A 55,981-nucleotide genomic window follows, 5' to 3' on the forward strand; every position below is an offset into this window, starting at 1 on the left:
GTCGGCTTCGGCTTGCGCACGTTCGTCAGCCTTTTGTTGCAGGCCTTCAAGCTGGCTCGGGGTCAGCAGTTGCAGGCGTACCAGCATGTTCTGCACCAGGTCGCGGCGCATTTCCTTGCGGGTCTGGTTGGCTTCCTGGTCGGAACCGGTGATGTTGTTGCCGTCATGCACGTAGATCTTGCGCACTTCGAGCTTGTCGTTGAGCAGGTTGGTGTCGTTGTGACCTTCGATGCTGTAGCTCAGCACGGTGGTCAGTTCGTACTCGGCCGAGCGCCCGGAACCGGCGTAGGTTGCCGCACGCTGGGACTCTTGTTCGTTGGTCAGCACCAGCTTGTAAGGCGCGCCGGCGTGGACATTGACGCCGTTGCTTTGCAATGCCTGGCGCAACTGCAGCACGGTATCGCCGTAGGCGTTACGCGCGCTCAGGTCCAGTTCCTTGATCGCCAGTTCCGTGTTGCCGGTACCGCGCAGCTGGAAACCGCAGGCGCTGAGCATAACGGCCAGGCCCATTACCAGCAGATTGCGTTTGATCATGTTGTAGCTCCCTTGTGGGCCGATTCTGTGCGCCGGCCCGCGCTGTGGCGGGCCGGCTTTTCCTGTCAGTTGGCGACGATGTTGACCAGCTTGCCCGGTACCACGATGACCTTGCGGATGCTCAGGCCTTCGGTGAAGCGCAGCACGTTCTCGTTGCTGCGCGCGGCGGCTTCGACTTCTTCACGGCTGGCGGCGGCCGGCATTTCGATCTGGCCACGCAGCTTGCCGTTGACCTGGATGACCAGGACGATGCTGTCCTGGACCAGGGCGCTCTCGTCCAGTACCGGCCAGGCCGCATCGATCACTGCATCCTGGTGTCCCAGGCGCTGCCACAGCTCGTGGCTGATGTGCGGGGTGATCGGTGCCAGCAGCAAGGTTACAGCTTCCAGGCCTTCCTGCAGCAGGGCGCGGTCCTGTTCGCTGGCTTGCGGGGCTTTCTCCAGTACGTTCATCACGGTCATCACCTGGGCGATGGCGGTGTTGAACTTGTGATGCTGGCCGACATCGGTGCTGGCTTGCTTGATGGCTGCGTGGATGGCGCGGCGGATCACTTTTTGCCCGTCATCGAGGCTGGCGACATCTAGCTTGCCCGGCAGGCCCTGGGCCACGTGGGCCTGGGCCAGGCGCCAGACGCGGCGCAGGAATCGGTTGGCACCTTCGACACCGGAGTCGGACCATTCCAGGCTCATGTCCGGCGGCGAGGCGAACATCATGAACAGGCGGCAGGTGTCGGCGCCGTAGGCTTCGATCATCGCCTGCGGGTCAACGCCGTTGTTCTTGGACTTGGACATCTTCTCGGTGCCGCCGATCTCGACCGGCAGGCCGTCGGTTTTCAGCGTGGCGCCGATGATCTTGGCCTTGGCGTCGCGCTCGATCTCGACGTCGGCCGGGTTGAACCAGTCCTTGCCGCCGTTGCTGGCAACGCGGTAGTAGGTTTCGGCAACGACCATGCCCTGGGTCAGCAGGTTCTTGAACGGCTCGTTGGAGGTGACCAGGCCTTCGTCGCGCATCAGCTTGTGGAAGAAGCGCGCGTACAGCAGGTGCAGGATCGCGTGTTCGATACCGCCGATGTACTGGTCGACCGGCAGCCAGTGGTTGGCCGCTTTCGGGTCGACCATGCCGCCTTCGTAGTTCGGCGAGGCGTAGCGGGCGAAGTACCACGACGACTCGACGAAGGTGTCCATGGTGTCGGTTTCACGCTTGGCCGCGGTGCCGCATTTCGGGCAGCTGCACTCGTAGAACTCGGGCATGCGCGCCAGCGGCGAGCCGGCGCCATCGGGCACGACGTTTTCTGGCAGGATGACCGGCAGTTGCTCTTCCGGTACCGGCACATCGCCACAGGACGGGCAGTGGATAATCGGGATCGGGCAGCCCCAGTAGCGCTGGCGGCTGATGCCCCAGTCGCGCAGGCGGAACTGGGTGCGGGATTTGCCCAGCTCTTTCTTGATCAGCGCCACTTCGATGGCGTCGAACGCGCCGGCGAAGTCCAGGCCGTCGAATTCGCCGGAATTGATCAGCTGGCCGTGCTCGCCATAGGCGGCCAGCCACTCGTTGCCGACTTCATCGCCGGCACTGGTGCGCACCACGGCCTTCACTGGCAGGTTGTACTTGTGGGCGAACTCGAAATCGCGCTCGTCGTGTGCCGGTACCGCCATTACTGCGCCATCGCCGTAGTGCATCAGCACGTAGTTGGCGACCCACACCGGCAACTTCTCGCCGGTCAGCGGGTGCTCGACGAACAGCGAGGTGGCCAGGCCCTTTTTCTCCTGGGTGGCGATGTCGGCTTCAGCGACGCTGCCGCTCTTGCATTCATCGATGAAGGCTTGCAGCTCGGGGTTGCCCTGGGCGGCCTGGGTGGCCAGCGGGTGCTCGGCGGCAACGGCCACGTAGGTGGCGCCCATCAGGGTGTCCGGACGGGTGGTGAAGACTTTCAGCACCCCGGCGTGGCCGATGCTGGCCTGGTCGTAGGGGAACTGCACTTCCATGCCGCGGGACTTGCCGATCCAGTTGCGCTGCATGGTCTTGACCTGCTCAGGCCAGCCCGGCAGCTCGTCGAGGCTTTCCAGCAGCTCGTCGGCGTAGTCGGTGATCTTGAAGTAGTACATCGGGATTTCGCGCTTCTCGATCAGCGCGCCCGAACGCCAGCCGCGACCGTCGATGACCTGCTCGTTGGCGAGCACGGTCTGGTCGGCCGGGTCCCAGTTCACGGTACCGTTCTTGCGGTAGATCACGCCTTTTTCGAACAGGCGGGTGAACAGCCACTGTTCCCAGCGGTAGTAGTCCGGCTTGCAGGTGGTGACTTCACGCGACCAGTCGAATGCCAGGCCCAGGCTCTTGAGCTGCGTCTTCATGTAGTCGATGTTTTCGTAGGTCCACTTGGCCGGGGCGACGTTGTTCTTCATCGCGGCGTTTTCCGCCGGCATGCCGAAGGCGTCCCAGCCCATTGGCTGCAGGACGTTCTTGCCGAGCATGCGCTGGTAACGGGCGATCACGTCACCGATGGTGTAGTTGCGCACGTGGCCCATATGTAGCTTGCCGCTTGGGTACGGGAACATCGATAGGCAGTAGTACGTGTCCTTGCCTGGCTGTTCACTGACTTCAAAAGACTTTCGCTCATCCCAGTAAGACTGGGCGGCGGCTTCGATTTCGCGGGGCTGATAGAGTTCGTGCATGGCTACTTTGCGCTGAGAAATGGGAGACCTTATCCAGGCAGCGATCAAACCGCTGCATCGGCAATCCGGTGTCAAGTATGGTGAACGCCCTAGCATACATGACCCCTGTCCACCGAGGGAAACCCTGATTGCACCGCCTTTGGCGCGGCGGGCCGTTGGTCGCGGCGTCCGGCTGCTTTTGCGAGTAACGCTAAGCTCATGTGTGGGGGGAGATATATTTATCTTCAATGAGGTGAACGGATGGGAGAGTCGCAGCAACAAGTAACCAAACCGGAGCTTTACGAACGGCTGATCGATCGTCTGGGCCTGGCCCTCGAGGTCGCCAGAACCTCCGTTCGATTACGCGATGAAGTGCCTGCTGAATTGGAGTTGCGTGGTTTGAGCCGCGCTGAATTCGAAGTGATCAAGGCCTATCTGGAATCCCTTCCGGAGGGCGGGCATGGACGCGTCGGCGCATTGCCACACGTGGAGACGCCACCTGCGGCCAGAGTTGTCTGGCTCAAGGACAAGCGCTCCGCTACCACAGCGAAGTCCAGGACGCTGCATTTCAAGTAGCTGTTCGGGTTTTTCCGGCGCAAGGCGGAGTGCGCCACTGCAGCAAAAACTTCCCGGAGCGGCACCTGACTATTGTTGCCAGGTGCCGTTCCTCTTAGGCTGCGCACCTCCAAGGAGGTGTCCTGTGCCCATTCGCTATCTCATCAAACAAATGATCATGCCGCCCGGCATCCTGTTTCTTTTGCTGATTGCTGCCTGGTGGCTACGCAATTCCTGGCCGCGGCTGTCGACCCTGTGCTTTGTCCTGGGCCTGGGCGGCTTGTGGCTGATGAGCCTGCCGATCGTGGTGGAGCAGGCTGCCCGGCAACTGGAAAGCGAACCGGCACTGGCCAGCAGTCAGTGGGCAGGGCTTGCGCAGCAGGCCGATGCCATCGTCATCCTCGGCGCCGGGCGCGAGCGCGGCGACCCTGCCTGGGACTCGCAGGACCAGCCCACGGGCGTGGCCATGGAGCGCATGCGTTACGCCGCGCAGCTGGCCAAGACCTCGGGGTTGCCAGTATTGACCAGCGGCGGATTGCATTACGGTACGCCGCCCAGCGAAGCGCAGCTGATGGCCGATTCCTTGCAGCGAGACCTCGGGGTCAGCGTGCGCTGGAAGGAAGAGCGCAGCCGTACCACCTGGGAAAACGCGCAGATGAGTGCCGAGTTGTTGCAGCCTCTGGGGATCAAGCGCGTCGTGGTGGTGACCCAGGCCTGGCACATGCAGCGTTCACGCTGGAGCTTCGAGCAGGTGGGGTTTGTCGTGGTGCCGGCACCGGTGGGCTTTCTGGGTCGTGACCATGCCCGGCCCTTCGGTGGCTGGCTGCCGGAAGGCAAGTCGTTGTGGCAGAGCGGCCAACTGCTCAATGAGGCAGTCGGCCTGCTCGGCTACAAGCTGTTCTACTAGACGGTCTTGGCGATCCGGCTGGCCAGCAGGGCCCAGCCCAGCAGCAGCGCGCAGAGAATCACCAATGGCCAGGAGCGCCACTGCAGGTACGGGGTGAGTTGCTGCATCGGCACCACTTCGCCATAGAGGATGCCACGCTCGAACTGCGGGATCTGTGCGGTGATGCGCCCGAACGGGTCGATCAGGCCGGTGACACCGTTGTTGGTGGCGCGGATCATCCAGCGGCCGGCTTCCAGGGCACGCATCTGCGCCATCTGCAGATGCTGCAGGGGGCCGATCGAGGTGCCGAACCAGGTGTCGTTGCTGATGGTCAGGAGGATATCGCTGCGGGCCGCCAGGCTTGCGGCAAACTCCGGATAAACCACTTCGTAGCAAATGTACGGCGCGATTTGATAGCCCTTGGCCTGCAACAGTGGCTGATCGGCCGGGCCACGGGCGAAGTCCGACATTGGCAGGTCAAAGAAGGCGATCAGGCCACGGAGCATGTCCTGCAGCGGCACGTACTCGCCAAATGGCACCAGTTTTTGCTTGAGGTAGGTGCCATCGCCTTCGCCGGTGACAGTGATGCCGTTGTAATAGCGGCGTTGCTCGTGCACCACTTCACGTACCGGAACCCCGGTGATCAAGGCGGTATTACGCTCGGCGGCGAAGTTGCCCATCATGTCCAGGTAGCCCTGGGCCTGGTCCTTGAGGATCGGCACCGCGGTTTCCGGCCACACCAGCAGGTCGACCGGCTTGGAGCTGAAGCTCATGTCGCGGTACAGGGCCAGTTGAGCATTGACGTGTTCGGGGTTCCACTTCATTTCCTGCTCGACGTTGCCTTGCAGCGCAGCAACGGTCAGCGGCTTGCCCGCCGGGCTGGTCCAGGCGTGGTTTTTCAGCGCCAGGCCGATGGCCCAGGGGGCCAGCAGCAAGACCACGGCCACTGCCAGAAACGACGTGCGCGCGCGCAGGCGTGGCAGGTTGCACAGCAGCGCCGCGCACAGCGCCAGGCAGAACGAGATCAGCCACATGCCGCCCAGCGGCGCCAGGCCCGACAGCGGGCCGTCGAGCTGGCTGTAACCGGAGTACAGCCAGGGGAAACCGGTAAGGAACCAGCCGCGGAACGCCTCCTGGCCGACCCATAAGGCGGCGAAGCACAGAGCATCGGCCAACGGCGCCTCGTTGCGCCGTAGCCAGCGCGCCCAGAGCCAGGCGGGCAGGGCGAAGAACCAGGCAATGGCGGCAAAGAACGCCAGCAACAGCCCGGTGGCCAGCAGCGGCGTGGCGCCGCCGTAGGTATTGATGCTGACGTAGATCCAGCTGGTGCCGGCGGCGTACAGGCCAAAGCCGAAGCACCAGCCGCGGCCCAGGGCCTGGCGCGGGCTGAGCTCGCGCAGGCCGAGGTAGAACAGGCCGGCCGCAAGCAAGGCCAGCGGCCAGATGTCGAACGGCGCCAGGGCCAGGGTGGTGATTGCACCGGCCGCCACGGCCAGCAGGTTACCGGGCCAGCCGGGGCGGGTGATCCAGCGCATGGTTGTCCTTAACGGGTGATAGGGGTCAGACGCAGCAGGTGAATCCGGCGGCTGTCAGCGTTGAGAATACGGAAACGGTACGGGCCGATCTCGGTGGTCTCGTTACGCTTGGGCAGGTGGCCGAAGGCGCTCATTACCAGGCCGCCGACGGTGTCGAACTCGTCGTCGGAGAACTGGCTGTCGAAGAACTCGTTGAAGTTCTCGATCGGCGTCAGCGCCTTGATCAGGAAGTCGCCGCTGGGCAGTGGCTTGATGTAGCTGTCTTCCTCGACGTCATGCTCGTCTTCGATGTCGCCGACGATTTGCTCGAGGACGTCTTCGATGGTCACCAGGCCCGCCACGCCGCCGTACTCGTCGATGACGATGGCCATGTGGTTGTGGTTGGCGCGAAACTCGCGCAGCAGCACGTTCAGGCGCTTGGACTCGGGCACGAAGGTGGCCGGGCGCAGCAGGTCCTTGATGTTGAAGCTGTCGCCGTTCTCCTTGAGGATCAACGGCAGCAGGTCTTTGGCCAGCAGCACGCCGAGCACGTCATCGTGGCTTTCGCCGACCACCGGGTAGCGCGAGTGGGCGGCGTCGATCACCGCCGGCAGGAACTCACGCGGCGACTGGGTCGCCTTGATGCTCATCATCTGCGAGCGCGGCACCATGATGTCGCGCACCTGCAGGTCGGCGACCTGGATGGCGCCCTCGACAATGGTCAGCGCCTCGCTGTCGAGCAACTTGTTCTGATGGGCTTCGCGCAGCAGCTCAAGCAGCTCCTGACGGTTTTTCGGCTCGTGGGCAAAAGCCTGGGTCAGTTTGCCCAGCCAGGACTTTTGCCCGTTGCTCGATCGATCTTCGCTCATGGCGGTTACTCGTGATCCTTTGCAGATATCAGTGTTGAATTGTCGTCGTGTTCGTCGTCGGCGTACGGGTCCGGATGACCCAGTTCAGCAAGCAACGTTCGTTCCAGTGCTTCCATTTCCTCGGCCTCATCGTCGTCGATGTGGTCGTAGCCCAGCAGGTGCAGGCAACCGTGGATGACCAGGTGCGCCCAGTGGGCCTCGAGCGCCTTGCCCTGTTCGACAGCCTCGCGTTCGACCACGGCGATGCAGATCACCAGGTCGCCGAGCAGCGGAATGTCGAGCAGTTCATCAGGCACGTCGGCCGGGAACGACAGCACGTTGGTGGCGTAGTCTTTGTGCCGCCAGGTGTGATTCAGTTCGCGGCCTTCGGCTTCATCGACCAGACGGATGGTCATTTCCGAGTCGGCCGTGCGCTGGCGCAGGGCCAGCTCGCACCATTGGCGAAATTGCTCTTCGGTCGGGTGGTTCGCATCGCTTGCCAGCTGCAGATCGAGCTCAAGCATCGCGGTGTTTGCCTTCGGTCGGGTTCTGCTGCTGGCTGTCGAAGCGCTCGTAGGCCTCGACAATGCGCTGCACCAACGGGTGGCGGACCACGTCCTTGGGCTGGAAGTGCGTAAAGCTGATGCCCGGCACTCCCTTGAGCACCTCGATGACATGGGCCAGGCCCGACTTGGTGCCACGCGGCAGGTCGACCTGGGTGATGTCACCGGTGATCACCGCGGTGGAACCGAAACCAATGCGGGTGAGGAACATCTTCATCTGCTCGACCGTGGTGTTCTGGCTTTCGTCGAGGATGATGAAGCTGTTGTTCAGGGTGCGCCCGCGCATGTAGGCCAGCGGTGCGATCTCGATCACCTGGCGTTCGATCAGCTTGGCCACGTGTTCAAAGCCGAGCATCTCGTACAGCGCGTCATACAGCGGGCGCAGGTACGGGTCGATCTTCTGTGCCAGGTCGCCGGGCAGGAAGCCGAGTTTTTCACCCGCTTCGACCGCCGGACGCACCAGCAGGATGCGTCGCACCTGTTCACGCTCCAGGGCATCAACCGCGCAGGCCACGGCCAGGTAGGTCTTGCCGGTACCGGCCGGGCCGATGCCGAAGTTGATGTCGTTGCCGAGGATTTCCTTCACGTAGCGCTGCTGGTTCAGCCCGCGCGGACGAATCATGCCCTTGCGCGTGCGCAAGGAAACACTGACTTCGTTGACGGCCGGGTTCTCCAGCTCTTCGACGGCCGATTCCTGCAGGTACAGGTGGACCATTTCCGGCGACAGCTCGGTGGCCTTGGCCTCGCGATAGAGGCGGCGCAGCAGTTGCTCGGCAGAGGAGGTGTGCTTGGGTTCGCCGATCAGTTCGAACTGATTGCCGCGGTTGCGGATTTCGACGGCCAGGCGCTGTTCGATCAGGCGCAAATGCTCGTCGAACTGCCCGCACAGGTTGGCGAAGCGATGGGCCTCGAAAGGCTCGAGGATGAAACGATGTGGTTCGATAGGTGCGTTCAAGGTCGTTTTTCAGCCGCCCAACGGCAAAGGATATGGTCTCAAGGATAACCCTAGCCGCTGCAGGGCGAAAGCGCTGAAACGATCAAGGGTCGCCGGGCCTGTAACCAGGCCCGGCAGGACAGCTCAGTGGGCCAGCGAGCCGAACAGCGAGTGCGGGCGCGCGTCGTCGATATGGATGTCGACGAACTGGCCGATCAGCTTGGGATTGTCGCAGCGAAAGTTGACGATACGATTATTCTCGGTACGCCCCTGCAACTGGCCAGGATCGCGGCGCGAGTAGTCGGTGACCAGAATGCGCTGGACCGTACCGACCATTTGTCGGCTGATCTCGAAGCCCTGGGTGTCGAGGCGGTGCTGCAGGGCCTTGAGGCGCTCTTTTTTCAGTTCTTCCGGGGTTTCGTCCGGCAAGTCCGAGGCCGGGGTGCCCGGGCGCTGGCTGTAGACGAACGAGTAGGAAAAATCGAAACCGACGTCGGCCACCAGCTTCATGGTCTGCTCGAAGTCTTTCTCGGTTTCGCCGGGGAAGCCGACGATGAAGTCCGAGCTGATGCAGATGCCCGGTACCGCCGCCTTGAGCTTGCGCAGCTTGGACTTGTATTCGAGGACAGTGTGGTTGCGCTTCATCGCCGCCAGCACCCGGTCGGAGCCCGATTGCACCGGCAGGTGCAGGTGCTTGACCAGCTCCGGCACCTCGGCGTGGGCCTGGATCAGGCTGTCGGAAAACTCCAGCGGGTGCGAGGTGGTGTAGCGGATGCGCTCGATGCCATCGACGGCGGCGACCACGCGGATCAGCTCGGCAAGGTCGGCCAGGCGGCCGTCGTGGGTCTGGCCGCGGTAGCCGTTGACGTTCTGCCCCAGCAGGGTGACTTCACGCACGCCGTTCTCGGCCAGGTGGATGACCTCGGCCAGCACGTCGTCGAACGGCCGGCTGACTTCCTCGCCGCGGGTGTAGGGCACCACGCAGAAGGTGCAGTACTTGCTGCAGCCTTCCATTACCGAGACATAGGCGGTGGGGCCGTCGATGCGTGGCTCGGGCAGGTGGTCGAATTTTTCGATCTCCGGGAACGACACATCGACCTGCGGCAGGCGCGTGGTGCGTGCGGCGTCGATCATCTCCGGCAGGCGGTGCAGGGTCTGCGGGCCGAAGACCACGTCGACATAGGGCGCGCGCTTGCGGATCGACTCGCCTTCCTGGCTGGCCACGCAGCCGCCGACGGCGATGACCATGTCCGGTTTGAGGTCCTTGAGTTCACGCCAGCGGCCCAGCTGGGAGTACACCCGGTCCTGGGCACGCTCGCGGATCGAGCAGGTGTTGAGCAGGATGACGTCGGCGTCTTCGGCGCGGGCCGTGACTTCAAGGGCTTGATGTTCACCCAGCAGATCGACCATGCGCGAGCTGTCGTACTCGTTCATCTGGCAACCGTGGGTTTCGATGTAAAGCTTCTTGGCCATGGGAGATCATCTGGTAATTCGAAGAACCGCACATTATAAGGGCCCGGCGCCGTGGATCCTAGCGTTGTCGGCCCGGTGCCTATGTTATAGTTTGCGACTTCTTTACCACCCTTGATTGTCCCCGCCCAAAATGACCAAACGCGAAGCTCCGATCTACAAAGTGATCTTTCTCAACCAGGGCCAGGTGTACGAGATGTACGCCAAACAGATCTACCAAAGCGATCTGTGGGGCTTCCTTGAGGTCGAGGAGTTTGTCTTTGGCGAGCGCACCCAGGTGGTGGTCGACCCGAGCGAAGAAAAGCTCAAGGCCCAGTTCGAAGGCGTGGTGCGCAGCTTTGTGCCGATGCATTCGATCGTGCGTATCGACGAGGTGGAGCGTCTGGGCACGCCGAAGATCAGCGAAGCACGCGGTACTGGCAATGTAATGCCATTCCCGATGCCAATGCCGGAAAAGTAAGCGGGGATCAGGGCAGCGGCGAGAAGGGCGTGCGGCCTTCGGCGGTCTGCAGCTCCAGCAGGTACTTGCGGAAAATCTGCCCCAGCACCTGGGTGGCGACTTCCAGTTCATCGCGGGGCATCTTCGCAGACACCTCGTCGGCCATGTCCAGGGCATCTTCGGCGCCGTTGACCGCCGCCATCTTCAGCACGATGTAGGCCTGCACATTGTTGGCCGCCACACCTTCACCCTTGTAGAACATGCTGCCCAGGCGGTATTGCGCCTCGGCGTGGCCTTGCAGCGAGGCTTGCTCGAAGTAGCTCAGGGCCTGGTTGAGGTCGCGCGGGGTGTTGGTGCCCTCGTAGTAGAACTCACCCAACTCGTACTGGGCCTGGGCATCCCCGGACTTTGCCGCGTCCTGGCAGGCGGCGAGGGCTTGCGGCAGGTCTTCGGGCTGGGAATCGAGGGTGCAGCGGCCCGTTGCCGGAATCAGCAACGAGTTACCGCCTGCCGTGGCCAGCAGGGGCTGAAGAAGCAACAGGCAGCCCAGGGCGAGGGCGCGGCCGGTGCGGTTCATGGGGATCGACATACCTCTGCAAAGCTGCGGCCAAAGTGTCTGGTGGCACATTATGGGATAAGCAGCGCCTACCTTACAAAGTCTTTACTCGATTTTCTGCTTTGCAAGGCCCCATCGCGGGGCAATCGTGCGCCTGCAGGCGCACGATTGCCCCGCGATGGTCCACTGAATTACAGCTTGGCAAACGCCTTCTCAGCCGCATCCAGGGTGATCTGCAGCTCGGTGTCACCGTGGGCGATCGAGGTAAAGCCGGCTTCGAAGGCGCTTGGCGCCAGGTACACGCCACCTTCGAGCATCAGGTGGAAGAAGCGCTTGAAGCGCTCGGCATCGCTGGCCATGACGTCATCGAAAGTAACGATATCGTCGGCGCCACTGAAGTACAGGCCGAACATGCCACCGGCCTGGGTGGTGACGAACGGGATGCCAGCAGCATCGGCGCGCTGTTGCAGGCCATCGAGCAGGCGGCTGGTGAAGGCGCTCAGCTCGTCATGAAAGCCCGGGCGGCTGATCAGCTTGAGGGTGGTCAGGCCGGCGGCCATGGCCAGCGGGTTGCCCGACAGGGTGCCGGCCTGGTAGACCGGGCCCAGCGGCGCGATCTGTTCCATGATCTTGCGCTTGCCGCCGAAGCAACCGACCGGCATGCCGCCGCCGACGATCTTGCCGAAGGTCGACAGGTCCGGAGTAACACCATAGTGCGCCTGGGCGCCACCCAGGGCGACGCGAAAGCCGGTCATCACTTCGTCGAAAATCAACACCACGCCATGCTTGTCACACAGCGTACGCAGGCCTTCGAGGAAGCCCGGCGCCGGTGGCACGCAGTTCATGTTGCCGGCTACCGGCTCGACGATGATGCAGGCGACCTCCTGGCCGACTTCGGCGAGCATCTTCTCGACCGCGTCGATGTCGTTGAACGGCAGGGTCAGGGTGTGTTTGGCGAAGGCTGCCGGCACGCCGGCCGAGCTTGGCACGCCCTGGGTCAATAGGCCGGAACCAGCTTTGACCAGCAGGCTGTCGGAGTGGCCGTGGTAGCAGCCTTCGAACTTGATGATGCTGTCGCGGCCGGTGTAGCCACGGGCCAGACGGATGGCGCTCATGGTCGCCTCGGTGCCGGAGCTGACCATGCGGACCATTTCCATCGAGGGCACGATCGAGCAGACCAGGTCAGCCATTTCGGTTTCCATGGCGGTTGGCGCGCCATAGGACAAACCGTGTTCCAGCTGCTTGCGCACCGAGTCGAGCACGTCCGGGTGGCTGTGGCCAAGGATCATCGGGCCCCAGGAACCAACGTAGTCGACGTAGCGTTTGTCATCTTCATCGGTGACATAGGCGCCAGCGGCATGCTTGAAGAACAGTGGCGTGCCGCCAACGCTCTTGAACGCCCGCACCGGCGAGTTGACGCCACCGGGGATGTGTTTCTGGGCGTTGGCAAACAGGGTTTCGGAACGAGACATGATGGGCTCTCTCAATCAGGCAGAAGCGAACAGGGCGTTGAAGGCGCGTGCACGGCGGGTGACTTCCTGCGTGCTGTCGGCGCCGAACAGGCCATGAATCACCGCCAGCAGGTCGGCGCCGTGGGCGACCAGCGGGGCGGCGTTGTCGAGGGTGATGCCGCCGATCACGCAGATCGGCAGCTTGATGCGGGTGCGCGCTTGTTCCAGCAAGGCGATGTCGGCGGCGGGCACGCCCGGCTTGGTCACCGAGTTGAAGAAGCGGCCAAAGGCGACGTAGCTGGCGCCTTCGCGGGCGGCCTGTTCGGCCAGCTCAAGCTGGGCATGGCAGGTCGAGCCGATGATCGCTTCGCGGCCGAGCAGGGTGCGCGCTGGCGTCAGCGGGCCATCGGTCTGGCCCAGGTGCACACCGACACCCAGGCGCGCGGCCAGCTCGGCATCGTCGTTGATGATCAGTTGGGTCTTGTAGCGTGCGCAAAGCTCGGCAAGGGCTTCGGCTTCGCGCAGCCGACGGGAATCGTCCTGGCTTTTGTCACGGTACTGCAGCAAGGTCACGCCGCCTTCAAGCGCCGCTTCGACATAGGGCAGGAACTTGCCGGCCAGCAACTGGCTGTCAGTGATGGCATACAGGCCGCGTAACTTCATGGTGTAGACCTCAAGCGAAGATCAGGAACAGAAATCCAGGGGCAGGCGGCGCGGCACGTACTGGCCTTTGCCCAGTTGCTCGGCGTCGCGCAGGGTCCGCCAGGTGTAGTCCAGGGCCGAACGCACCGCGCTTTGCAGTTGCTCGCCAAGGGCCAGGCGGCCGGCCAGGGCGCTGGCCAGGGTGCAGCCGGAACCGTGGTAGCTGCCGGGCAGGCGCTGGCAGGTCCAGGTATGACGCTGGCCGTCGCGGCTGTACAGGCGGTTGTGGATTTCGTGTTCGTCACCGTGACCGCCGGTGATCAGCAGGTGTCTGACAAACGGCAGGAGTTTTTCGGCGCATTCATCGGCGCTGCCGTCGGGCAGCTCGGCCAGGATGCGCGCTTCGGGAAGGTTGGGGGTAGCAATGGTTGCCAGCGGCAGCAGGCGTTCGCGCATGGCGTAGCCGACTTCATCCTTGCCCAGGCGTCCACCGCCGCCAGCGCGCAGGACCGGGTCGCAGACCAGCGGCAGGTGCGGGTGGGCACTGAGCAGTTCGACCACGGTATCGACCATTTCGGTCGAGCCGAGCATGCCCAGCTTGACCGCCGCTACGGTCGAATCGGCCAGCACGGCATTGGCCTGGGCCAGTACCCACTCGCGGTCGAGGACGCGGAAGTCAGTGACATTGACGGTATCCTGAACGGTCAGGGCGGTCACGGCCGGAGCGGCATGACAGCCTTGCGCAATCAGGGCTTCGATATCTGCCTGCAAGCCGGCACCGCCACTGGGGTCGTGGCCGGAGAGACAGAGGACAACGGGGCGGGAGCTGTAGGTATTCATGGTGCGCGAGCTTATCACCAAACGCTTTTGCTGGGTCCGCCCCGGCGCCGGGGATTTTTCAACGGGCGTTTGAACTGTACTTGTGAAATCGCTGAAAGTGGCGTTCTAGAGCCTTCTGCGTAAAGTTTTCAGTGGCATCTGGCAGGCTCGGAAAGCTATGCTAGAGTGCTCGAATAAACCGATAACGGTTACTGCCGGATTGCATCGCCTCAAACGGACAGGAGGCTACGCGACGCGACCGGGACAGGCCATGCTGGGGCTGTATGCGCTATTTGCTGATTGTTGTGCTGGGCTGGTTGCCGTTACTGGCCCCGGCGGTCGATTTCGACGACTCCACCCGCAGCTTGCCGCTGGGGCAAGTGATGCAAGTGTTCGAAGACCGCGATGGCAATGCCAGCATTGCGCAGGTCAGTGCGCCCTCGTTCGCCGAGCATTTTCGCCCGCACCGGGCCGAGGTCCTCAACGCCGGTTACTCCACCTCGGTGTTCTGGCTGAAAGTCCAGCTGCGCTACACCGCCTTGCCCTCGGCTGCGCCCCGCGCCTGGTTGCTGGAACTGGCCTACCCGCCGCTCGATCACCTGGAACTCTACCTGGCCGACGCCAGCGGCACCTTCCACCTGGCCCAGCGCACCGGCGACGCCTTGCCCTATGCCAGCCGGCAGATCAAACAGAACAACTACCTGTTCGAATTACCGTTCACCCCCGGCCAGACCACCACCGCTTATTTGCGCCTGCACAGCGAAGGTTCGGTGCAAGCGCCGCTGACCCTGTGGTCGGCCCAGGCCTACCTCGAAGCACAGCCCACCCGCTTGTACGTGTTGGGCCTGATCTACGGCGTATTGCTGGGGATGCTGGTGTACAACCTGTTCATCTACCTGAGCGTACGCGACACCAGTTACCTGTATTACATCCTCTACATCGCCTCGTTCGGCCTGTACCAGGTGTCGGTCAACGGCGCTGGCGTGGCGTATTTCTGGCCGGACAGTCCCTGGTGGGCGAACGCCGCCACGCCGATGTTCATCGGCGCGGCAGGTTTGTTCGGTTGCCAGTTTGCCCGCAGTTTCCTGCAATTGAGCAATCACAGCCGTGTCTTCGATGCAGTGCTCAAGGTGCTGATGGGCTGCGGCGCGCTGGTCATGCTGTTGTCGCTGACCAGCAGCTACGGTGTTGCCCTGCGCCTGGCCACCGCCTTGGCCCTGCTGTTTACTGTGTGCATTTTCGCCGCCGGGATTTTCGCCTGGCGCCGCGGTTTGCGCGTGGCCCGCTACTTCATCATCGCCTGGTCGGCATTCTTGCTCGGCGGCCTGGTCAACACCCTGATGGTGCTGGGTTACCTGCCGAACGTGTTCCTGACCATGTATGCCAGCCAGATCGGTTCGGCGCTGGAGGTCGGCCTGTTGTCCCTGGCGCTGGCCGACCGCATCAACAGCATGCGCGACGAGCAGGCCCGCACCCTGCGCGAAACTGGCCGCACCCTTGAACAGCTCAACATCGAGCTGGCCAACAGCAACCGCCTCAAGGATCAGTTCCTGGCCACTGTCACCCATGAGTTGCGCACGCCGATGAACGGTGTGATCGGTTCGCTGGAACTGATGCAGACCATACCGCTGGACGGCGAGCTGGCCCAGTATCAGCACACCGCAAGCTCTGCGGCCCAGGACATGATGGGCATGGTCGACGACATCCTCATCCTCACCGAGCTGCAGGCCGGCCGCCTCAGCGCGCAAAATGCACCGTTCAGCCTGCGCTCGCTGCTGCAGGAAGTGCGTGCCGAATACGCCGCGCCGGCCATGGCCAAGGGCTTGTACCTGAGCCTGGATATCCCGGCGGAGCTGCCTGACGTACTGATCGGCGATCGACACAAGCTGGCCATGTGCCTGGGTTACCTGATGGACAACGGCATCAAATTCACCCACCAGGGTGGAGTCATGTTGCAGGCCCGCGGCACACGGCTGGGGCCGGACCTGTTGGGCCTGAGCATCAGTGTCAGCGACAGCGGCATCGGTTTTGACTGCCTGGACGAAGCCACGCTGTACCAGCGCTTCTTCCAGGTCGACGGTTCGATGACCCGTGAATACGGCGGCTTGGGCATTGGCCTGGCGATTTGCCGGCAGCTGGTCGAGTTGATCGGTGCACGCCTGCAGCACGAATCCAACCCGGGCCTGGGCAGCCGTTTCGAGCTGAACCTGAGCGTGCCCTTGAGCCCGCCCCAGGCGCAGTTGGGCATGCCTCGGCCAGGGTTAAACCACGGCTAGTTAGGCGTTTTTGTCACTTTGACAGGGGGGCAGGGCGTGATTCACTGAAAATTCAGTCACGCCAGGATCCAGGAGGCCCCTCGATGAACCTGCACCAGTACGCTGAAACCCATGAGGTCACCAACCAGCCACCGTCCCTGGACGGGGCCAACCTGTACCGCATCGACCTGCCACTGCAGGAATGGTCGCGGCGCTACGGGGCGGGTTGGGCGCAGGAGCGCATCGACGCGTACGGTGCCCTGGCCGGCGGGCCGCTGATGGCCGCAGGCTTTCTGGCCAACCAGAACAAGCCGCAGTTCAGCAGCCATGACCGCTATGGCCATCGCATCGACCTGGTGGAGTTCCATCCGGCCTATCATGAACTGATGCGCACGGCCATCGAGCATGGCCTGCCGTCCTTGCCCTGGACCGACCCGCGTGAAGGCGCGCATGTCGCCCGCGCCTCGATGACCTACCTGCACAGCCAGGCCGAAGCCGGTAGTGGTTGCCCGCTGACCATGACCTTTGCCGCGGTGCCGGCGCTCAAGCTGCAGCCGGAGCTGGCCGAGTACTGGCTGCCGAAAGTGCTGGCCACCGAGTACGACCCGCGCAACCTCGGCGATCGCCACAAGGCCGGCGTGACCCTGGGCATGGCCATGACCGAGAAGCAGGGCGGCACCGATGTGCGTGCCAACACCACCCGCGCCTATCCGGTGGGAGCACCCGGCCCGGGCCAGGCCTATGAGCTGGTCGGGCATAAATGGTTCTGTTCGGCGCCGATGTGTGATGCCTTCCTGGCCCTGGCGCAGACTGACAAGGGCTTGAGCTGCTTCCTGCTGCCGCGCCACCGCCCGGATGACAGCCGCAACCAGTTCTATATCCAGCGCCTGAAGAACAAGCTCGGCAACTGCTCCAACGCCTCCAGCGAGGTCGAGTTCCGTGGTGCCCTGGCCTGGATGATCGGCGAAGAAGGCCGCGGCGTGCCGACCATCATCGAGATGGTGGCCATGACCCGCTTCGACTGCATGGTCGGCTCCAGCGCCCTGATGCGTCAGGCCCTGACCCAGGCTGCCCATCATTGCGCCCATCGCCAGGTCGGCGGGCGCTTGCTGGCCGAGCAGCCATTGATGCAGAACGTGTTGGCCGATCTGGCCCTGGAAAGCGAAGCGGCGCTGGCCCTGAGCCTGCGCATGGGCCGTGCCCTCGACCAGCCGGATGATCCGCACCAGGCGCGTTTTGCCCGCTTGATTACCGCCGTGGGCAAGTACTGGATCTGCAAGCGTGCGCCGGCAATGATCAACGAAGCGGCCGAATGCATGGGCGGCGCCGGTTATGTCGAAGACAGCATCCTGCCGCGGCTGTACCGCGAAGCGCCGGTCAACTCGACCTGGGAAGGTTCGGGCAATGTCCAGTGTCTGGACGTGTTGCGGGCACTGTCCAAGGAGCCAGGTGTGCTCGACACGTTGTTCGCCGAGCTCGGTGATGGCCACGGCGACCCGCGCCTGGCCGCACATATCGGTAACCTCAAGGCGGCCTTTGCCGACACCGCGGACATCCAGTACCGCGCCCGCCAGCTCACCGAAGACATCGCCGTCGGCCTGCAGGCCAAGCTGCTGCTCGAAGCCGGTAACGCCGCGGTCAGCGATGCCTTTATTGCCAGCCGCCTGGGCGGCAATGGCCGGGTGTATGGCGTACTGCCCCGTGGTGTCGACGTCGCCGCGCTGGTGCAACGCTCGACCCCGAACTGGCCGCTCTAACGTGCGTGCCTTTGCCGCCGGATATAGGCAAGATGGGCGTATGCATGTCAGACAGGAAGTACATTGTGAGCCGTACTGATGAAGCCTTCGTTGTCGTAGCAACCGCCGAGCAGGCCGTCGATCGCCTCGCCGCCCTGCACGAACAAGCCACCGCGGCCCTGAGCCAGGCGCTCAAGCGCTACCTCAAGGACCGTACCGAGCCGGATGCCGAGGAGCGCGCACTGTTCCGCTACCCCGAGCTGCGCCTGACCTACCAGTACCATGGCGAAGTGCCGGCGATCACCCGCGCCTATGCCAAGGTCCAGTTGCCGGGCACCTACAGCGTGACCGTGACCCAGCCGGCGGCGTTCCGGGCTTACCTGCTGGAGCAATTGAAGCCGCTGATGCGCGACTTCACCGTCACGGTTGAAGTGGGCGTCAGCCAGCAGAACATTCCTTACCCCTATGTGGTCGAGCAGGGCGATGAGCTGGCCGGTACGGGCATTACGGCTGCGGCGCTGGCGCGGGTGTTCCCCAGCACCGATCTTTCTGCCGCCACCGACGGCATCGCTGACGGCCTGTACGACTGGGCCAACGTCGACCCGTTGCCGCTGGCGCTGTTCGACGCCGCGCGGGTGGATTTTTCCCTGCGCCGCCTGGTGCATTACACCGGCAGCGACTGGCGCCATGTGCAGCCGTGGATCCTGCTGACCAACTACCACCGCTATGTCGACCAGTTCATCAGCCACGGCCTTGAGCGGTTGCGTGACGACCCGCGTTTCGTACGCATGGTCCTGCCCGGCAACGTGATCATCGAAAAGGCCATGGACAACGGTGAAGCCCAGGCCCTGGTTGCCGGAGTGGTGTGGCACCGCTACCAGATGCCGGCCTACCACCTGATCGCCGCTGATGGCGACGGCATCACCCTGGTCAACATCGGCGTCGGCCCGTCCAACGCCAAGAACATCACCGACCACCTGGCGGTACTGCGCCCGCATTGCTGGCTGATGATCGGCCACTGTGGCGGCCTGCGCCAATCGCAGACCATCGGCGACTACGTGCTGGCCCACGCCTACATGCGCCGCGACGGGATTCTCGACCGGGTAGTACCGCCGAACATTCCGATTCCGGCCCTGGCCGAAGTGCAACTGGCCCTGCAGGAAGCGGCGGCGCAGGTGACCGGCGAGCGTGGCGACGAGCTGAAAAAGCGCCTGCGCACCGGCACCGTGCTGACCTACGACGACCGTAACTGGGAGTTGCGCTGGGCGCAGGAACGGCCGTTGATCAACCTGTCGCGGGCGGTGGCGGTGGACATGGAAAGCGGCACCATCGCCGCCCAGGGCTATCGTCTGCGGGTACCGTACGGCACTTTGCTGTGCGTTTCCGACAAGCCGCTGCACAGCGAGATCAAACTGCCGGGGGCTGCCAACGCCTTCTACAACCGGGCGGTCAGCCAGCACTTGAAGATCGGCATCGCTGCCCTCGACCTGCTGCGTACCGAGCTCAACTCGCTGCACTCGCGTAAACTGCGCAGTTTTGACGAGCCGCCGTTCCGCTGAGGCCCCATGTCGTTACCCCCACGCTCCAAGCCGCGGCGCCCCGCGGCCAAACCCGCCGGCCCGCGTCGCCACGCCAAGGCGCCGCCGGCCGAGCCGCGGTTGATCCTGTTCAACAAGCCCTTTGACGTGCTGACCCAGTTCAGCGACGGCGAAGGGCGCGCGACCCTCAAGGACTTCATCGCCATCCCCGGCATCTACCCGGCTGGGCGCCTGGACCGTGACAGCGAGGGCCTGCTGCTGTTGACCAACGACGGCCAGTTGCAGGCGCGGATCGCCGACCCCAGGCACAAGCTGGCGAAAACCTATTGGGTACAGGTAGAAGGGGAGCCGAGCGAGGAGCAACTGCAGCGTTTGCGCGATGGCGTCGAGCTCAACGACGGCCCGACCTTGCCGGCCCAGGCCCGTCAGCTCGACGAGCCCGAACTGTGGCCACGCAACCCGCCGGTACGCTTTCGCAAAAGCGTACCGACAAGCTGGCTGGAGCTGGTCATCAAGGAAGGGCGCAACCGTCAGGTGCGGCGCATGACCGCTGCCGTCGGCTTGCCGACCCTGCGCCTGGTGCGCGTGCGGATCGGCGACTGGAGCCTGGATGGCCTCGATCAGGGCCAGTGGCGGGAAGTCCCGGCCAGGCTTTAGACGCCTTCGATGAAGCCGATCACCACGCTTTTGATGATGAAGGCGAGGATGCCCAGGCCCAGCACGAAAAACAGGATGAAGGTGCCGAACTTGCCGGCCTTGGATTTTTTCGCCAGGTCCCAGACGATAAAACCCATGAAACCAATCAGGATGGTGACCAGGATGGTCATCATCCATTCTTCGAACAACGCAGGATCCATCGATACTCTCCGGCAGGTTGAGGCGCGCGATTATACGCCGCCGTTGCCAGCCTGACTAACGCAGGTGCGTGAGCGGCAGTTCGGTGCTGGCCAGTACCTGGTTGAGAACAAAGCTGGAGCGCACGCTGGTCACGCCTTCGATACGGGTCAGGTGGCCGAGCAGCAACTGCTGGTAATGGTCCATGTCGGGCACCACGACTTTCAGTTGGTAGTCGGCATCCATTCCGGTCACCAGGCTGCATTCGAGCACCTGCGGCAGGCTGCGGATCGCCGCCTCGAAGGTCTCGAAACGCTCGGGAGTGTGCCGGTCCATGCCGATCAGCACATAGGCGGTCAGGCTCAGGCCGAGCTTCTTGCGGTCGAGCAGGGCGACCTGGCGGGCAATATAACCGTCGTCTTCCAGTTGCTTGACCCGACGCGAGCAGGGCGAAGGTGACAGGCCGATGCGTTCGGCCAGTTCCTGGTTGGAGATACGCGCGTCGCGCTGCAATTCGGCAAGAATGCTCAGGTCATAACGGTCGAGCTTGCTCATGGGATTGGCCTTTTCTGTTTCGATTGCGTCGAATTATCAATCTGTAGGCAAAAATTGCGCAAGTGATATTTAAATGAGCAATCTTCGCAATCCTCTGCCGCTGCCATCGCCGTATTCTTATCACCAGAATCACTGCCCGGACATCAGTCCAGTGCGGCGGGCCGAATCAGGCCAGCTGCGGCCAGCAACCCCACCAGGTTGTGCTCGGCCCCCGGGCTACACACTGTCCACAAGACGGCGTGAGGTGAGCCGGTGTCACAAGCGCCGAGCACGGACAAAATTCTCAAAGGGAGACCCCAGGGTCTCCCTTTTTTATTACTCAAATTTCATCTGGCGGCCGATAACCCCTGGCAGACGGCCTGATAGAGTAATCACAGGCCCCTTGTTATCGGTCCGAGAGGAAAGTATGAAGTCGCGTGTCTGGGGTATGGCGGGTGTGGGTGTGCTGTGCATGAGTGTCAATCTGCCGCTGCTGGCTGAGGGGCAGGGAGCTTCACCCCTGCAGTCGCGGCCCGATGAAGTGCGCCAGACCCAGGAGCCACGCACCGGCTATTACCAGGATATCCCGCGGCGCAACGACAACCGCTATTACCACGCCGGTGGCGGCGGGCATGGGAATGGCCACGGCAATGGCTGGGGGCCGGGGCCGCAATACCGCCCGGGGCAAACCATCGAACACTTCCCCGAGCAGTACTGGAAGGTGCCCTATCGCGGGCATGACTACTTCTATTCCGGCGGTTACTGGTATCGCCCGCAAGGCCCGCGTTATGTGGTGGTGACTCCGCCCTATGGCGTGCGGGTCAACTACCTGCCCGACTATGCCCAGCAAGTGTGGATAGGCAGTGCGCTGTTCTTTCTGGCGGCAGGGACGTATTACCAGTACCTGGAAGACAGCCGCGAGTACGTGGTGGTCAACCCGCCGGCGGCCAGTACGCCGGCCCGAAGCGGCCCAGGTTATGACGTGATTGCTTATCCCGCGCAGGGCCAGAGCCCGCAGCAGCTTGATCGCGACCGCTACGAATGCCATCGCTGGGCGGTGCAGCAGACCGGTTTTGACCCGGCTGCGGCCAGCTACGCGCCGTCGGCGCAGGTGGCCGATAACTATCGGCGGGCGCAGAGTGCTTGTTTGAGCGGGCGGGGGTATAGCGTCAACTGAACCGGGGGCTGCTGCGCTGCCCCTCGCTGGCAAAGAGCAGCCTTGCCAACTGCCTCACATCACCGGATCAGCATGCACCAGCACTTCAGCCTTGGGGTACTTGCTGTTGATCGCCGCCGCTGCCTGGTCACACAAGGCATGGGCCTGGGTCAGCGGCAGGTCCCCGGGCAACTCCAGGTGCAATTGCACGAACCAGTGGCTACCCGACACCCGCGTACGCAAGTCGTGGGCGCCGCGCACCCCCGGCACACTGCAGGCCAGCGCGAGCATCTGTTCGCTGATGTCGCCCGGCAGCTCCTGGTCCATCAGGATCGAGCTGCTCTCGCGGGCAATCTGGAGGGCGCTCCAGAGGATGTACAGGGCAATGCCCAGACCGAAGATTGCATCCAGCTGTGGCCAGCCAAAGCGCGCCAGCACCAGGGCAACGAGGATGCTGCCGTTGAGCAGCAGGTCGGAGCGATAGTGCAGTGAATCGGCGCGCACCGCTGTCGAGCCGGTGATGCGGATCACCTTGCCCTGCAGCATCAGCAAGGCAATGGTCAGCACCAGCGACAATAGCATCACCGCAATGCCGATGCCGGTGTCACCCAGAGGCTGCGGATTCTGCAGCCGCTCAACCGCCTGCACGCCGATCAGCACCGCGCTGACGCCGATGAACAGCGCCTGGGCCATGCCGGCCATGGCCTCGGCCTTGCCGTGGCCGTAACGGTGGTCGTCATCGGCCGGGCGCAGGGCGTAGTGCACCGCCAGCAGGTTGAGGAACGAGGCGACGCCATCGAGCGCCGAGTCGGTCAACCCGGCCAGCAGGCTGACCGAACCGCTGAGCCACCAGGCCAGCGCCTTGGTCAGGATCAGGATACTGGCCACCGCCAGCGATGCGCGGGTGGCCAGGCGCAGCAGGCGTTGGTGTTCAGCCGAGGGAGTCATGCCTAAAGTGGCTTCCTGTCAGAGATCAAGCAGCGGGCTTGAGGCCGTACATGGCCAGTTGCTCGACACTGCCCTTGTGCTGGATCAGGCGCGGGTCGTTGAGCGGCAGGCGCTGGCCCAGTTCGCTTTCGAGAATAGCCTGCAGCTTGCTGTTGTCGACCTTGCCGTCGGTGCTGATGGCCTGGTTGAGTTTTTCAGGCGCGACCTGGGCGGTGGTGCCGCCGGGCAGGTAGATGGCGCCGGTGGCGAAGTCGATGCCGAAAGCGATCAGGCCCGGGATCACATAGAAAAGAATGCCGATGGCGTCGAGGGCAGCGACCACCGGGTCGATCTTGCCTTCGATCTGGCCGCGCCGGTCAGGGAAGAACAGGGTGCCGCAGGCGGTCAGTTGGCTGAGCAGGGTGGCGATCACGACGCCGCCAATGACACGGGAGGGAATACGCATGGAAGTCTCCGGAATGAAGGCGACAAAGATACAGGCAAAGAGCCTGTATCTACAGCTAAGACCATGATAAGGCAGGCTCGGTTCGCCGTTATACTCGGCGGATTGTTTGAGGGCCACCATGAAATCATTACCGATCGATGCCGTACTGCCAGCCTTGCGCGCCGCCTTGAGCCAGCGCCACGAAGCGGTGCTCGAAGCGCCCCCTGGCGCCGGCAAGACCACCCGCGTACCGCTGGCGCTGCTCGATGAGCCGTGGCTGGCCGGGCAGCGCATCCTCATGCTCGAACCTCGGCGCCTGGCGGCGCGGGCGGCGGCCGAACGGCTGGCCAGCGAGCTGGGTGAGCAGGTCGGGCAAACGGTTGGTTACCGCATCCGCCTGGACAGCAAGGTCGGGCCGAACACGCGCATCGAGGTGGTCACCGAAGGGATTCTCACCCGCCGCCTGCAGGCCGATCCGGCGCTGGACGGAGTGGGCCTGCTGATCTTCGACGAATTCCACGAGCGCAGCCTCGATGCTGACCTGGCCCTGGCCCTGAGCCTCAATGGTCGCGAATTGTTGCGTGACGACCCGCCGCTGAAAATCCTGCTGATGTCGGCGACCCTTGAGGGCGAGCGCCTGTCGAGCCTGCTCGACGATGCTCCGGTGGTCAGCAGCGAAGGGCGCATGTACCCGGTGGATATTCGCTGGAGCCGGCCGTTCCAGGCAGGCGAGTTCATCGAGCCGCGGGTGGTCGATACGGTGCTGCAGGCCATCAGCGACGAGTCGGGCAGCGTGCTGGTGTTCCTGCCGGGGCAGGCGGAGATTCGCCGCGTGCATCAGTCACTGCAGGAGGTCCTGGGCGAGCGCCGCGATATCCTCCTGTGCCCGCTGCATGGCGAGCTCGATCTCAATGCCCAGCGCGCCGCCATCGACACCCCAGCCGCCGGCCTGCGCAAGGTGGTGCTGGCGACCAACATCGCCGAGACCAGCCTGACTATCGACGGTGTGCGCGTGGTGGTCGATGCGGGCCTGGCGCGGGTGCCGCGCTTTGATCCTGGCAGCGGCATGACCCGCCTGGACACCCAGCGCATCTCCCGCGCCAGCGCCACCCAGCGTGCTGGCCGCGCTGGGCGCCTGGAGCCCGGCGTGTGTTATCGCTTGTGGTCCGAAGCCCAGCACGAGCAACTGGCGGCCTATGGCGCGGCCGAAATTCTCCAGGCTGACCTGGCTGGATTGGCCCTGCAACTGTCGCGCTGGGGCGTTACCCCCGAACAACTGCGCTGGCTCGATCAGCCACCTGCGGCCGCCTATGGCCAGGCGCTGGAGCTGTTGCAGCGCCTGGGCGCATTCAAGGCCGACAGCCCGGACAGCCTCAGCGCCCACGGCCAGGCCATGGCCGAACTGCCGGCGCATCCGCGCATCGCCCACCTGCTGTTGCGCGGCCAGGACCTGGGCCTGACCGACATGGCCTGCGATGTCGCCGCATTGCTCGGTGAACGCGACATTCTGCGCGGCGGCGGTGCCGACCTGCACAGTCGCCTGGCCCTGCTCAGCGGTGAAACCCGCGCGGCCAAAGGCGCGCAGGGCGGTGTGCAGCGCGCCCGGCAACTGGCCCGCCAGTACCGCGGTTACCTGCGCGGCAAAGCCACTGCAGCCGTCGCCGACCCCGAGCATTCGCGCTGGCTCGGCGCCCTGCTGGCACTGGCTTATCCCGACCGCGTTGCGCAGCAGCGGCGTGCCGGCGGTGCGGAATATCGCCTGGCCAACGGTCGCGCTGCGTTGTTTGGCGAAGCCGATGCCTTGATGAAACATTCGTGGCTGGTGATCGCCGATCTGGGCAGCCGTCAGGGCCAGCGCGAGGAGCGCATTTACCTGGCCGCCGATTTCGACCCGGCGCTGTTCGACGGGGTGCTGGCCGAACAGGTGCGCAGCCTGGATATCCTTGACTGGGACGAACGCGAGAACGTTTTGCGTGCCGAGCGTCAGCGCAAGGTCGGTGAGCTGGTGCTCAGCCGCGAGCCTTTGACCGGCCTGGATGAAGACGCCCGCGCCAAGGCACTGCTGGAACTGGTGCGGCGCAAGGGTCTGGAGTTGCTGTCGTGGACGCCCGAGCTGCGCCAGTGGCAGGCGCGGGTGGCGCTGTTGCGCCAGCTCGACCTGGCAAGCCGTGGTGAAAGCGAGTGGCCGGACCTGGGTGATGCCGCGCTGCTGGCGAACCTGTCCGAGTGGTTGCAACCCTACCTGGGCAAGGTCACCCGCCTGAGCCATTTTGCCCAGCTCGACCTCGCGTCGATCTTGCGCAACCTGCTGCCCTGGCCGCTACCCCAGCGCCTGGATGAGCAGGCGCCGGTGCACCTGAGTGTGCCCTCGGGTTCGAACATTCGCCTGGACTACAGCGAAACCCCGCCGATTCTCGCTGTGCGTCTGCAGGAACTGTTCGGCCTGGCCGAAACTCCGCGCATCGCCCAGGGCCGTCAGCAAGTCCTGCTGCATTTGCTGTCGCCCGCGCGCAGGCCGGTACAGGTGACCCAGGATCTGGCCAACTTCTGGCGCAGTACCTATGCCGAAGTGAAGAAAGACCTCAAAGGGCGCTACCCCAAGCACTATTGGCCGGATGACCCGTTGGTGGCCGAAGCCACGGCTCGGGCCAAGCCGCGCAAGTAGTCACGGCTGCGCAGGCAACAGCAGGCGCGCCGTCACTGGCAGGTGATCGGAAATCTCCAGGGTGTCCTGCTGAATCACCCGAGCCCCCAGACGCTGCAGTTTCGGGCTGTGGAACAGGTAGTCGAGGGTGCGGTCCGGGCCTTGCAGGTTGCGGTCGTTGGGGTAGTGGGTCAGCCAGGCCGCGCGGTCGGCGCCGCTGGCTTCGGCGTTGCTGGGGATCATCGGGTATTTGTCCCAGAGCAGATGCAGGTCGCTGTCGGCACCGTACTGGCCGCGCAGTGCGGCCGGCAGGCGGCGGTACTGGCCGAGCGGCAGCAGGTTGAAGTCGCCGCCGATCAACCACGGCGTGCCTTGGCTTTCCAGCTTGTCGAGCAGGCGCGTCACCTGTTGCACCTGCTGGCGCTGGATATCGCTGCCGGCTTCGAAGGTCGCCAGGTGGGTGTTGAGCACCGCCAGCTGGCCGCCATCGCGCAGCGGCAGGTAGCTGGCAACAATCGCCTGCTGCGGTTGCAGCAAGCGCTGCCAGGCATTGCTGGCGTCGACCGGCAATTGCAGGCGCTCGGCCTGCTTGATCGGGTAGCGGCTCAGGGTCGCCAGGCTGCGGCCGACACTGCCGAAGATGTGCCAGTCGGGGACGAAATCGGCTTTCCAGTCGTAGGCCTGCACCGCGCAGGGGTAAATATCCACCAGCCGTTCGCGCAGCAGTGCCAGTTGGTCTTGGTAGCCGCTGGCCTTGGCGTTGTTGTCCAGTTCCTGGAGCAGGACGATGTCCGGCTGCTCAGCGCGGATTACCCGCGCCACTTCATCAAGGTTGAAGGCGAGGTCTTCAGGGGTAGGGCGGGTGTCGTCGCCGCGGCCCTGGTCGTACCAGAATACGTAGCGCTTGCCGGCCAGGTACTGCACGTTCCAGGTCATCACCTTGAGCACCTGGCCGGGTACCAGCGCCGCCGTGCTGGCCCGGCAACTGACCGCCAGGCTCTCGCGCGGTTCAGGTTGCCAGCTCAGCTGGCTGGCCAGCAGCCACAGCAGGGCGATCACAACAAGCAGGGTCAGCAGGGCGTTGCGCAGTAGTCGGGTCATCGGCTAACCAGTCAGGACAGCGGTGGCTCTGTCGCCGGTTCGCTGACCAGCATGTACAGGCGGAACATCACTACGGTGCTGAACAGCTGCAAAAAGCCGTTGCCGCTATCCAGGGCCAGTTGCGCCAGCGGCGACGGCTCGGGCACCAGCATCATGCTCAGGCCGTCGATCAGCCACAGCACTGCCATTACGCCGAGGACGCAACTGAAGATGCGCCAGAAGTTGCCGGTGGTCATCTGGAAACTGGTACGCATGGCTTCGATCGGTGGCTGGCCGCGCAATACCAGGGCGTATTCGGCAAACACCAGGTGGATCATCACCCAGATGCCGGGAATGATGAACAGCGCGGCGCCGGCCATGATCAGCAACGAGCTGAGCATCACCATCAGCGCAAACGACGGCCACAGGCGCAAGGCCATGGCCAGCAGGTTGCGCTTGAGCGGGGCGTAGCCGTTGCTGCGGCTGTCGAGGTAGAGGATCAGCGCGGCGCTGTACAGCGGGTAGAACAGCAGGCTGACCAGCATGCCGTAGCCTGGCGAGGCGTCCTTGCCCAGTTGCTGGTACAGCAACTGGGCGCACAGGGCTTCGAGCACCACCAGCGGCAGGCACAACTGGGCAATGCTCAGCAGGTGACGGCGGAAGAAATACAGGGAGTCGCGCAGAACACTAAGCGGATTCATCGGTCGATATCGCATTGAATAAAAGCAGGGCGTCACTTTAGCCCAGGCGCTGGCCAACCTGAAGAAAGTTTAATCCCGGCTTGTGTTGAATCTGGCGCCTCGGCACCCCATTTTACCGGTACCCGTTTTTCCGCTTTTGCAGTGAGGTTGCCCATGAACAGTGAAGAACAAACCCTGATCGACGGCCTGTTCGGTCGGCTCAAGCAGGCCGAAGATCCGGCCGTGCCGCGTGATGCCCAGGCCCAGGCGCGCATTGGCGAGCACCTGCAGCAGCAACCGGCGGCGCCTTACTACATGGCCCAGGCGATCCTGGTGCAGGAAGCGGCGCTCAAGCGCCTGGATGAACAGAACAAGCAACTGCAGGCCGAGCTCAAACAGGCCAAGGCCCAGGTGGCCGCTACCGCGCCGAGCAGCAGTGGCGGCTTCTTGTCGAGCATCTTCGGCAGCGGCACCCGCGACCCGCAGCCGGTGCAAAACCAGCCGGCGGCCAGCGCTCCTGCCAGTGGTGGCGGCTGGCGCGAACCTTCGCGCCCCTCGTTCAACCCGCCGGCCCAGCAGCAGGGCTTCAACGCAGCTCCCGCCCAGGCCCCGGCCCGCGGCGGTGCCAGCAGCTTCCTTGGTGGCGCGCTGCAAACTGCTGCAGGCGTGGCCGGCGGGGTGATGCTGGCCCAGGGCATCAGCAGCCTGTTCAACCATCACTCGCAACCTGAAGAGGTGGTCGAAGTGATCAAGGAAGAACCAGCACCCGCCAGCGATAGCGGCGGCTGGGGCAGCAACGACGAGCAGCGCCTGACCGCTGACAACGGCGGCTATGGCAACGACCAGGGCGGCTTCATCGACACCGACTACGGCAGCGATGATGGCGGCTTCTTCGGCGGCGACGACGACAGCTTCGTCTGACCGCGCTTACCCGCATGGCCCACGGGCTGGCATACTGGGCGCCGAAACGGCCCCGATGTGCGGCGGCCGGCAACAGCGCCGTGGCGCCATGAGGAAAAGCGGTGAAGAAGATCGCGGTATTCGCCGATGTGCAAAACCTCTACTACACCGTGCGCCAGGCCTACGGTTGCCACTTCAACTACGCGGCGCTGTGGGCCGATATCAGCCAGCACGGGCAGATCGTCGAGGCGGTGGCCTACGCCATCGACCGCGGCGACAGCAAGCAGCAGCAGTTTCAACAGATCCTGCGCAACCTCGGTTTCACGGTCAAACTCAAACCCTACATCCAGCGCAGCGACGGCTCGGCCAAGGGCGACTGGGACGTGGGCATCACCCTCGATGTGATCGATGCCGCCGCGCGGGTCGATGAGGTGGTGCTGGCCTCCGGCGACGGCGATTTCGACCTGCTGCTGGAACGGGTCATCAGCCGTCACGGCATTCAGGCCGTTGCCTATGGCGTGCCGGGGCTGACCGCCAACTCACTGATTCGCGCTGCTAGCCGATATGTGCCCATCGAGGGCAGCCTGCTGCTCAAGCATTAAGATTTTTGAGGTTGTCGTTTTGGAACGTATCGCTGTCATCGACTTTGAAACCACTGGCATTTCACCCGGCGCCGGTTGCCGCGCCACCGAAGTGGCGGTGGTCATGCTGGAACACGGGCGCATCGTCGAGCGCTACCAAAGCCTGATGAATGCCGGGGTACCGGTACCGGCGTTTGTCGCCGGCCTGACCGGTATCACCACCGCCATGCTGCGCAGCGCGCCGCCAATTGCCCGGGTGATGAACGAAGTAGCCGAGTTCGTTGGCGATACGCCGATGCTCGCCCACAACGCCTCGTTCGACCAGAAGTTCTGGGACTACGAGCTGGCGCAGATCGGCCGTAGCCGTAGTCAGCGTTTCGCCTGCTCGATGTTGCTGGCGCGGCGCCTGATGCCCTCGGCGCCAAACCACAAACTAGGCACCCTGACCCGCTGGGCCGGCCTGCCTGACACCGGCACCGCGCACCGGGCCATGGCCGATGCCGAAATGGCCGCCAACCTCGCCCAGCACCTGGCCGGACAATTGCGCCAGCAGGGCGTCAACGGCGTTTCCCACCAATTGTTCTGCAGCCTGCAGAAAGTCCCCGCGGCGAAGATCGGCGAAGCGCTGAAAACCTATCGCTAGGCCTTCTTGCCGTTGTGTTCCAGGTGGCCCAGCGGCAAGCGCCGTTCCACGGCGCTGGAGAGAATGATCGAGGTCTTGCTGAAGCCGAACCGGGCGACCCGGTTGATCAGCTCTTCGAGTTCCGGCATCGAACCCACTGCCGCCTGCATGATCACGCAGGGGTCGCCGGTCACCCGGTGGCACTCGGTCAGTTGCGGAATCTGCGTGAGTTCTTCGTAGGTTTGCTGGTTGCCATGGCTGGCCAGGCGCAGTTCGATCACGCACTGGATCGGCAGGCCGATCTTCTCCAGGTCGACCTTGGCCTGGTAGCCGGTAATCACCCCGCTGGCCTCAAGCTTGGCCACCCGTTCGGCCACCGCCGGAGCGGAGAGATTGACCTTGCGCGCGAGCTCGGCGAAGGAGGCGCGGCCGTTGTCCAGCAGGGCGCTGAGGAGCATGCGATCGTATTTGTCCATGGGTTTCCAGGGGCGGGTTGTTGATTCCAAGGCGCAAGGCCAAAAGATCCGTTGTTTCAAAAGTGTACGGTTCGTTTAAACAGGTTTTGTAACTTATGTTTACTGCGCTGCCTTTCTAAACTAACTGCCCGACACCCATAATTCGAGCCCCCCATGCCTGCCTCCCGTCGCTTCCCGTTAGTCTTGATCGGCGCCTTTCTCGCCTTGTACCTGGTCTGGGGCTCGACCTACCTGGTGATTCGCATCGGCGTCGAATCCTGGCCGCCGTTACTGATGGCCGGGGTGCGTTTCGTCATTGCCGGCTCCTTGCTCTACGGCTTTTTGCGCTGGCGCGGCGTGCCGGCGCCGACCTGGCCGCAATGGCGGGCGGCGGGCGTCATCGGTGTATTGCTGCTCAGTTGCGGTAACGGCGGCGTGACTCTGGCCGAGCACGCGGGCGTGGCCTCGGGCGTTGCGGCGCTGGCGGTGGCCACGGTGCCGCTGTTCACCTTGATGTTCGGCCTGCTCTGGGGCCATCGCAATACCCGTCTGGAATGGGCCGGGATTGTCCTCGGCCTGGTCGGCATCGGTTTGCTCAACCTGGGCTCCAACCTGCAGGCTAGCCCGGTCGGCGCCGCGTTGATCCTGTTTGCCGCCGCCTCCTGGGCCTTCGGTTCGGTGTGGAGCAAAAGTCTGCCGCTGCCCGCCGGGCCGATGGCCAGCGCCGCAGAAATGCTTGTCGGTGGCGTGGTCTTGCTGCTCGGCAGCGCCCTGAGTGGCGAACGCATGACCCAGATGCCTACCGCCGCTGGCTGGGGGGCGCTGGCCTATCTGGTGTTCTTCGGTTCGATCCTGGCCTTCAGCGCCTACATGTACCTGCTCAAGCATGTGCGCCCGGCCGCGGCCACCAGTTATGCCTACGTCAACCCGGCGGTGGCGGTGTTGCTGGGGATTGTTTTTGCCGGCGAGCAAATTGGTTTCGAGGAATGCGTGGCAATGGCGGTTATCATTGGCGCCGTTGTGCTGATCGGTGTGCCGCAGTGGCGCCGGCCGGCAGTGGAAAAAGCCAAAACTGTTGGCGAAGTGGAAGGTGAACTGTGTAAATGAAAGGACGTTTTGCCAGGAAGGCAGTGAAGATTTTTGCTTGTGTGGCCTTGCTCGTAATGGGCGTGGTGATGCTGTACGACGGTAAGCAGACCTTCATGACCCTGTATTTCCAGGAACCCATCTCTCTGGAAAACAGTTTCGAAATCGAGGCCGCCTATTTGCAGGCCGTGCGCCAAGCCATGGCCCCCTGGCCGATCCCGGCGGGCAAGCTGGAACTGCGCCTTGAGCCCGGCAACCGGCAGGCGTTGCAGGTGCGTTTTGCCAAGGATGCCCTGGACGCCGGGCAGCGTCAGCAACTGCGGGCGCTGTTCGAGTCATTCGAGCCTGCGCGGGAAGAGGTTCGGCCTACAGGCCGGCTGCTGGTCGACATGCGCCAGGCGCGCAAGGTGGGCCTGGGTGTTTACGACTTCGGCCCAGCGTCCGATGACGTCGTCGCACTCGGCGAGATGTCGTTGCCGCTGCACTTCAGCTTTCCTTCGCAAATCGATGTGCAGCTACGGCGCAATGATCAGGCGACTGCGCAAAAGCCGCAGGCCGATATGATCTGCGAGGCCAGCGCCAGGCTACATGGCGCCTTGCCCTTCGAGGTCACTGACTTCAATGTCAGTGGCGCCGATCTGCGCGGCGAGATGAAACTGCGCATGCCTAGCGGTGCAGAACTGCGGGCGCCGGCGCAGTTGTCGTTCGATGAGCAGCGATTGCTCGAGCGCCTGGAAATGGGCGATATGCGGGTGCGCATCCAGCGCCCGGAGACTACCGACCGACTGGTGTTCGAGTTCGGTAAGATTGGCACCGTCAGGGCCCAGCCTTACCTGTTTTTCATCCGTAGCGATCCCGAAGCATTCGCGGCATGTCGTGCGATTGCCTACCAGAGCGGCAGGCCGTTTTCGTTCTACCTGGGTGAAGGGCTCGATCGCCTGCTCAAGGTGCGCTTTGCACCGCAAGGCTGATAGCGATGGCGGCACGCGCCGGGCCTGAACAAGGTAAACTGCCGCCATTGCTGAATTCCCCTGACGGTATTGCCATGACTTTCGCCAAACTCGGCCTGATCGAACCCTTGCTGCGCGCGCTCGAGCGCCTGGACTACAACACCCCGACGCCGGTCCAGGCCCAGGCCATTCCTGCCGTACTGGCCGGCCGCGACCTGATGGCCGCCGCCCAGACCGGCACCGGCAAGACCGCAGGTTTTGCCTTGCCGCTGCTGCAACGCCTGACCCTGGAAGGGGCCAAGGTCGCCAGCAACTCGGTGCGCGCCCTGGTGCTGGTGCCGACCCGTGAACTGGCCGAACAGGTTCACGCCAACATTCGTGAGTACGCCGAGCACCTGCCGCTGAGCACCTATGCGGTGTACGGCGGGGTCAGCATCAACCCGCAGATGATGAAGCTGCGCAAGGGCATCGACCTGCTGGTGGCCACCCCGGGGCGGTTGCTCGACCTGTTCCGCCAGAACGCAGTCAAGTTCAATCAGCTGCAGGCGTTGGTGCTCGATGAAGCCGACCGCATGCTCGACCTGGGTTTTGCCGAAGAGTTGCGCGCGGTGTACGCCGCCTTGCCGGCACGCCGGCAAACCCTGCTGTTCTCGGCGACCTTTTCCGACGAGATCCGCCAACTGGCCGCGCAGACCCTCAATGACCCGCTGAGCATCGAAGTCAGCCCGCGCAATGTCACCGCCAGTACGGTCAAACAGTGGATCGTGCCGGTGGACAAGAAGCGCAAGCCGGAGCTGTTCAGCCACCTGATGCGCAAGCAGCGCTGGAAGCAGGTGCTGGTGTTCGCCAAGACCCGCAATGGCGTTGACCAGTTGGTCGAGCGCCTGCGTGGCCAGGGCGTCAATGCCGACGGCATTCATGGCGACAAGCCCCAGGCCACCCGCCAGCGTGCCCTGGACAGCTTCAAGGCCCGCGAGATCCAGATCCTGGTCGCCACCGATGTGGCGGCGCGCGGGCTGGACATCGACGACCTGCCGCTGGTGGTCAACTTCGACCTGCCGATCGTCGCCGAGGACTACATTCACCGCATCGGTCGTACCGGGCGCAAAGGCAATAGCGGTGAGGCGATTTCGCTGGTGTGCGCCGACGAAGTGCAGCTGCTGTCGGCGATTGAAACCCTGACCCGCAAGACCTTGCCACGCCACGAAGAGCCGGATTTCATTCCGGACCACAAGGTGCCGATGACCGATGCCAGCGGCCAGGTGCTGAAGAAGCCGAAAAAGCCGAAGAAGCCCAAGGAAAGCAGCAGCAAGCGCAGCCTCGGGCGCTGGATGGACAGCGCTGAAGCGCTAGCGGCAGCGCCGCAGGCCAAGCCGGTACGCAAGGTACCGGCGTTCAATACCGGGCCGCGCAAGCGCAAGCCCTGAAGACGCCATCGCGGGTCAAGCCCGCTCCTACAGAGGGCCGCGATAACCTGTGGGAGCCGGACTTGCCGGCGATGGAAGGCGAAGCCTTCCCTTAAGCCTTGAGCCAGTCCAGCAAGCCCAACCCGGCCTTGCGCCCACTGGCAAAACAGGCAGTCAGCAGATAGCCGCCGGTTGGCGCTTCCCAGTCGAGCATTTCACCGGCACAGAACACGCCGGGCACCTGCTTGAGCATCAAGCGCTGATCCAGTGCTTCGAAGGTTACTCCGCCGGCGCTGCTGATCGCTTCGTCCAGCGGGCGAGGGCGCACCAGGGTGATCGGCAAGGCCTTGATCGCCTGGGCCAGCAAGGCCGGGTCAGCAAAGGTCGGTTGATCGGTCTGCTCTCGCAACAACGCCGCCTTGACCCCGTCCAGCCCCAGTTGACTGTGCAGGTGCTTGGCCATTGAGCGCGAACCCCGCGGCTTAGCCAGGGCCTGCTGGATTTTATCCACAGGCCGGTTGGGCAGCAGGTCAACCAGCACCCTGGCGCTGCCATCGCGGTTGATCGCTTCGCGGATCTGCGCCGACCAGGCGTACACCAGGCTGCCTTCCAGCCCTTGGGCAGTGAGCACGCATTCGCCCAGGCGCGGCGCCTGGCCGGCAAGGCTCAGGGCGATGTTCTTCAGCGGCGCGCCGGCAAACTTGTCCTTGAGCAGCGCGCTCCAGCCCTCGACCTCGAAGCCGCTGTTGGCCGCCTGCAATGGCGCGATCTGCACGCCTTGCGCTTGCAGCCAGGGCAGCCAGGCCGCATCGGAGCCCAGGCGTGCCCAGCTGCCGCCGCCCAGCGCCAGCACGGTGGCGGTCGGCTTGAGCGCCAGCTCGCCCTGTGGATAAGCGATTCGCAAACTGCCATCGGCATTCCAGCCCAACCAGCGATGGCGGGTGTGGATAACGACCCCGGCATCGCGCAGGCGCTTGAGCCAGGCGCGCAAAAGTGGCGCGGCTTTCATGTCGCGGGGGAACACCCGGCCGGAACTGCCGACGAAGGTTTCGATGCCCAGGTCGTGAATCCACTGGCGCAGCACATCGGCATCGAAGCCTTCGAGCAGGCGGGCAACGTCTTGCGTGCGCTCGGCATAACGAGCGATGAATGCCGGGTAAGGCTCGGAGTGGGTGATGTTCATGCCACCGACCCCGGCCAGGAGAAACTTGCGCCCCACCGAGGGCATGGCGTCGTACAGCTCGACGGCGACCCCGGCCTGGCTCAGCACTTCGGCGGCCATCAACCCGGCCGGCCCGCCTCCGATAATGGCAACGTGTGGGCGGTCGGTGGTGCAAGTGTCGGTCATGGTCGGCTGCAAGCTGGAAAAAAGAGCCGGCATTCTACCTTAGCGCGGCGCCCGGAATCACTGATCAAAAAACGTACAGCGGCCTCAAGGCCCTGTGGTTAAAGGCCTTGAGGGGCTTTCCCGCAGGTTATCCACAGGCGGTTCCACAGTCATTGTGAGTAACCCAGCACACGGCTGGCGCTGTGGTGCAGTATGCCGTGGCGGCGGGCGAGGGCCTCGCGGTCCTTGCTGTAGCCACCGCCAATCACCCCAACCACCGGAATGTCCCGGCCCAGGCAGTGGCGCAGCACGCTTTGGTCACGGGCGGCGACGCCTTCATCGGTCAGTTGCAGATAACCCAGGGCGTCGTCCTTGTGCACATCGACCCCGGCGTCGTACAGCACCAGGTCCGGGCGGTACAGCGGCAACAGGTAGTTGAGCGCGTCATCGACCACCTTCAGGTACGCCTGGTCGCCCATGCCGCGCGGTAGAGGGATGTCCCAGTCGCTTTCGGCCTTGCGCGCGGGGAAGTTCTGCTCGCAATGCAGCGATACGGTGATCGCGTCCGGGGTGTCATGGAGGATGCGCGCGGTACCGTCGCCCTGGTGCACGTCGCAATCGAAGATCAGCACCTTGTGCACCCGCCCGGCGGCGAGCAGGTAATGGCTGATCACCGCCAGGTCATTGAAGATGCAAAAGCCGGCCGGGTGATCGTAATGGGCGTGATGGGTGCCACCGGCCAGGTGACAGGCGATGCCATGCTCCAGCGCCTGCTCGGCTGCCAGCAGCGAGCCGCCGACCGCGCGCACGGTACGCCGCGCCAGGGCTTCGCTCCAGGGCAAGCCAAGGCGGCGCTGGTCTTCGCGCGACAGCTCGCCGTTCATGTAGCGCTCGATATAGGTGCGGTCATGGGCCAGGGCGAGGATGTCGTTGGGGCAAACCTCGGGGCGTAGCAACGCCGCGTCGGTAGTCAGGCCGCTGGCGACCAGGTGGTCGCGCAACAGGCGGAACTTGTCCATCGGAAAGCGGTGCTCGGCGGGAAACTCCGGGCTGTAGTCGTCGTGGTAGATCAGCGGCAGCGGCATGGCAGGGTCTTGAGCGAGACAGAAGCTGATCTTGCCAGTTACCAAGGCCGTTACGCCAGCTTCTACAATGAGTAGCAATCCCTTGCACAGGCGTACTTATGGTGTTGGCTTCATGGACTTTCTGGGCGGTGTTATCCGCCGTGTTCGCCGCGTTGACCGCGATCTTCGCCAAGGTCGGCATCAGCGGCATCAACTCCGACTTCGCTACCTTGCTGCGTACGGTGGTGGTGCTGATCAGCCTGGCGCTGATTCTGTATGCCACCGGCCAGTACCAGTCGCTGAGTTCGATCCCGGCCCGCAGCTATCTGTTTCTGGTGTTGTCGGGGCTGGCCACCGGCGCCTCATGGATCTGTTACTTCCGAGCCCTGCAGTTGGGCCAGGCGTCACAGGTGGCGCCTGTGGATAAACTCAGCGTGGTGCTGGTGGCGGTACTTGGCGTAACCCTGTTGGGCGAGCGGCTTGACTTGCGCCAGTGGGCCGGCATCAGCCTGGTCACTCTGGGCGTAGTGATGCTGGCGTGGCGTTGATCAACGCCGGCGTGCGTGCTCTGGTCGCCACCCGCGCGGGAGCCTGTAATGCCAGCCGGCCGTAAAAGAACAGTGCTGTCAGCCAGGTCGTCAGCCAGACGAAAATCCCTGCCCAGAAGGTGTGCGACATATAGTGCCAGCCCTGCAGCACGCGGGTGGTGCCAAACACCAGCCCCAGCAACAACACCGCCACCAGCAGTTTACGCGCATGCGCCCAGCGATGGCGTCGGGCAACGAAGTACAGCGCCAGCAAGGTAAAGCCGCTGGAGGCGTGGCCACCCGGCCAGCAACGCCCGGCACCGGCCTTGTCCAGCCAGCTGAAGTTCTCGAACCATTCCTGGCGCAGCTCGCTGCCGCCGTACAGGGTGGTCTCCACCGGGCAGTACACGCTGGTGTGGCTTTTCAGGTAATGGATGACCGTGGTGCTCAGGGCGAAGGCCACCACCACGAACAACAAGTCGCGACGGTAGCGGGTGGTCAAGCGCAGCACCGCAGCGATACGCCAGGTGTTCAACATGCGGCTGGCAGTGGACTGTGGATAAGCGGCAAAGCGTGGCCAGATAAACGACAACAGCGAGCCGATGACTGCCAGCTCGCCGGTCCAGTTCGGCAAGATGCGCGGCCACTTGTGGGTCGCTTTCTCGAACCATTGGTTGTGCAGCAGCGGGAACTGGCCGCTGGCCGGGTCGAGCAGCAGGTTGCTGATCAGCCGGTCGAGGCTGGTGAGGTCGAACAGCAAAAAAACCACGGCAGCCAGCAGCAGCGGCAAACCCAGGTTGGTCAGATAGAAGTCGCGGCGAGAGGGGCCCGGCATGCTTTACATTCCTGCGCTGGCGACAAGTTTGCGCCATTCATTGGCGTTCATCTGCCCGAGAATCCGCGCCTTGCCGTTGCTGCCCATGGACACGAACAAGGCACTGGCATAGGCGCTGGAGCGTTCACCACCGGGCACATTCAACTGCCGCTCAAGATGATCGATGCAACCACTGTGGGTGACCAGCACCAGGTTATGGTCGGCGCGCTTGTGCTTGAAGGCGGCATCGGCAAAACCCTTGTCGCATTGCTTGAGCCAGTCCTCGCTGGCGATCGCCTTGCCGAACATGAAGTGCGCAGTTTGCTGGGTGCGCACCTCCGGGCTGCTCAGCACCTGAGCGTTGTTCAGGCCCAGGCGCTGGATGCCGTTACCGACGTCGCTGGCCGCCTGGCTACCCTCGAGGGTAATGCCGCTGGGGTCGCCCAGGCAGCGGTTGTGCGAACGGTCGCAACGTTCGGCATGGCGGATCAGGACGATGACCGCGCCCTTGGCCCATTCGCTGTAAACACCACTGTTGTGCATCTGATTGTCGCTGCCCAGGTCCACGATCGGTGTCCTCGATGTCCACCACAGTGCAAGGATGACCAGGGCGAGCAGGAGGCCCAGCCCGGTCAGCGGTTGGCGCCAGGGAGCGCCGCGTCGTCGCTGGGTGGCAGTGCTGGCGGTAAGCGCAGGCGTCAGGTGGGAAGATGACATAGGACCACTTCAGGCAGGTTCAAGAGTGAACGCACTGTAGAAAAGGTCAGGTTCAGAACCAGTGAAAGGGATGTGAAAAATAGCTTGGAGCTGAGGTTGTTACCTACGCTATAAACAGCAGGCTGTGGATAAGGAGCCGAGCATGACCCCGATATTGCAACTGGAAAGCGCACGGTTGCTGTTGCGCCAATGGCAGGATGACGACCTCAGGGAGTTCGCCGCGATGTGCGCCGACCCGCAGGTCATGCGTTACTTTCCTGCACCCTTGACCCGGGTCGAGAGCGCTGCGCTGATCGGCCGGATTCGCGGCCACTTCAATGAATACGGCTTTGGCCTGTGGGCCCTGGAGCGCAAGGACACCGGCGCCTTTATCGGCATGACCGGCCTGCTCAACGTGAGTTTTGCCGCCGATTTTACCCCGGCGGTGGAGATCGGCTGGCGCCTGGCCCGGCGCCACTGGGGGCTGGGTTTTGCCAGTGAAGCGGCCTGGACCAGCCTGCGCTGCGCCTTCGCTCAACTGGGCCTGGAACAGGTGGTGTCGTTCACCACCAAGAGCAACCTGCCATCGCAAAAAGTCATGCAGGCCATCGGCATGCAGCAGGACCTGGCCGGCAGCTTCGAACACCCCAGGCTAGAGCCAGGCGACCCTTTGCGAGCGCACGTGTTGTACCGCATCGACCGCGCCCAGTGGCAGGCCACCCTGCGCGGCTGAATTGCACAACATACGGGCCGGCAATGACAAACCCTGTATTATTTGCCGCAGTTGCGCATTGCCTTGGAGAATCTTGAATGAGCCACGTGTTGGACGATCTGGTTGACCTGTTGAGCCTGGAATCGATCGAGGAAAACCTGTTCCGCGGGCGAAGCCAGGACCTGGGCTTTCGTCAGTTGTACGGTGGGCAGGTACTGGGCCAGTCGCTGTCGGCGGCCAGCCAGACGGTCGAGGAGGCGCGCCACGTGCACTCGCTGCACGGCTACTTCCTGCGCCCGGGCGACGCCAGCATGCCGGTGGTCTATTCGGTCGACCGCGTACGCGATGGTGGCAGTTTCAGCACCCGGCGGGTGACGGCGATCCAGAAGGGCAAGACCATCTTCACCTGCAGCGCCTCGTTCCAGTACGACGAGGAAGGCTTCGAGCACCAGAGCCAGATGCCCAAGGTGGTCGGCCCGGAAAACCTGCCGTCGGAAGTCGAGCTGGCCAAGCGCATGGCCGATCGCCTGCCTGAAGCCATTCGCGACAAGATGCTCTGCGCCAAGCCGATCGAAATGCGTCCGGTAACTGCCGAGGATCCGTTCAACCCCAAGCCCGGCGAGCCAGTCAAGTACGTCTGGTTCCGTGCTGACGGCAACCTGCCGGACGTGCCGGCGCTGCACAAGTACATGCTCGCTTATGCCTCGGATTTTGGCCTGTTGACCACCTCGCTGCTGCCCCATGGCAAATCGGTGTGGCACAAGGACATGCAGATCGCCAGCCTCGACCACGCGCTGTGGTTCCACGGCAACCTGCGCGCCGACCAGTGGCTGCTGTACGCCATGGACAGCCCGTGGGCCGGCAATGCCCGTGGTTTTGCCCGCGGCAACATCTACAACCAGGCCGGGCAACTGGTGGCCTCGTCGTGCCAGGAAGGCCTGATTCGTCATCGCCAGGACTGGCAATGAGCCTGCAGCAGATTCGCCACTGGGTGTTCGACATGGACGGCACCCTGACCGTTGCCGTGCATGATTTTGCCGCGATCAAGGTGGCGCTGGAAATTCCCCAGACCCACGACATCCTCACCCACCTGGCGGCCCTGCCGGCCGATGAAGCCGCAGCCAAGCACGCCTGGTTGCTGGAGCATGAACGTGAGCTGGCGATTGGTTCACGCCCGGCTACCGGTGCCGTGGAGCTGGTCCGCGAGCTGGCGGCGCGCGGTTGCCAGCTGGGTATCCTTACCCGCAATGCCCGGGAGCTTGCGCATATCACCCTTGAGGCAATCGGCCTGGCCGACTGCTTTGCCGTCGAGCACGTGGTCGGGCGTGATGAAGCACCGCCCAAGCCACACCCTGGCGGCTTGCTGAAGCTGGCCGACGCCTGGGCGGTGGCGCCGAGCGAGATGGTCATGGTCGGCGACTACCGCTTTGACCTGGACTGCGGCCGGGCGGCGGGGGCGCGGACGATTCTGGTGAACCTGCCGGATAACCCCTGGCCAGAGCTGGCCGACTGGCATGCAGCGGATTGCCGGGCGTTGCAGGTGATGCTCGACAATTGAGTTGAATTCATCGCGAGTCCAGCCCGCTCCTACATTCGGTGTGCAGGAGCGGGCTTGCCCCGCGATGGGGCCTCAGAACTCCCAGCGCGTCGTCAGCATCACATTGCGCGGATCACCGTAGTAGGTGGTGTCGAAGTTGCCCAGCCCGGTCAGGTAGCGCTTGTCGAAGACGTTGTTGGCATTGACCGTGAAGCTCAGCTGCTCGTTGTATTGATAACGGGTCATCAGATCGACCAGGGTATAGCCGCCTTGCTTGATGAAGCTGTAATCCTCGATCGAGCGGTTGTAGATCTTGCCGTAGAACGCGCTCTGCCAGTTGATTCCACCCCCCACTGTCACCTTGTCCAGCACCCCCGGCAGGCGGTAGGTGGTGAACAGCCGCACCAGGTGTTCAGGTTTGCTGGTGCTCATCGGGAAGCCATAGATACGCTGCTCGTCGGCATCGCGTGAACGCGCGTAGGTATAGCCGGCCGAGAGATTCCAGCCTTCCTGCAGCTCACCGGCCACTTCCAGCTCGATGCCCTGGGTGGTGGCGCCGCTAGTGGCCTTGTAGATGCCCTCGTTGGTCGCAGGGTTGGTGCCGATCGACTCGGCAACGTTGTCCTGCTCGATGCGAAACAGCGCCAGGCTGGCGTTGAGCTTGCCGTCGAAGTAGGCCGCTTTCAGGCCGGTTTCGTAGCTGTCGCCTTCGACCGGGTCGAGGGTGGCACCGTTGCTGTCCTTGTTGCTCTGTGGCTGGTAGATCGAGGTGTAGCTGGCGTACACCGAGTAGGTGTCGTTCAGGTCATAGACCACTCCGGCGTAGGGCGTGACCACGCCGTGTTGCTTGTAGCTGGCCTGGCTGTCGGCAAAGTTCGGGTTCAGGCCGTCGTAGTCGTAATTGTCGCTGTACTTGAAGGTGCTGACCCGGGTGCCGAGGATGACTGAAAAGTCATCGGTCGGGTGCAGGCGGGTGGCGATGTAGGCGCCGTTCTGGCTCTTCTTCTGTTCGTACTTGCCGTTTTTCGGGAAGTCCGGCACGCCGATGTGACCGTCCCAGTCAAAGATGCTGCCGGGCACCGTGCCAAATTCGCCGGTGTCCCAGGTGGTGCCGGTCTGGCGCGAATGGTTGGTGTCAAGGCCGACGACCAGGTCGTGCTGGCGGCCGAACAGGGTGAACGGGCCGGAGATATTCAGGTCGGCACTGTTCTGCACCCGGTGGCCTTCCCAGCGGCCCCAGAAAAAGTACATGCCGTCACCATTGCGATCCGGCGCGCCACCGCTGGCCGAGGCCAGGCGGGTGTCGTGATCGCTCTGCAACTGGTTGACGCTGAGCTTGAGCGACCAGTCGTTGGCCAGCGCCTGTTCCAGCGAGGCGAAGTAGGTGCGGTTCTGGAAGTCGCGGCGGCTCCAGTCGGCGCCCGGGTTGAACGAGCGGGAGAAGTCAGTGCGACCGCCGTCGGTGTAGTACACCGGGTTGCCGGTCCAGGAGCTGCCGCGCGGGGTGGTGGTCTGCTGGTCGATACCGACGGTCAGCAGGGTATCCGGGGTGATGTCGGCCTCGAGGATGCCGTAGTACACCTCTTTGTTCTGCTGGTAATGGTCCTGGTAGCCCTTCTTGTCCTGCTGGGCGCTGACGAAGCGCCCACGCACGCTACCGCTGCTGTTGATCGGGCCGGAGACATCGACTTCGCCGCGGTAGTTGTCCCAGCTGCCGGCACTGCCGGTGAGCGAGCCCTGGAACTGCGCGGTCGGTTTCTTGCGGATCAGGTTGACCGTGGCCGACGGGTCGCCGGAGCCGGTCATCAGGCCGGTGGCGCCCTTGAGCACCTCCACACGGTCATAGATCGACATGTCGACATGCGCGGTACCTTCACCGTACACCCCGTCATACACGGTGTTGACGCCGTCGTACTGGTAGTTGGTGATCACCAGGCCGCGGCTGGTGAACTCGGTGCGGTCGCTGTCATAGGTTTGCGCCGAGACGCCGGGGGTATTGCGCAGCACATCAGAAATACTCTGGGCGCCCTGATCGTCCATCTGCTGGCGGGTAACCACGGTGATGGTTTGTGGCGTCTCGCGGATCGACAACGGCAGCTTGGTCGCAGTACGGGTCGCTGCGGTAGTGTAGGAATGCGTACCCTCGGTGGTTTCACCCAGGCCTTGAGCATTGATGCTGGTGGCGCCCAGTTCCATCGCCGCGCCAGTATTGGCGGGCACCAGCACGTAGCCGCCGTTGGACTGACGCTGGGCCTGCAGGCCGGTGCCGCTGAGCAGGCGCGCCAGGCCTTCCTCGACCGAGTAGGTGCCGTGCAGGCCGGCCGACTGCTGGCCTTGAGTCTGGCGGGCATCGAACGACAGGGTGATGTTGGCGCGGGTGGCGAACAGGCTCAGGGTAGTGCCCAGCGGGCCCGGGGCGATCTGGAACTGGGTGCTGGCGCTTTGCGCCATGGCCTGGGCCGGCAGCAGCGCGAGCAGCGGCAACGGTGCCAGGGTCAGGCCGAACAGCGCCAGGTGGACAGCGCGAACCAGCGGGCGAGGGGCGCGCGGACAAGTCGGGGTCATGCAGGATTTCCTTCGATTGGCTGGGCAGAGGGGCGGTCGAAATTTGCCGCTTTAACTGCGTAGCCGAATGAGAATGAAAATCGGCAACCCTTTGTACGAAATTTCTTCAGACAGCTTCAATGCTGACCCAGTAGCGAGTCATGTAACGCACCCTGACCGGCAACGACACGCCGAGGTTTTCCAGAATCGTGTCGGTGTCGTCGATGCGAAACGCACCTGACAGGCGCAGGTCAGCGATGCCCTCGGCGCAGCGCAGCACGCCGGGGCGGTAGCGGCGCAGTTCGCTGATGAAATCGGCCAGGCGCCATTCGATCACGGTCAGCATGCCCTGGGTCCAGGCGCCGGTGCCGGGCAGGGCGGTGCTGGCGGCAGCAATCTGCGTGCGGTTGAAGCTGACGCTTTGCCCGGCCTCCAGGCGCAGCATCAGCAGCGGCTGGTCGAGCGGGCGCACCTGTACCGCATGTTCGAGCACGCTGACCCGGCTCAGGCCATTGTCGCTACGCACGTTGAAGCGCGTGCCGAGGGCGCGCACCCGGCCTTCGGCGGTTTCGACCATGAACGGGCGCGCCGCGCTGTCAGGGGCGGTTTGCACCATGATCTCACCACTGTACAGGCGCAGCAGGCGTTGCTGGCTGTCGTAGCGGATATCCACGGCACTGTCGGTGTTCAGTTCAAGCTGGCTGCCATCGTCCAGACGCACCTGGCGGCGCTGGCCCTTGCCGGTGCGCAGTTCGGCCATCCACGCCTGGCCCGGTGTACTTTGCTGTACCGCCCAGCCGGTTGCGCCAACGGCCATGAGCAGCGCCAGGGTCTTGAGCACGGCGCGGCGCCGGGCGCGCACGCCGGCAAGCGTCGGCAGGGCGACATCAGCGGGCAGCCGGCCCAGTTGGCGCTGCAGCTTTTCGACCCGCGCCCAGGCCTGGGCATGGGCCTGGTTCTTGCCCAACCAGTCTTGCCAGGCCTGCAACTGCGCAGCGCTGGGCGGCGCGGCGTTGAGCTGCACGTACCAGGTGGCGGCAGCTTCGAGGGTGCGATAGTCCAGCGGCTGGGCCATGTCAGTCGTCCGTGAGCAGCAGGCAGTGGGTCATGGCGCGGATCAGGTGTTTTTTCACCGTGGTCACCGATATCCCCAGGCGTTCGGCGGTAGCCACATAGCTCAGGCCTTCGAGTTGCACGGCCAGGAAGATAGAGCGCGTGCGCTCGCCCAGGCCATCGAGCATCTGGTCCACCGCCAGCAGGGTTTCGAGGATCAGCAAGCGGCTTTCCGGTGATTCGGCGACCCGCTCCGGGCGCAGCGCCAGTTCGTCCAGATAGGCCTGTTCAAGCGCCTTGCGGCGAAACTTGTCGATCATCAGCGCATGGGCGATGGCGCCCAGGTAGCTGCGCGGCTCGCGAATGGTGTCTGCATTGCGTGCATTCAATACCCGGATAAAGGTGTCCTGGGCAAGGTCGGCGGCATCGGCGGCATTGCCCAGGCGGGTACGCAGCCAGTTTTTCAACCAACCGTTATGTTCGCTGTAGAGCGCGTGCAGGGCAGCATGATCGGGAGCGGGCATGGCGGGGCAATATCGAGTAATTGATAATTAGTCGCATTATTGTGGTTTGCTGGCGCACTATGCAAGCGCTCGTGCTTGACCTGGGGCAGGGTCGGGCGAAGACTGGTCAGCTATTTGCCGAATCGACTCAGGAGGTTTCCATGACCAGCAGGGCCATTATCGTCCAGACCGGCGGTGGTTACGACAAGGTGCAGGTAGGCACCCGCGAGGCAGCCGCCCCGCAAGCCGGCGAAATCAGCGTGCGCCTGCATGCCAACTCGCTCAACTATCACGACTTCGCCGTGGTCAGCGGCATGTGGGGCCCGACTGCGCCGCGTATTCCCATGGCCGATGGCGCTGGCGTGGTGACCGCAGTGGGCACTGGCGTCAACGAGTTCGCTGTTGGTGATTCGGTGGTCAGTACGTTTTTCCCGGACTGGCTGGACGGCCAACCGTTGGTCGAAGGTTTCGCCAGCGTTCCGGGCGACGGCATCGATGGTTACGCCCGCGAACAGGTCACCGCTCGCGCGACGTCCTTTACTCATGCACCCAAGGGCTACAGCCACGCGCAAGCGGCGACCCTGACTACCGCCGGCCTGACTGCCTGGCGTGCGCTGATGGCCGACGACTCGCTCAAGCCAGGCGATACCGTGCTGGTGCAAGGCACCGGTGGCGTGTCGATTTTCGCCCTGCAGTTCGCCAAGCTGGCGGGCGCCACGGTGATCGCCACGTCCTCCAGCGACGACAAGCTCGAACGCCTCAAGGCCCTGGGCGCCGACCACCTGATCAACTACCGCAAAACCCCGGCCTGGGGCGAGAAAGTACGCCAGCTCACCGCCAACCGCGGTGTCGATCACGTGATCGAGGTCGGTGGTCCGGCGACCCTGGAGCAGTCGATGATCGCCGCGCGTATCGGCGGGCATGTGTCGCTGATCGGCATTCTTACCGGCGTGGCGGGCAACCTGCCGCTGGTCCAGGCGCTGGTGCGGCAGATCCGCCTGCAGGGTGTGCTGGTTGGCAGCCGCGCCCAGCAGCAGGCGATGGTCCGCGCCATCGATGCCAATGGCCTGCGCCCGGTGATCGACAAGACCTTCGAGCTGGAACAGATCGTCGAGGCCTTCCGTTACCAGGAAAGCAACCAGCACTTCGGCAAGATCTGCCTGAGCATCTGAGCCCGGCGTCAGATCTGCCCCAGCAACCAGCCGCGAAATGCCACCAATGACGGCAGCGACTGGTTGCGCGGCGGGTAGATCAGGTAATAGCTGCGCTGGCTGGCAAACGGCGCGCCGACGCTGACCAGCTCCCCGCTGGCCAGCTCGTCGGCCACCAGGATGCGCGGCACCAGGCCGATGCCGATGCCGGCGCGCACCGCCTGGATCAGGTGCGAGGTCAGCTCGAAGCTTGGCCCCAGGCGCATGCTGCGGTGCGCCAGGCCATGATGGGAAAACCACTCGCCCCAGGCGTTGGGGTTGTTGGCCACGTTGAGCAGCAATTGCTCAGGCAGGCGCGGCGGCGACCAGTCGGCCTGGCTGGCGGCAGTCTCCGGCGACAGAATCACCAGCAACTCTTCGGCATGCAGGCGATGACAGACCAGCCCGGGCACATCGGCATTGCCGACGACAATGGCGGCGTCGATGCCGCTGGTTTCGAAATCGATGGCTTCGATGCGCGAATTGATGTGCACCAGCATGCCCGGGTGCAATTTGTAGAATTCATGCAGGCGCGGCAGTAGCCACTTGGAACCGAAGGTCGGCAGGGTGGCCAGGCGCAGGCTGCCTTCGCCGGACTGATAGGCCATGGCCTGCAAGGTGGCGCTGCGAATGCGCCCAAGGGCTTCGCTCATCTCCCGTTGATACAGCCGGCCGACATCGGTCAGGCGCACCTGGCGGCCTTCTCGGCGGAACAGGGTCAGGCCCAGTTGCTGCTCCAGCGCCTGCACCTGGCGGCTCACCGCGCTTTGGGTCAGCGACAGCTCGGTGGCGGCGCGGGTATAGCTTTCATGCCGGGCGGCGGCTTCGAACGCCAGCAGCAATGACATGGACGGTGTGAGATGGCGGTAATTCATTCGTAAAAGTCATCGATAGCGGCAGAAATATCCAGTTGTCCGCAGCGTCGCGCTCCGGGATCATTGGCATATCAGTGTCTTGAGGCTGACCTAATTATGCTCAGCCAGCAAGTGTTCCGATATTCCCGTGATTAGCCAAATTAAAGAGGCCATCCTTTGATGATCGCCCAGTTGCCGACCAGCGCCCCCGCTGGCGACTATGCCGATTTTCTCGCCGCCCTGCGCGCCAGCGGTTTCCGTGGCCAGTTCAGCGCCGACTACGCTACCCGTACGGTGCTCGCCACCGACAACTCGATCTACCAGCGCCTGCCGCAAGCGGCGGTGTTTCCGCTGGATGCCGAGGACGTCGCCCGCGTCGCTACGCTGATGGCCGAACCGCGCTTTCGCCAGATCAAGCTCACCCCGCGCGGCGGTGGCACCGGCACCAACGGCCAGTCGCTGACCGACGGCATCGTCGTCGACCTGTCGCGGCACATGAACAACATTCTCGAGATCAACGTCGAGGAGCGTTGGGTGCGGGTACAGGCCGGGGTGGTCAAGGACCAGCTCAACGCAGCGCTCAAGCCCCACGGGCTGTTCTTCGCCCCGGAGCTGTCGACCTCCAACCGCGCCACCGTCGGCGGCATGATCAACACCGATGCCAGCGGCCAGGGCAGTTGCACCTACGGCAAGACCCGCGACCACGTGCTCGAACTGCACAGTGTGCTGCTCGGCGGCGAGCGCCTGCACAGCCTGCCGATTGATGACCAGGCGCTGGAACAGGCTTGTGCACAAGAAGGCCGCAGCGGTGAGGTGTACCGCATGGCCCGGCAGATTCAGGAAACCCAGGCCGAACTGATCGAGACCATCTTCCCCAAGCTCAACCGCTGCCTGACCGGCTACGACCTCGCGCACCTGCGCGACGAGCAGGGCCGCTTCAACCTCAACAGCGTGCTGTGCGGTGCCGAAGGCTCGTTGGGTTACCTGGTCGAGGCCAAGCTCAATGTGCTGCCGATTCCGAAATACGCCGTGCTGGTCAACGTACGCTACAGCAGCTTCATGGATGCCCTGCGCGATGCCAATGCGCTGATGGCGCACAAGCCACTGTCGATCGAGACGGTGGATTCCAAGGTGCTGATGCTGGCGATGAAGGACATCGTCTGGCACAGCGTTGCCGAGTACTTCCCCGCCGAAGCCGAGCGCTCGACCCTGGGCATCAACCTGGTGGAGTTCTGCGGTGATGATCCGGCCGAAGTGAACGCGCGGGTGCAAGCCTTCGTCGCCCACCTGCAGGCCGATACCGGCGTCGAGCGCCTGGGTCACACCCTGGCTGAAGGCGCCGAAGCGGTGACCCGCGTCTACACCATGCGCAAGCGCTCGGTGGGCCTGCTTGGCAACGTTGAAGGCGAAGTGCGCCCGCAGCCGTTCGTGGAAGACACCGCCGTACCGCCCGAGCAACTGGCCGACTACATTGCCGACTTCCGTGCCTTGCTCGACAGCTACGGCCTGGCCTACGGCATGTTCGGCCACGTCGATGCCGGCGTGCTCCACGTGCGCCCGGCGCTGGACATGAAAGATCCAGCCCAGGCGGCGCTGGTCAAGCCGATTTCCGATGCCGTGGCGGCGCTGACCCATCGCTACGGCGGCCTGCTCTGGGGCGAGCACGGCAAGGGCCTGCGTTCGGAATACGTGCCGGATTTCTTCGGCGCCCTGTACCCGGCGCTGCAATCGCTCAAGGGCGCCTTCGACCCCTACAATCAGCTCAACCCCGGCAAGATCTGCACCCCGCCGGACAGCGAACAGGGTCTGATAAAGGTCAACGAAGCACCGATGCGCGGCGACTTTGACCGGCAGATTGATGAGCGGGTGTGGCAGAGCTTTGGCAGCGCCGTGCACTGCAACGGCAACGGCGCCTGCTACAACTTCGACCCCAACGACGCCATGTGCCCATCGTGGAAAGCCACCCGCGAACGCCAGCATTCGCCCAAGGGCCGTGCCTCGCTGATCCGCGAATGGTTGCGCCTGCAGGGTGCGGCCAGCATCGATGTGCTGGCGGCGGCAAAGAACAAGACCTCCTGGCTCAAGGAGCTGCCCAAGCGCCTGCGCAACAACCAGGCCCGCTCCCGTGGCGAGGCTGACTTTTCCCACGAAGTCTACGAAGCCATGGCTGGCTGCCTGGCGTGCAAATCCTGCGCGGGGCAGTGCCCGATCAAGGTCAACGTGCCGGAATTTCGTTCACGCTTTCTGGAGCTGTACCACGGCCGCTATCAGCGCCCGCTGCGTGACTACCTGATCGGTTCGCTGGAGTTCAGCATTCCTTACATGGCTTATGCGCCAGGCTTGTACAACGCGGTGATGGGTTCGAAGTGGGTCAGCCGCCTGCTTGAGCGCCATGTCGGCATGCTCGACAGCCCGCTGATCAGCCGCTACAACCTGCAGAACACCTTGACCCGCTGCAACGTGCGCGCGGCCAGCGTACCCGCGCTGCGCGAGCTGACCCCTGCCCAGCGCGAGCGCAGCATCGTTCTGGTTCAGGATGCCTTCACCCGCTACTTCGAAACACCGTTGCTGGCGTCGTTCATCGAACTGGCCCATCGGCTGGGTCACAAGGTGTTCCTCGCGCCCTACAGCGCCAACGGCAAACCCTTGCATGTCCAGGGCTTCCTCGCAGCCTTTGGCAAAGCGGCGATTCGCAACGCCACCCAGCTCAAGGCCCTGGCCGATTGCGGCGTGCCGCTGGTCGGCCTCGATCCGGCCATGACCCTGGTGTATCGCCAGGAATACCAGAAGGTCGAAGGCCTGAGCGATTGCCCGAAGGTGCTGCTGCCGCAGGAATGGTTGATCGACGTGCTGCCTGAACAGGCTGCGGGCGCCAGCGAAACCTTCCGCCTGCTGGCCCACTGCACCGAAAAAACCAACGTGCCGGCCAGCACCCGTCAGTGGGAACAGGTATTCGCCCGCCTGGGGCTGAAACTGGTTACCGAAGCCACTGGCTGCTGTGGCATGTCGGGTACCTATGGCCACGAAGCGCGCAACCAGGACACCTCGCGGACCATCTTCGAGCAATCCTGGGCCGGCAAGCTGGATAAACCGGGGGAAGCATTGGCCACCGGTTATTCCTGCCGCAGCCAGGTCAAGCGCATGGCTGAGCGCCAGTTGCGTCATCCGCTGGAGGTGCTGCTGCAGTTCGCCAAGGGCTGATGGCCGCTCAGGGCTCGAGGGTATCGACGCTGACGGTGATGTAGAAGAACTCGATCTGTGCCCACTGCGAGCGCTGGTTGGCCAGCGTCTCTTCGGAGGCCATGAGGACTTGGTAATTGATGCCGCTGTGTGGGTCGCGGTGGAAGTGGCGCAGCGAGTCCCACATGCAGCAGAAAAACTGCAGGCGGCCCATGCCATAGGTTTGCTGCAGGTGGGCCTCGGCCACCGCTGCTTCGTCGCCCCTGACCTTGTAGGTCGCGATCAAGGGCGCCGTCTGTCCTTCGATGTCCTGATGGCAGCCCTGGTACTGGATGCCCTTGGGGTACGCGCCCAATGTGCCGAGGAAGTCCTCGCACTTAGGTGCGGCCTGCAGCGACCCGCACAGCAGGAGCAGGGTCAGGATAATCAATGGGCGCAATGGCTTCGTCCTTGAAGTACGCCGGATCAGGCAAAGCTGATGTTGGTGCGCTGCTTGCCGTAAACAACCCGGGCGGCGGACATCAGTTGATGCGGGATTTCGACGAACGGGATATCCGAGTTGGTGATGGCGATGTCCACAAGTTGCAGCATCATCGAGTTCTTTTTGACCAGGATGACATCCGACCAGTCAGTGTTGGTCACGGCCACAGGCACGAAGTCGGAACGCTTGAGGAAGCTGCTGAGGGCTTCCAGTACACCCAGGTTCTGCTTGGTGCCTTGCAGGCTATGGCAGCAATCGTTGAGAAGCATGAAGCCATCATCGGCCAGCAGGTCCTGGTAGTACATCATGTCGCGCAGGATGTACTCGTATTGATGGTTGGCATCAATGTAGATCAGGTCGAATTTCTCGATACCGGTTCTTGGCTGGATCTCAGGAATGGCGTCGATCGTCTCGGCGCGAATGAGGGTGACGTTGGGCTTGTCGGCGAATTTGCCCTGGCATTCTTCATACAGGTTGTCCCAGGTGGCCATGTCATAAAGCGAGCCGCCATAGTAGTAATCATAGCTATCTACAGGGTCAACCCAAGGTGGCAGCTGGTCGAACGGGCTGTAGGCTTCGGTGGCCGAGGGGCTCCAGCTGTCGATCAAGACCATCTGTTCAGGGCTGAGGGCGTTATAGAGGTTCAGCGCATTTTGCCCGCGCAGGACGCCAAGCTCGGCGATGACCGGCTTTTTATTGCAGGCGTCAAACACTGCCTTGAGAACGTGGTAGAAGGTCTCGCGGTGGGTCATACAGACTTTCATGCCTGCTCCTGTTCTGTGGTGGTTGCGGCCCCCCGGAGTCGACAAGGATACGAGACGGGGCGGTCCTTCCAGGTGTTTATCGACCGCTGCGCCAATAGGATGAGCACGGTTTTGTCCGCAGCGTGTCGATGGCCGACAGGCGGGTTCAGTCAGGGTTCTGCGGGCAACAAAAAAGGCATCGGCGCAAGCGCCAGATGCCTTTTTCGTTTTGCGTATTTGGTGGAACCGGGGGGATTTGAACCCCCGTCCGCCAGTGATCCGCTGTCGGTACTACATGCTTAGCCGTGTCTATTGAGTTAATCCGCAGCCGCCCGACGGGCAGGGTGCTTTGGACGAGTTGTGTAAGTTTTAGCCGCTTCGTCCACAACGTACTGCACGGCGATCCTGTTCTGTATGACAATCACTTCGGGTTTACAGGCATCCCCTAGTGATTGCTGGAGCCGAAGCTACCAGGAGAGCGGGCTCGGCTGCTTACGCAGCGAGAGCGTAACCCTCGTAGTTTTCGTCATTGGCAACTATAGAAAGTTGCAACAGTGGATTTACGAGTTCTGTTACCAACTCGGCATGCACCTAGAGTTTCACTACCGGCGTCGAATCCTAATCGGCCCCATGTGTTGCGCTCTAGCTGTAAGCGTTTTTCAACGCTCGAGGTCCAGTATACGCCATCGGTCGGGCGACGTCGACTGCTGGTCTGACATCGCCCGGCAGACGGGTTATTGGCCGTTGCTGCCTTTCTCGGTTTTCTCCAGGCGCTCCAGAGTCTTGCTGGTAATAGCAATGCAGTCTTTCGTGTTACCCGCTGCCTGGGCAGCCTTGGCGTCCTTGACATGCTCGGCCACGGCGTTGTCCATACCTTCGGAGGTAGCTCCGGCGGTAGCCGTGGCATCTTCAATCTTCTGCAGGTTTAGGGCGCACAGGTCTTCTTCCGCAAACACAGGGGAGGCAAGCAGTGCGGCGGCAATGAACAGTCCGGAAATCGCAGTACGCTTCATGTGAATCTCCTTGGCTGGGAAGGCCTCGGGAAAGGGGGGCCTAATTTGATGGACTGCTCCGCTCTCACAAAGGTTCAGATAGCCCGCGCCCGTGTTACCCGGTCCACCAGGTACACCAGCCCGTGATAATCGATCCCGCCATGGTTCGACAGGCCGATCTCGCAGGTGCGGCTGGTAGAGATGCCTTCGCTGCAGTACTGCACCGCATCCTTGAGGCTGCGCAGCGAATGGGCATTGAGCTGCGGGGTGGTAAAGCCCTTGTCACCGGCAAAACCGCAGCAATGGATGCCTTCGGGAATCACCACCTGTTTGCTGCAACGCCGCGCCAGGTCGATCAGCGCCTGGCTTTCACCCAGGTGCTGGGTGCTGCAGGTCACGTGTACGGCGATCGGCTCGTCCTGGGGGGTGAACTCCAGCTTGTCGACCAGGTGGGTGCGGATGAAGCGCACCGGGTCATACAGGTCCAGGCGCGTTTCGGCGAGATCCTGGACCAGGCGCAAGGTGCACGGGCTGGTATCGCAGTAGATCGGGTCAAGGCCGCCGCGGCTGGCGTGCAGCAGGGCGTTGATCAGCTCCTGGCGCTTGTGCTCGGCCTGCTCGGCATAGCCCTTGGAAGCAAACGGCTGGCCACAGCACAGGTTGTCCTGGTTGTCCGGGAATACCACTTGATAGCCGGCCTTTTCCAGCAGGGCGCGGGTCTTGTCCAGCAACGAGGTTTGCTCGCGATCCGCCGCCGCCGGACCCATCACCCTTGAAACACAGGCGGCCAGATAGACGACTCGGGGCCGCGCATCGTTGCTGGCCGGGCTGAGCTGCAGCGCTTTTAGCGGTTGTGGCATGGCCGGCGTCCACTGTGGTACTCGGCCGTGGCTGAGCTTACTGAGGCTGGCGCTCAGGCGACTCAGGCGCGGCGCGCCAAGCAGGCGACGGGCGCCGTTGGCGGCTTGCAAGGTAAGGCGCGCGCCACTGAGGGCGGTATGGAAATTGTCAGCCAGCCAGTCGGCAGTCTTCAGGTGTCCGGCGGCCTGGCCGCGCAGCTTTTTCACCAGCTCACCGGTATTGATACCCACCGGGCAGCGTTGGGCGCACAGGCCGGTGGCGGCGCAGGTGTCGATGCCCTGGTACTGGTAGTTGCGTTCCAGCTCGCGGGTATCGCTGCCAGCGCGTTTTTTCGCCTGGATATCGCGCCACATGACGATGCGCTGGCGCGGGCTCAGGGTCAGCCCCTTGGACGGGCAGACCGGCTCGCAGAAGCCGCATTCGATGCACTTGTCGACGATCTCGTCAGCAGCCGGTAGCGGCTTGAGGTTCTTCAGATGGATTTGCGGGTCTTCGCTGAGCACCACGTCCGGGTTGAGAATGCCATTGGGGTCGAGCAGGCGCTTGAGCTGCCACATCAACTGGTAGGCATCGCTGCCCCATTCCAGCTCGACAAAGGGCGCCATGTTGCGCCCGGTGCCGTGTTCGGCCTTGAGCGAGCCGCCGAATTCGACCGCCACCAGTTGCGCCACGTCGTCCATGAAGGCCTGGTAACGCGCGACCTCTTCGGCGCTGTTGAAGCCCTGGGTGAAGACGAAGTGCAGGTTGCCTTCCAGGGCATGGCCGAACAGGATCGCCTCGTCATAGTGATGTTTGTCGAACAGCGCAATCAGGCGATTGACGCCGATGGCCAGTTGCTCGACCGGGAAGGTCACGTCTTCGATGATCACCGTGGTGCCGGTTTTACGCACTGCACCGACGGCGGGGAAGGTGTCCTTGCGGATGGCCCAGAGCTTGGCGTTCTCCTTGGCGTCCTCGGTGAAGTTGACCTGCTTTTCCACCGGGAAGCTGGCCAGCGAGGCCATGATCTGCGCCAGTTGCTCGTGCAGCAGCGCCTGGGTTGCTGCGCGGGATTCGATCAAAAGTGCGCAGGCGCCATCGGACAGTTGCTGGACGAAGGCCGGCATCCCGGGCTTGTCCTGCACCGAGCGCAGGCTGCGTCGGTCGAGCAGTTCCACCGCCGATACCGGTTGGCTTTTGAGTACGGTAACGGCGTTGCAGCAGGTTTCTACATCCGGGAAGACGATCAGTGCCGAGGCTTTGTTCGGGTGATCGATCACCGTGTCGTAGGTCACGGCACTGATAAAGCCCAGGGTGCCCTCGGAGCCGACCAGCAGGTGGCTGAGGATATCCAGCGGCTGGTCATAGTCGATCAGGGCATTGAGCGACAGGCCGGTGGTGTTCTTCAGGCGGTACTTGTGGCGAATTCTGGCGGCTAGCTCAGTGTTGGCGCGGGTGTCCCGGGCCAGGCGCGCGAGCTTATCGAGCAGGTCGGCGTGGCTCTGTTCGAAGGCGGCGACGCTGGCCGGGTCTTCGCTGTCCAGGCGCGTGCCGTCGGCCAGCACCAGGCGCATGCCGGCCAGGGTGTGATAGGTGTTCTGCGCGGTGCCGCAGCACATGCCGCTGGCATTGTTGGCGACGATACCGCCAATCTTGCAGGCGTTGATCGAGGCAGGGTCCGGGCCGATCTTGCGCCCGAATGGGGCCAGCCAGGCATTGGCCTGGGCGCCGATCACGCCCGGTTGCAGACGGATCTGCTGGCCCTGGTGGCGAATCTCGCGGCCGTTCCAGTTATCGCCGAGCACGATCAGCACCGAATCGCTGATGGCCTGGCCGGACAGGCTGGTGCCGGCGGCGCGGAAGGTGACCGGCACGCGCTCGCGCTGGGCCAGCTTGAGCAGGGCGACCACTTCATCTTCGGATTCGACCCGTATCACCAGCTTGGGAATCAGCCGGTAAAAGCTGGCATCGGTGCCGAAAGCCAGGGTCGACAGCGGGTCGTCGAAACGGCGCTCGGCGGGTATCAGGCGTGCTACCGAGTCGAGAAACGCGGCGGGCAGACTCATGCAATCTCCTCGCGGGGCCGTGGCGTCTGGTGCGCCGCGTGCCCCGGTCAATCAGGCGGTGATTCGAAGGCGCGGCTATCAGGCACCCAGTTCGCGGACCAGCGAGTCGCGGGTGATTTCGCTGATCGATTTGGCGCCTGTCAGCACCATGGCCACGCGCATTTCTTTTTCGAACAGCTCCAGCAGGTTCTTCACCCCGGCTTCACCGGCGGTGGCCAAGGCGTAGAGGAATGCACGGCCGATCAACACGGTGTCGGCGCCCAGGGCGATCATGCGCACCACGTCCAGGCCGCTGCGGATGCCGGAGTCGGCGAGAATCTTCAGATCGCCTTTGACCGCGTCGGCAATCGCCGGCAGGGCGCGGGCACTCGACAGCACGCCATCGAGCTGGCGGCCGCCGTGGTTGGAGACGACGATGCCGTCGGCGCCGAACTTCACGGCGTCCTTGGCATCTTGTGGGTCGAGGATGCCCTTGATCACCATCGGGCCTTCCCAGAATTCGCGGATCCACTCAAGGTCTTTCCAGGAAATCGACGGGTCGAAATTGGCGCCCAGCCAGCCGATGTAATCGGCCAGCCCCGTGGGGCTGCCGCGGTAGGCGGAGATGTTGCCCAGGTCATGGGGTTTGCCCAGCAGGCCGACATCCACGGCCCACTGCGGGTGGGTCATGGCCTGCCAGACGCGGCGCAGCGGCGCGTGCGGGCCGCTCATGCCGGAGTGCGCATCGCGGTAGCGGGCGCCGGGCACCGGCATGTCCACGGTGAACACCAGGGTGGTAACGCCAGCGGCCTTGGCGCGCTCCAGGGCGTTGCGCATGAAGCCGCGATCCTTGAGCACATAGAGCTGGAACCACATCGGCCGGTCAATGGCCGGCGCCACTTCTTCGATCGGGCACACCGACACCGTCGACAGGGTGAACGGAATGCCTTTGGCCGCTGCCGCCCGCGCCGCCTGGACTTCGCCGCGGCGTGCGTACATGCCGGTCAGGCCGACCGGCGCCAGGGCCACCGGCATGCTCAGGGTTTCGTTGAACAGCTGGGTCTCGAGGCTCAGCTCGGACATGTTCTTCAATACGCGCTGGCGCAGGGCGATGCCGGCCAGGTCTTCGACGTTGTGGCGCAGCGTGTGCTCGGCGTAGGCACCGCCGTCGGCGTAGTGGAACAGGAA

At 63.7% G+C, this 55,981-nt stretch carries 52 protein-coding genes and 1 other RNA gene (2 of these 53 running past the window's edge); 21 read left to right on the forward strand and 32 right to left on the reverse strand.

Features of this window, described 5'->3' with window-relative positions; translation table 11 throughout:
- A protein-coding gene (gene lptE / locus ACIOVF_RS22325) for an LPS assembly lipoprotein LptE (RefSeq protein ID WP_045199854.1) crosses the window boundary here: on the reverse strand, positions 1-534 show its 5' portion. The gene continues 72 nt to the left of window position 1, outside the view; only the first 534 of its 606 coding nucleotides appear in the window; the start codon lies at positions 532-534; its stop codon lies off the left edge, out of view.
- A gap of 65 nt (positions 535-599) precedes the next feature.
- A complete protein-coding gene (gene leuS / locus ACIOVF_RS22330; RefSeq protein WP_123565119.1) occupies positions 600-3,206 on the reverse strand; it encodes a leucine--tRNA ligase in 2,607 nt (868 codons plus the stop codon).
- 240 nt (positions 3,207-3,446) lie between these two features.
- Between leuS and ACIOVF_RS22335 the strand changes: the two genes are divergently transcribed.
- Together ACIOVF_RS22335 and ACIOVF_RS22340 are read left to right on the forward strand one after the other, a co-directional pair.
- The gene (locus tag ACIOVF_RS22335; RefSeq protein WP_045199850.1) at positions 3,447-3,761 is read left to right on the forward strand and encodes a hypothetical protein; all 315 of its coding nucleotides are present in this window, start codon (positions 3,447-3,449) and stop codon (positions 3,759-3,761) included.
- Between the two features lie 124 nt (positions 3,762-3,885).
- Positions 3,886-4,647, forward strand: coding sequence for a YdcF family protein (locus ACIOVF_RS22340; protein ID WP_401292525.1), 762 nt, complete (start codon positions 3,886-3,888; stop codon positions 4,645-4,647).
- On the opposite strand, the gene lnt is transcribed toward ACIOVF_RS22340, so the two are convergent.
- From lnt to miaB, 5 genes are all read right to left on the reverse strand, one after another.
- On the reverse strand, positions 4,644-6,161 hold the full coding sequence (gene lnt / locus ACIOVF_RS22345) for an apolipoprotein N-acyltransferase (protein WP_045199845.1): 1,518 nt from the start codon (positions 6,159-6,161) through the stop codon (positions 4,644-4,646). The two genes, ACIOVF_RS22340 and lnt, sit on opposite strands and share 4 nt — an antisense overlap.
- Before the next feature lie 8 nt (positions 6,162-6,169).
- Positions 6,170-7,009, reverse strand: coding sequence for an HlyC/CorC family transporter (locus ACIOVF_RS22350; RefSeq protein ID WP_010222913.1), 840 nt, complete (start codon positions 7,007-7,009; stop codon positions 6,170-6,172).
- Positions 7,010-7,014: 5 nt separating this feature from the next.
- On the reverse strand, positions 7,015-7,512 hold the full coding sequence (ybeY, locus tag ACIOVF_RS22355; RefSeq protein ID WP_258608161.1) for an rRNA maturation RNase YbeY: 498 nt from the start codon (positions 7,510-7,512) through the stop codon (positions 7,015-7,017).
- Positions 7,505-8,506: a PhoH family protein gene (locus ACIOVF_RS22360; RefSeq protein ID WP_401292529.1), complete on the reverse strand. Its 1,002-nt coding sequence runs from the start codon at positions 8,504-8,506 to the stop codon at positions 7,505-7,507. The genes ybeY and ACIOVF_RS22360 overlap by 8 nt, the downstream gene beginning before the upstream one ends.
- A 123-nt stretch (positions 8,507-8,629) precedes the next feature.
- On the reverse strand, positions 8,630-9,958 hold the full coding sequence (gene miaB / locus ACIOVF_RS22365; RefSeq protein WP_045199840.1) for a tRNA (N6-isopentenyl adenosine(37)-C2)-methylthiotransferase MiaB: 1,329 nt from the start codon (positions 9,956-9,958) through the stop codon (positions 8,630-8,632).
- 130 nt (positions 9,959-10,088) lie between these two features.
- On the opposite strand from miaB, the gene ACIOVF_RS22370 reads away from it, so the two are divergent.
- The gene (locus tag ACIOVF_RS22370; protein WP_010222917.1) at positions 10,089-10,415 is read left to right on the forward strand and encodes a DUF1820 family protein; all 327 of its coding nucleotides are present in this window, start codon (positions 10,089-10,091) and stop codon (positions 10,413-10,415) included.
- A 7-nt stretch (positions 10,416-10,422) separates the two neighbouring features.
- On the opposite strand, the gene ACIOVF_RS22375 is transcribed toward ACIOVF_RS22370, so the two are convergent.
- The 4 genes from ACIOVF_RS22375 to ACIOVF_RS22390 form a co-directional block, all read right to left on the reverse strand.
- Positions 10,423-10,971, reverse strand: a complete 549-nt coding sequence (locus ACIOVF_RS22375; RefSeq protein ID WP_045199838.1) for a tetratricopeptide repeat protein — start codon at positions 10,969-10,971, stop codon at positions 10,423-10,425.
- Between the two features lie 170 nt (positions 10,972-11,141).
- The gene (hemL, locus tag ACIOVF_RS22380) at positions 11,142-12,422 is read right to left on the reverse strand and encodes a glutamate-1-semialdehyde 2,1-aminomutase (RefSeq protein ID WP_045199836.1); all 1,281 of its coding nucleotides are present in this window, start codon (positions 12,420-12,422) and stop codon (positions 11,142-11,144) included.
- Positions 12,423-12,437: 15 nt separating this feature from the next.
- Positions 12,438-13,064 carry a thiamine phosphate synthase gene (gene thiE / locus ACIOVF_RS22385; RefSeq protein WP_401292534.1) on the reverse strand — a complete coding sequence of 209 codons (627 nt, stop codon included), beginning with the start codon at positions 13,062-13,064 and terminating at the stop codon, positions 12,438-12,440.
- 21 nt (positions 13,065-13,085) lie between these two features.
- Positions 13,086-13,883, reverse strand: coding sequence for a hydroxymethylpyrimidine/phosphomethylpyrimidine kinase (locus ACIOVF_RS22390; protein WP_045199832.1), 798 nt, complete (start codon positions 13,881-13,883; stop codon positions 13,086-13,088).
- A gap of 263 nt (positions 13,884-14,146) precedes the next feature.
- Between ACIOVF_RS22390 and ACIOVF_RS22395 the strand changes: the two genes are divergently transcribed.
- The 4 genes from ACIOVF_RS22395 (at position 14,147) to ACIOVF_RS22410 (ending at position 20,048) form a co-directional block, all read left to right on the forward strand.
- On the forward strand, positions 14,147-16,138 hold the full coding sequence (locus ACIOVF_RS22395) for a 7TM diverse intracellular signaling domain-containing protein (RefSeq protein WP_401292537.1): 1,992 nt from the start codon (positions 14,147-14,149) through the stop codon (positions 16,136-16,138).
- A gap of 83 nt (positions 16,139-16,221) precedes the next feature.
- Entirely contained in the window at positions 16,222-17,874 is a 1,653-nt protein-coding gene (locus ACIOVF_RS22400) for an acyl-CoA dehydrogenase family protein (protein ID WP_401292540.1), read from the forward strand.
- A gap of 32 nt (positions 17,875-17,906) precedes the next feature.
- The gene (amn, locus tag ACIOVF_RS22405) at positions 17,907-19,412 is read left to right on the forward strand and encodes an AMP nucleosidase (protein WP_401292543.1); all 1,506 of its coding nucleotides are present in this window, start codon (positions 17,907-17,909) and stop codon (positions 19,410-19,412) included.
- A 6-nt stretch (positions 19,413-19,418) separates the two neighbouring features.
- Positions 19,419-20,048 carry a pseudouridine synthase gene (locus ACIOVF_RS22410; protein ID WP_045199823.1) on the forward strand — a complete coding sequence of 210 codons (630 nt, stop codon included), beginning with the start codon at positions 19,419-19,421 and terminating at the stop codon, positions 20,046-20,048.
- Here the strand turns inward: ACIOVF_RS22410 and ACIOVF_RS22415 are convergent.
- Together ACIOVF_RS22415 and ACIOVF_RS22420 are read right to left on the reverse strand one after the other, a co-directional pair.
- A complete protein-coding gene (locus ACIOVF_RS22415) occupies positions 20,045-20,248 on the reverse strand; it encodes a DUF2788 domain-containing protein (protein WP_010222926.1) in 204 nt (67 codons plus the stop codon). The genes ACIOVF_RS22410 and ACIOVF_RS22415 overlap by 4 nt on opposite strands.
- Before the next feature lie 55 nt (positions 20,249-20,303).
- Positions 20,304-20,780 carry an Lrp/AsnC family transcriptional regulator gene (locus tag ACIOVF_RS22420; protein ID WP_010222927.1) on the reverse strand — a complete coding sequence of 159 codons (477 nt, stop codon included), beginning with the start codon at positions 20,778-20,780 and terminating at the stop codon, positions 20,304-20,306.
- A gap of 406 nt (positions 20,781-21,186) precedes the next feature.
- On the opposite strand from ACIOVF_RS22420, the gene ACIOVF_RS22425 reads away from it, so the two are divergent.
- Positions 21,187-21,936 (forward strand): DUF6515 family protein, encoded by a 750-nt coding sequence (locus ACIOVF_RS22425; RefSeq protein WP_045199821.1) that lies wholly within the window; start codon positions 21,187-21,189, stop codon positions 21,934-21,936.
- A gap of 54 nt (positions 21,937-21,990) precedes the next feature.
- Here the strand turns inward: ACIOVF_RS22425 and ACIOVF_RS22430 are convergent, their stop codons facing one another.
- Positions 21,991-22,863 carry a cation diffusion facilitator family transporter gene (locus ACIOVF_RS22430; RefSeq protein ID WP_045199818.1) on the reverse strand — a complete coding sequence of 291 codons (873 nt, stop codon included), beginning with the start codon at positions 22,861-22,863 and terminating at the stop codon, positions 21,991-21,993.
- A gap of 25 nt (positions 22,864-22,888) precedes the next feature.
- Positions 22,889-23,308, reverse strand: coding sequence for a polyribonucleotide nucleotidyltransferase (locus ACIOVF_RS22435; protein ID WP_401292549.1), 420 nt, complete (start codon positions 23,306-23,308; stop codon positions 22,889-22,891).
- A 118-nt stretch (positions 23,309-23,426) separates the two neighbouring features.
- Here ACIOVF_RS22435 and hrpB point away from each other — a divergent pair, with 118 nt between their 5' ends.
- On the forward strand, positions 23,427-25,952 hold the full coding sequence (gene hrpB, locus ACIOVF_RS22440; RefSeq protein WP_401292552.1) for an ATP-dependent helicase HrpB: 2,526 nt from the start codon (positions 23,427-23,429) through the stop codon (positions 25,950-25,952).
- Here hrpB and ACIOVF_RS22445 read toward each other — a convergent pair whose 3' ends face one another.
- Both ACIOVF_RS22445 and ACIOVF_RS22450 read right to left on the reverse strand, forming a co-directional pair.
- Complete coding sequence (locus tag ACIOVF_RS22445; RefSeq protein WP_401292555.1) at positions 25,953-27,032, reverse strand: endonuclease/exonuclease/phosphatase family protein; 1,080 nt, start codon at positions 27,030-27,032, stop codon at positions 25,953-25,955.
- 11 nt (positions 27,033-27,043) lie between these two features.
- A complete protein-coding gene (locus ACIOVF_RS22450; protein WP_045199812.1) occupies positions 27,044-27,712 on the reverse strand; it encodes a membrane protein in 669 nt (222 codons plus the stop codon).
- A 153-nt stretch (positions 27,713-27,865) separates the two neighbouring features.
- Here ACIOVF_RS22450 and ACIOVF_RS22455 point away from each other — a divergent pair, with 153 nt between their 5' ends.
- The 3 genes from ACIOVF_RS22455 (at position 27,866) to ACIOVF_RS22465 (ending at position 29,815) form a co-directional block, all read left to right on the forward strand.
- Positions 27,866-28,612: a DUF2076 domain-containing protein gene (locus ACIOVF_RS22455; protein ID WP_093379231.1), complete on the forward strand. Its 747-nt coding sequence runs from the start codon at positions 27,866-27,868 to the stop codon at positions 28,610-28,612.
- A gap of 101 nt (positions 28,613-28,713) precedes the next feature.
- A complete protein-coding gene (locus ACIOVF_RS22460; protein ID WP_036996945.1) occupies positions 28,714-29,193 on the forward strand; it encodes an NYN domain-containing protein in 480 nt (159 codons plus the stop codon).
- Between the two features lie 19 nt (positions 29,194-29,212).
- A complete protein-coding gene (locus ACIOVF_RS22465; protein WP_401292560.1) occupies positions 29,213-29,815 on the forward strand; it encodes a PolC-type DNA polymerase III in 603 nt (200 codons plus the stop codon).
- On the opposite strand, the gene ACIOVF_RS22470 is transcribed toward ACIOVF_RS22465, so the two are convergent.
- Positions 29,812-30,270 carry an Lrp/AsnC family transcriptional regulator gene (locus tag ACIOVF_RS22470; protein ID WP_045199806.1) on the reverse strand — a complete coding sequence of 153 codons (459 nt, stop codon included), beginning with the start codon at positions 30,268-30,270 and terminating at the stop codon, positions 29,812-29,814. The genes ACIOVF_RS22465 and ACIOVF_RS22470 overlap by 4 nt on opposite strands.
- Before the next feature lie 153 nt (positions 30,271-30,423).
- On the opposite strand from ACIOVF_RS22470, the gene yedA reads away from it, so the two are divergent.
- From yedA to ACIOVF_RS22485, 3 genes are all read left to right on the forward strand, one after another.
- Positions 30,424-31,356 (forward strand): drug/metabolite exporter YedA, encoded by a 933-nt coding sequence (gene yedA / locus ACIOVF_RS22475; protein ID WP_401292563.1) that lies wholly within the window; start codon positions 30,424-30,426, stop codon positions 31,354-31,356.
- 41 nt (positions 31,357-31,397) lie between these two features.
- Positions 31,398-32,306 (forward strand): hypothetical protein, encoded by a 909-nt coding sequence (locus tag ACIOVF_RS22480; RefSeq protein ID WP_401292566.1) that lies wholly within the window; start codon positions 31,398-31,400, stop codon positions 32,304-32,306.
- Between the two features lie 74 nt (positions 32,307-32,380).
- Positions 32,381-33,712 carry a DEAD/DEAH box helicase gene (locus tag ACIOVF_RS22485; RefSeq protein WP_401292569.1) on the forward strand — a complete coding sequence of 444 codons (1,332 nt, stop codon included), beginning with the start codon at positions 32,381-32,383 and terminating at the stop codon, positions 33,710-33,712.
- A gap of 91 nt (positions 33,713-33,803) precedes the next feature.
- Here ACIOVF_RS22485 and ACIOVF_RS22490 read toward each other — a convergent pair whose 3' ends face one another.
- A complete protein-coding gene (locus ACIOVF_RS22490; protein WP_401292572.1) occupies positions 33,804-35,039 on the reverse strand; it encodes a TIGR03862 family flavoprotein in 1,236 nt (411 codons plus the stop codon).
- 149 nt (positions 35,040-35,188) lie between these two features.
- Entirely contained in the window at positions 35,189-36,103 is a 915-nt protein-coding gene (locus ACIOVF_RS22495; protein WP_093379240.1) for a histone deacetylase, read from the reverse strand.
- 98 nt (positions 36,104-36,201) lie between these two features.
- Between ACIOVF_RS22495 and ACIOVF_RS22500 the strand changes: the two genes are divergently transcribed.
- Positions 36,202-36,630 (forward strand): EamA family transporter, encoded by a 429-nt coding sequence (locus ACIOVF_RS22500; protein WP_123565145.1) that lies wholly within the window; start codon positions 36,202-36,204, stop codon positions 36,628-36,630.
- Here ACIOVF_RS22500 and ACIOVF_RS22505 read toward each other — a convergent pair.
- Positions 36,596-37,444 (reverse strand): phosphatase PAP2 family protein, encoded by an 849-nt coding sequence (locus tag ACIOVF_RS22505; RefSeq protein WP_401292577.1) that lies wholly within the window; start codon positions 37,442-37,444, stop codon positions 36,596-36,598. The genes ACIOVF_RS22500 and ACIOVF_RS22505 overlap by 35 nt on opposite strands.
- A 3-nt stretch (positions 37,445-37,447) precedes the next feature.
- The gene (locus ACIOVF_RS22510; RefSeq protein ID WP_195885078.1) at positions 37,448-38,140 is read right to left on the reverse strand and encodes a histidine phosphatase family protein; all 693 of its coding nucleotides are present in this window, start codon (positions 38,138-38,140) and stop codon (positions 37,448-37,450) included.
- 142 nt (positions 38,141-38,282) lie between these two features.
- Between ACIOVF_RS22510 and ACIOVF_RS22515 the strand changes: the two genes are divergently transcribed.
- The 3 genes from ACIOVF_RS22515 to ACIOVF_RS22525 all read left to right on the forward strand — a co-directional run bounded on the left by ACIOVF_RS22515 (position 38,283) and on the right by ACIOVF_RS22525 (position 40,389).
- A complete protein-coding gene (locus ACIOVF_RS22515) occupies positions 38,283-38,852 on the forward strand; it encodes a GNAT family N-acetyltransferase (protein ID WP_123565148.1) in 570 nt (189 codons plus the stop codon).
- Between the two features lie 77 nt (positions 38,853-38,929).
- Entirely contained in the window at positions 38,930-39,799 is an 870-nt protein-coding gene (tesB, locus tag ACIOVF_RS22520; protein ID WP_045199789.1) for an acyl-CoA thioesterase II, read from the forward strand.
- A complete protein-coding gene (locus ACIOVF_RS22525; protein WP_093379258.1) occupies positions 39,796-40,389 on the forward strand; it encodes an HAD family hydrolase in 594 nt (197 codons plus the stop codon). The genes tesB and ACIOVF_RS22525 overlap by 4 nt, the downstream gene beginning before the upstream one ends.
- Before the next feature lie 72 nt (positions 40,390-40,461).
- Here ACIOVF_RS22525 and ACIOVF_RS22530 read toward each other — a convergent pair whose 3' ends face one another.
- The 3 genes from ACIOVF_RS22530 to ACIOVF_RS22540 form a co-directional block, all read right to left on the reverse strand.
- Positions 40,462-42,933: a TonB-dependent siderophore receptor gene (locus ACIOVF_RS22530; protein ID WP_401292582.1), complete on the reverse strand. Its 2,472-nt coding sequence runs from the start codon at positions 42,931-42,933 to the stop codon at positions 40,462-40,464.
- A 106-nt stretch (positions 42,934-43,039) separates the two neighbouring features.
- Entirely contained in the window at positions 43,040-43,987 is a 948-nt protein-coding gene (locus ACIOVF_RS22535; RefSeq protein WP_258594982.1) for a FecR domain-containing protein, read from the reverse strand.
- A gap of 1 nt (position 43,988) precedes the next feature.
- A complete protein-coding gene (locus ACIOVF_RS22540) occupies positions 43,989-44,489 on the reverse strand; it encodes a sigma-70 family RNA polymerase sigma factor (RefSeq protein WP_045199783.1) in 501 nt (166 codons plus the stop codon).
- Positions 44,490-44,629: 140 nt separating this feature from the next.
- On the opposite strand from ACIOVF_RS22540, the gene ACIOVF_RS22545 reads away from it, so the two are divergent.
- Entirely contained in the window at positions 44,630-45,640 is a 1,011-nt protein-coding gene (locus tag ACIOVF_RS22545) for an NAD(P)-dependent alcohol dehydrogenase (protein WP_045199781.1), read from the forward strand.
- An 8-nt stretch (positions 45,641-45,648) separates the two neighbouring features.
- On the opposite strand, the gene ACIOVF_RS22550 is transcribed toward ACIOVF_RS22545, so the two are convergent.
- A complete protein-coding gene (locus ACIOVF_RS22550) occupies positions 45,649-46,533 on the reverse strand; it encodes a LysR substrate-binding domain-containing protein (RefSeq protein WP_045199779.1) in 885 nt (294 codons plus the stop codon).
- A gap of 159 nt (positions 46,534-46,692) precedes the next feature.
- Between ACIOVF_RS22550 and ACIOVF_RS22555 the strand changes: the two genes are divergently transcribed.
- Positions 46,693-49,713: an FAD-binding and (Fe-S)-binding domain-containing protein gene (locus tag ACIOVF_RS22555; RefSeq protein WP_401292588.1), complete on the forward strand. Its 3,021-nt coding sequence runs from the start codon at positions 46,693-46,695 to the stop codon at positions 49,711-49,713.
- Between the two features lie 7 nt (positions 49,714-49,720).
- On the opposite strand, the gene ACIOVF_RS22560 is transcribed toward ACIOVF_RS22555, so the two are convergent.
- The 6 genes from ACIOVF_RS22560 to lldD form a co-directional block, all read right to left on the reverse strand.
- Positions 49,721-50,131, reverse strand: a complete 411-nt coding sequence (locus ACIOVF_RS22560; RefSeq protein WP_213603197.1) for a DUF4952 domain-containing protein — start codon at positions 50,129-50,131, stop codon at positions 49,721-49,723.
- 26 nt (positions 50,132-50,157) lie between these two features.
- Complete coding sequence (locus tag ACIOVF_RS22565) at positions 50,158-50,937, reverse strand: class I SAM-dependent methyltransferase (RefSeq protein ID WP_045199772.1); 780 nt, start codon at positions 50,935-50,937, stop codon at positions 50,158-50,160.
- Positions 50,938-51,154: 217 nt separating this feature from the next.
- Positions 51,155-51,546: a transfer-messenger RNA gene (ssrA, locus tag ACIOVF_RS22570) on the reverse strand.
- 104 nt (positions 51,547-51,650) lie between these two features.
- The gene (locus ACIOVF_RS22575; protein ID WP_045199770.1) at positions 51,651-51,929 is read right to left on the reverse strand and encodes a hypothetical protein; all 279 of its coding nucleotides are present in this window, start codon (positions 51,927-51,929) and stop codon (positions 51,651-51,653) included.
- Between the two features lie 74 nt (positions 51,930-52,003).
- Positions 52,004-54,814: an FAD-binding and (Fe-S)-binding domain-containing protein gene (locus tag ACIOVF_RS22580; RefSeq protein ID WP_401292593.1), complete on the reverse strand. Its 2,811-nt coding sequence runs from the start codon at positions 54,812-54,814 to the stop codon at positions 52,004-52,006.
- Positions 54,815-54,892: 78 nt separating this feature from the next.
- A protein-coding gene (lldD, locus tag ACIOVF_RS22585) for an FMN-dependent L-lactate dehydrogenase LldD (protein ID WP_401292596.1) crosses the window boundary here: on the reverse strand, positions 54,893-55,981 show its 3' portion. 57 nt of this gene lie beyond the right edge of the window; 1,089 of the gene's 1,146 nt are visible here — the last part of the coding sequence; its start codon lies off the right edge, out of view; its stop codon occupies positions 54,893-54,895.

The organism is Pseudomonas sp. NPDC087612, from assembly GCF_044743505.1.
Taxonomy (GTDB): Bacteria; Pseudomonadota; Gammaproteobacteria; order Pseudomonadales; family Pseudomonadaceae; genus Aquipseudomonas.

Bases quoted from the DNA above. Each gene is read 5' to 3' on its own strand.
- leuS (WP_123565119.1), bottom strand. From the start codon at position 3,206: ATGCACGAACTCTATCAGCCCCGCGAAATCGAAGCCGCCGCCCAGTCT.
- ACIOVF_RS22335 (WP_045199850.1), top strand. From the start codon at position 3,447: ATGGGAGAGTCGCAGCAACAAGTAACCAAACCGGAGCTTTACGAACGG.
- lnt (WP_045199845.1), bottom strand. From the start codon at position 6,161: ATGCGCTGGATCACCCGCCCCGGCTGGCCCGGTAACCTGCTGGCCGTG.
- ACIOVF_RS22350 (WP_010222913.1), bottom strand. From the start codon at position 7,009: ATGAGCGAAGATCGATCGAGCAACGGGCAAAAGTCCTGGCTGGGCAAA.
- ybeY (WP_258608161.1), bottom strand. From the start codon at position 7,512: ATGCTTGAGCTCGATCTGCAGCTGGCAAGCGATGCGAACCACCCGACC.
- miaB (WP_045199840.1), bottom strand. From the start codon at position 9,958: ATGGCCAAGAAGCTTTACATCGAAACCCACGGTTGCCAGATGAACGAG.
- ACIOVF_RS22370 (WP_010222917.1), top strand. From the start codon at position 10,089: ATGACCAAACGCGAAGCTCCGATCTACAAAGTGATCTTTCTCAACCAG.
- ACIOVF_RS22375 (WP_045199838.1), bottom strand. From the start codon at position 10,971: ATGAACCGCACCGGCCGCGCCCTCGCCCTGGGCTGCCTGTTGCTTCTT.
- hemL (WP_045199836.1), bottom strand. From the start codon at position 12,422: ATGTCTCGTTCCGAAACCCTGTTTGCCAACGCCCAGAAACACATCCCC.
- thiE (WP_401292534.1), bottom strand. From the start codon at position 13,064: ATGAAGTTACGCGGCCTGTATGCCATCACTGACAGCCAGTTGCTGGCC.
- ACIOVF_RS22390 (WP_045199832.1), bottom strand. From the start codon at position 13,883: ATGAATACCTACAGCTCCCGCCCCGTTGTCCTCTGTCTCTCCGGCCAC.
- ACIOVF_RS22395 (WP_401292537.1), top strand. From the start codon at position 14,147: ATGCGCTATTTGCTGATTGTTGTGCTGGGCTGGTTGCCGTTACTGGCC.
- ACIOVF_RS22400 (WP_401292540.1), top strand. From the start codon at position 16,222: ATGAACCTGCACCAGTACGCTGAAACCCATGAGGTCACCAACCAGCCA.
- amn (WP_401292543.1), top strand. From the start codon at position 17,907: ATGGGCGTATGCATGTCAGACAGGAAGTACATTGTGAGCCGTACTGAT.
- ACIOVF_RS22410 (WP_045199823.1), top strand. From the start codon at position 19,419: ATGTCGTTACCCCCACGCTCCAAGCCGCGGCGCCCCGCGGCCAAACCC.
- ACIOVF_RS22415 (WP_010222926.1), bottom strand. From the start codon at position 20,248: ATGGATCCTGCGTTGTTCGAAGAATGGATGATGACCATCCTGGTCACC.
- ACIOVF_RS22420 (WP_010222927.1), bottom strand. From the start codon at position 20,780: ATGAGCAAGCTCGACCGTTATGACCTGAGCATTCTTGCCGAATTGCAG.
- ACIOVF_RS22425 (WP_045199821.1), top strand. From the start codon at position 21,187: ATGAAGTCGCGTGTCTGGGGTATGGCGGGTGTGGGTGTGCTGTGCATG.
- ACIOVF_RS22430 (WP_045199818.1), bottom strand. From the start codon at position 22,863: ATGACTCCCTCGGCTGAACACCAACGCCTGCTGCGCCTGGCCACCCGC.
- ACIOVF_RS22435 (WP_401292549.1), bottom strand. From the start codon at position 23,308: ATGCGTATTCCCTCCCGTGTCATTGGCGGCGTCGTGATCGCCACCCTG.
- hrpB (WP_401292552.1), top strand. From the start codon at position 23,427: ATGAAATCATTACCGATCGATGCCGTACTGCCAGCCTTGCGCGCCGCC.
- ACIOVF_RS22445 (WP_401292555.1), bottom strand. From the start codon at position 27,032: ATGACCCGACTACTGCGCAACGCCCTGCTGACCCTGCTTGTTGTGATC.
- ACIOVF_RS22450 (WP_045199812.1), bottom strand. From the start codon at position 27,712: ATGAATCCGCTTAGTGTTCTGCGCGACTCCCTGTATTTCTTCCGCCGT.
- ACIOVF_RS22455 (WP_093379231.1), top strand. From the start codon at position 27,866: ATGAACAGTGAAGAACAAACCCTGATCGACGGCCTGTTCGGTCGGCTC.
- ACIOVF_RS22470 (WP_045199806.1), bottom strand. From the start codon at position 30,270: ATGGACAAATACGATCGCATGCTCCTCAGCGCCCTGCTGGACAACGGC.
- yedA (WP_401292563.1), top strand. From the start codon at position 30,424: ATGCCTGCCTCCCGTCGCTTCCCGTTAGTCTTGATCGGCGCCTTTCTC.
- ACIOVF_RS22485 (WP_401292569.1), top strand. From the start codon at position 32,381: ATGACTTTCGCCAAACTCGGCCTGATCGAACCCTTGCTGCGCGCGCTC.
- ACIOVF_RS22490 (WP_401292572.1), bottom strand. From the start codon at position 35,039: ATGACCGACACTTGCACCACCGACCGCCCACACGTTGCCATTATCGGA.
- ACIOVF_RS22495 (WP_093379240.1), bottom strand. From the start codon at position 36,103: ATGCCGCTGCCGCTGATCTACCACGACGACTACAGCCCGGAGTTTCCC.
- ACIOVF_RS22500 (WP_123565145.1), top strand. From the start codon at position 36,202: ATGGTGTTGGCTTCATGGACTTTCTGGGCGGTGTTATCCGCCGTGTTC.
- ACIOVF_RS22505 (WP_401292577.1), bottom strand. From the start codon at position 37,444: ATGCCGGGCCCCTCTCGCCGCGACTTCTATCTGACCAACCTGGGTTTG.
- ACIOVF_RS22510 (WP_195885078.1), bottom strand. From the start codon at position 38,140: ATGTCATCTTCCCACCTGACGCCTGCGCTTACCGCCAGCACTGCCACC.
- ACIOVF_RS22515 (WP_123565148.1), top strand. From the start codon at position 38,283: ATGACCCCGATATTGCAACTGGAAAGCGCACGGTTGCTGTTGCGCCAA.
- tesB (WP_045199789.1), top strand. From the start codon at position 38,930: ATGAGCCACGTGTTGGACGATCTGGTTGACCTGTTGAGCCTGGAATCG.
- ACIOVF_RS22525 (WP_093379258.1), top strand. From the start codon at position 39,796: ATGAGCCTGCAGCAGATTCGCCACTGGGTGTTCGACATGGACGGCACC.
- ACIOVF_RS22530 (WP_401292582.1), bottom strand. From the start codon at position 42,933: ATGACCCCGACTTGTCCGCGCGCCCCTCGCCCGCTGGTTCGCGCTGTC.
- ACIOVF_RS22535 (WP_258594982.1), bottom strand. From the start codon at position 43,987: ATGGCCCAGCCGCTGGACTATCGCACCCTCGAAGCTGCCGCCACCTGG.
- ACIOVF_RS22540 (WP_045199783.1), bottom strand. From the start codon at position 44,489: ATGCCCGCTCCCGATCATGCTGCCCTGCACGCGCTCTACAGCGAACAT.
- ACIOVF_RS22545 (WP_045199781.1), top strand. From the start codon at position 44,630: ATGACCAGCAGGGCCATTATCGTCCAGACCGGCGGTGGTTACGACAAG.
- ACIOVF_RS22550 (WP_045199779.1), bottom strand. From the start codon at position 46,533: ATGAATTACCGCCATCTCACACCGTCCATGTCATTGCTGCTGGCGTTC.
- ACIOVF_RS22555 (WP_401292588.1), top strand. From the start codon at position 46,693: ATGATCGCCCAGTTGCCGACCAGCGCCCCCGCTGGCGACTATGCCGAT.
- ACIOVF_RS22565 (WP_045199772.1), bottom strand. From the start codon at position 50,937: ATGAAAGTCTGTATGACCCACCGCGAGACCTTCTACCACGTTCTCAAG.
- ACIOVF_RS22575 (WP_045199770.1), bottom strand. From the start codon at position 51,929: ATGAAGCGTACTGCGATTTCCGGACTGTTCATTGCCGCCGCACTGCTT.
- ACIOVF_RS22580 (WP_401292593.1), bottom strand. From the start codon at position 54,814: ATGAGTCTGCCCGCCGCGTTTCTCGACTCGGTAGCACGCCTGATACCC.